Annotated in this window: 52 protein-coding genes and 5 pseudogenes; 19 read left to right on the top strand and 38 right to left on the bottom strand. The window is 72.0% G+C overall.

All coding sequences use genetic code 11. The annotated features are described in order from the left end of the window. Positions 1-231 precede the first annotated feature (231 nt). Positions 232-1428: a cytochrome P450 gene (locus tag ACH4F6_RS00520; RefSeq protein ID WP_397957590.1), complete on the bottom strand. Its 1197-nt coding sequence runs from the start codon at positions 1426-1428 to the stop codon at positions 232-234. 487 nt (positions 1429-1915) lie between these two features. Then, positions 1916-2359, bottom strand: coding sequence for an SDR family oxidoreductase (locus tag ACH4F6_RS00515; protein ID WP_397957589.1), 444 nt, complete (start codon positions 2357-2359; stop codon positions 1916-1918). 195 nt (positions 2360-2554) lie between these two features. Here ACH4F6_RS00515 and ACH4F6_RS00510 point away from each other — a divergent pair, with 195 nt between their 5' ends. Next, positions 2555-3976 (top strand): MFS transporter, encoded by a 1422-nt coding sequence (locus ACH4F6_RS00510; RefSeq protein ID WP_397957588.1) that lies wholly within the window; start codon positions 2555-2557, stop codon positions 3974-3976. A 268-nt stretch (positions 3977-4244) separates the two neighbouring features. After that, positions 4245-4640 (top strand): hypothetical protein, encoded by a 396-nt coding sequence (locus tag ACH4F6_RS00505; protein WP_397957587.1) that lies wholly within the window; start codon positions 4245-4247, stop codon positions 4638-4640. Between the two features lie 154 nt (positions 4641-4794). Here the strand turns inward: ACH4F6_RS00505 and ACH4F6_RS00500 are convergent, their stop codons facing one another. After that, a complete protein-coding gene (locus ACH4F6_RS00500; RefSeq protein ID WP_397957586.1) occupies positions 4795-5253 on the bottom strand; it encodes a hypothetical protein in 459 nt (152 codons plus the stop codon). Positions 5254-5384: 131 nt separating this feature from the next. Here ACH4F6_RS00500 and ACH4F6_RS00495 point away from each other — a divergent pair, with 131 nt between their 5' ends. Then, on the top strand, positions 5385-5714 hold the full coding sequence (locus ACH4F6_RS00495) for a hypothetical protein (protein WP_397957585.1): 330 nt from the start codon (positions 5385-5387) through the stop codon (positions 5712-5714). A gap of 80 nt (positions 5715-5794) precedes the next feature. Here ACH4F6_RS00495 and ACH4F6_RS00490 read toward each other — a convergent pair whose 3' ends face one another. The 6 genes from ACH4F6_RS00490 to ACH4F6_RS00465 all read right to left on the bottom strand — a co-directional run bounded on the left by ACH4F6_RS00490 (position 5795) and on the right by ACH4F6_RS00465 (position 11345). Further along, a complete protein-coding gene (locus tag ACH4F6_RS00490) occupies positions 5795-6292 on the bottom strand; it encodes a ricin-type beta-trefoil lectin domain protein (protein WP_397957584.1) in 498 nt (165 codons plus the stop codon). A 5-nt stretch (positions 6293-6297) separates the two neighbouring features. Further along, on the bottom strand, positions 6298-6684 hold the full coding sequence (locus ACH4F6_RS00485; RefSeq protein ID WP_397957583.1) for a peptidase inhibitor family I36 protein: 387 nt from the start codon (positions 6682-6684) through the stop codon (positions 6298-6300). A 17-nt stretch (positions 6685-6701) separates the two neighbouring features. Next, on the bottom strand, positions 6702-7085 hold the full coding sequence (locus ACH4F6_RS00480) for a peptidase inhibitor family I36 protein (RefSeq protein WP_397957582.1): 384 nt from the start codon (positions 7083-7085) through the stop codon (positions 6702-6704). Between the two features lie 191 nt (positions 7086-7276). Further along, entirely contained in the window at positions 7277-9322 is a 2046-nt protein-coding gene (locus ACH4F6_RS00475; RefSeq protein ID WP_397957581.1) for an ATP-binding protein, read from the bottom strand. A 173-nt stretch (positions 9323-9495) separates the two neighbouring features. Continuing rightward, the gene (locus ACH4F6_RS00470; RefSeq protein ID WP_397957580.1) at positions 9496-10164 is read right to left on the bottom strand and encodes a carbon-nitrogen hydrolase family protein; all 669 of its coding nucleotides are present in this window, start codon (positions 10162-10164) and stop codon (positions 9496-9498) included. Positions 10165-10415: 251 nt separating this feature from the next. Beyond that, positions 10416-11345, bottom strand: a complete 930-nt coding sequence (locus tag ACH4F6_RS00465; protein WP_397957579.1) for an adenosine deaminase — start codon at positions 11343-11345, stop codon at positions 10416-10418. Positions 11346-11624: 279 nt separating this feature from the next. On the opposite strand from ACH4F6_RS00465, the gene ACH4F6_RS00460 reads away from it, so the two are divergent. Beyond that, positions 11625-12266, top strand: coding sequence for a flavin reductase family protein (locus ACH4F6_RS00460; protein ID WP_397957578.1), 642 nt, complete (start codon positions 11625-11627; stop codon positions 12264-12266). A 142-nt stretch (positions 12267-12408) separates the two neighbouring features. On the opposite strand, the gene ACH4F6_RS00455 is transcribed toward ACH4F6_RS00460, so the two are convergent. Continuing rightward, positions 12409-12501: a hypothetical protein gene (locus ACH4F6_RS00455; RefSeq protein ID WP_397958187.1), complete on the bottom strand. Its 93-nt coding sequence runs from the start codon at positions 12499-12501 to the stop codon at positions 12409-12411. Beyond that, on the bottom strand, positions 12464-12679 hold the full coding sequence (locus ACH4F6_RS00450; RefSeq protein WP_397957577.1) for a hypothetical protein: 216 nt from the start codon (positions 12677-12679) through the stop codon (positions 12464-12466). Before ACH4F6_RS00450 ends, ACH4F6_RS00455 begins: the two co-directional genes overlap by 38 nt. Here ACH4F6_RS00450 and ACH4F6_RS00445 point away from each other — a divergent pair. After that, positions 12621-13421: pseudogene (locus ACH4F6_RS00445) on the top strand (MFS transporter); the annotation flags it as partial. The gene ACH4F6_RS00450 and the pseudogene ACH4F6_RS00445 overlap by 59 nt on opposite strands. A 182-nt stretch (positions 13422-13603) precedes the next feature. Here ACH4F6_RS00445 and ACH4F6_RS00440 read toward each other — a convergent pair. After that, on the bottom strand, positions 13604-14962 hold the full coding sequence (locus ACH4F6_RS00440) for an MFS transporter (RefSeq protein WP_397957576.1): 1359 nt from the start codon (positions 14960-14962) through the stop codon (positions 13604-13606). A gap of 552 nt (positions 14963-15514) precedes the next feature. On the opposite strand from ACH4F6_RS00440, the gene ACH4F6_RS00435 reads away from it, so the two are divergent. Next, a complete protein-coding gene (locus ACH4F6_RS00435) occupies positions 15515-16099 on the top strand; it encodes an NADPH-dependent FMN reductase (RefSeq protein ID WP_397957575.1) in 585 nt (194 codons plus the stop codon). Between the two features lie 266 nt (positions 16100-16365). Here ACH4F6_RS00435 and ACH4F6_RS00430 read toward each other — a convergent pair whose 3' ends face one another. Beyond that, a complete protein-coding gene (locus ACH4F6_RS00430; protein WP_397957574.1) occupies positions 16366-17049 on the bottom strand; it encodes a hemerythrin domain-containing protein in 684 nt (227 codons plus the stop codon). Next, the gene (locus ACH4F6_RS00425) at positions 17046-17225 is read right to left on the bottom strand and encodes a hypothetical protein (protein WP_397957573.1); all 180 of its coding nucleotides are present in this window, start codon (positions 17223-17225) and stop codon (positions 17046-17048) included. The genes ACH4F6_RS00430 and ACH4F6_RS00425 overlap by 4 nt, the downstream gene beginning before the upstream one ends. Positions 17226-17469: 244 nt before the next feature. Here ACH4F6_RS00425 and ACH4F6_RS00420 point away from each other — a divergent pair, with 244 nt between their 5' ends. From ACH4F6_RS00420 to ACH4F6_RS00410, 3 genes are all read left to right on the top strand, one after another. Next, positions 17470-17673, top strand: a complete 204-nt coding sequence (locus ACH4F6_RS00420; protein ID WP_397957572.1) for a cold-shock protein — start codon at positions 17470-17472, stop codon at positions 17671-17673. A gap of 449 nt (positions 17674-18122) precedes the next feature. Next, a complete protein-coding gene (gene hflX / locus ACH4F6_RS00415; RefSeq protein WP_397957571.1) occupies positions 18123-19340 on the top strand; it encodes a GTPase HflX in 1218 nt (405 codons plus the stop codon). Continuing rightward, complete coding sequence (locus tag ACH4F6_RS00410) at positions 19340-20743, top strand: M20/M25/M40 family metallo-hydrolase (RefSeq protein ID WP_397957570.1); 1404 nt, start codon at positions 19340-19342, stop codon at positions 20741-20743. Before hflX ends, ACH4F6_RS00410 begins: the two co-directional genes overlap by 1 nt. A gap of 150 nt (positions 20744-20893) precedes the next feature. On the opposite strand, the gene ACH4F6_RS00405 is transcribed toward ACH4F6_RS00410, so the two are convergent. The 5 genes from ACH4F6_RS00405 to ACH4F6_RS00385 all read right to left on the bottom strand — a co-directional run bounded on the left by ACH4F6_RS00405 (position 20894) and on the right by ACH4F6_RS00385 (position 23481). Next, positions 20894-21352 (bottom strand): DUF4383 domain-containing protein, encoded by a 459-nt coding sequence (locus tag ACH4F6_RS00405; protein WP_397957569.1) that lies wholly within the window; start codon positions 21350-21352, stop codon positions 20894-20896. 162 nt (positions 21353-21514) lie between these two features. Next, positions 21515-22084 (bottom strand): hypothetical protein, encoded by a 570-nt coding sequence (locus tag ACH4F6_RS00400; RefSeq protein ID WP_397957568.1) that lies wholly within the window; start codon positions 22082-22084, stop codon positions 21515-21517. A 570-nt stretch (positions 22085-22654) separates the two neighbouring features. Beyond that, positions 22655-22852: a hypothetical protein gene (locus tag ACH4F6_RS00395; protein WP_397957567.1), complete on the bottom strand. Its 198-nt coding sequence runs from the start codon at positions 22850-22852 to the stop codon at positions 22655-22657. Between the two features lie 3 nt (positions 22853-22855). Next, a complete protein-coding gene (locus ACH4F6_RS00390) occupies positions 22856-22981 on the bottom strand; it encodes a hypothetical protein (protein WP_397957566.1) in 126 nt (41 codons plus the stop codon). Positions 22982-23067: 86 nt separating this feature from the next. Then, positions 23068-23481 (bottom strand): hypothetical protein, encoded by a 414-nt coding sequence (locus ACH4F6_RS00385; protein ID WP_397957565.1) that lies wholly within the window; start codon positions 23479-23481, stop codon positions 23068-23070. 280 nt (positions 23482-23761) lie between these two features. On the opposite strand from ACH4F6_RS00385, the gene ACH4F6_RS00380 reads away from it, so the two are divergent. Continuing rightward, entirely contained in the window at positions 23762-25894 is a 2133-nt protein-coding gene (locus ACH4F6_RS00380; RefSeq protein WP_397957564.1) for a SpoIIE family protein phosphatase, read from the top strand. Positions 25895-26181: 287 nt separating this feature from the next. Here ACH4F6_RS00380 and ACH4F6_RS00375 read toward each other — a convergent pair whose 3' ends face one another. Beyond that, the gene (locus ACH4F6_RS00375) at positions 26182-27120 is read right to left on the bottom strand and encodes a GlxA family transcriptional regulator (protein ID WP_397957563.1); all 939 of its coding nucleotides are present in this window, start codon (positions 27118-27120) and stop codon (positions 26182-26184) included. 365 nt (positions 27121-27485) lie between these two features. On the opposite strand from ACH4F6_RS00375, the gene ACH4F6_RS00370 reads away from it, so the two are divergent. Further along, entirely contained in the window at positions 27486-28475 is a 990-nt protein-coding gene (locus ACH4F6_RS00370; RefSeq protein WP_397957562.1) for an aldo/keto reductase, read from the top strand. Positions 28476-28660: 185 nt separating this feature from the next. Here ACH4F6_RS00370 and ACH4F6_RS00365 read toward each other — a convergent pair whose 3' ends face one another. Beyond that, the gene (locus ACH4F6_RS00365; RefSeq protein ID WP_397957561.1) at positions 28661-29368 is read right to left on the bottom strand and encodes a B3/4 domain-containing protein; all 708 of its coding nucleotides are present in this window, start codon (positions 29366-29368) and stop codon (positions 28661-28663) included. A gap of 41 nt (positions 29369-29409) precedes the next feature. After that, positions 29410-30246, bottom strand: coding sequence for an EamA family transporter (locus tag ACH4F6_RS00360; RefSeq protein WP_397957560.1), 837 nt, complete (start codon positions 30244-30246; stop codon positions 29410-29412). A 116-nt stretch (positions 30247-30362) separates the two neighbouring features. Between ACH4F6_RS00360 and ACH4F6_RS00355 the strand changes: the two genes are divergently transcribed. Beyond that, positions 30363-30947 carry a helix-turn-helix domain-containing protein gene (locus tag ACH4F6_RS00355; protein WP_397957559.1) on the top strand — a complete coding sequence of 195 codons (585 nt, stop codon included), beginning with the start codon at positions 30363-30365 and terminating at the stop codon, positions 30945-30947. A 202-nt stretch (positions 30948-31149) separates the two neighbouring features. Here ACH4F6_RS00355 and ACH4F6_RS00350 read toward each other — a convergent pair whose 3' ends face one another. Next, entirely contained in the window at positions 31150-33048 is a 1899-nt protein-coding gene (locus tag ACH4F6_RS00350; protein WP_397957558.1) for an NAD-binding lipoprotein, read from the bottom strand. Positions 33049-33364: 316 nt separating this feature from the next. Here ACH4F6_RS00350 and ACH4F6_RS00345 point away from each other — a divergent pair, with 316 nt between their 5' ends. Next, the gene (locus tag ACH4F6_RS00345; protein WP_397957557.1) at positions 33365-35368 is read left to right on the top strand and encodes a flavin monoamine oxidase family protein; all 2004 of its coding nucleotides are present in this window, start codon (positions 33365-33367) and stop codon (positions 35366-35368) included. A 221-nt stretch (positions 35369-35589) separates the two neighbouring features. On the opposite strand, the gene ACH4F6_RS00340 is transcribed toward ACH4F6_RS00345, so the two are convergent. From ACH4F6_RS00340 to ACH4F6_RS00330, 3 genes and pseudogenes are all read right to left on the bottom strand, one after another. After that, complete coding sequence (locus tag ACH4F6_RS00340; protein ID WP_397957556.1) at positions 35590-35970, bottom strand: antibiotic biosynthesis monooxygenase family protein; 381 nt, start codon at positions 35968-35970, stop codon at positions 35590-35592. 114 nt (positions 35971-36084) lie between these two features. Further along, positions 36085-37095, bottom strand: a complete 1011-nt coding sequence (locus tag ACH4F6_RS00335; protein ID WP_397957555.1) for a hypothetical protein — start codon at positions 37093-37095, stop codon at positions 36085-36087. Positions 37096-37255: 160 nt separating this feature from the next. Beyond that, positions 37256-37420, bottom strand: a pseudogene (locus ACH4F6_RS00330) (antibiotic acetyltransferase); the annotation flags it as partial. Positions 37421-37582: 162 nt separating this feature from the next. On the opposite strand from ACH4F6_RS00330, the gene ACH4F6_RS00325 reads away from it, so the two are divergent. Then, on the top strand, positions 37583-39109 hold the full coding sequence (locus ACH4F6_RS00325) for an alpha/beta hydrolase domain-containing protein (protein WP_397957554.1): 1527 nt from the start codon (positions 37583-37585) through the stop codon (positions 39107-39109). Positions 39110-39378: 269 nt separating this feature from the next. On the opposite strand, the gene ACH4F6_RS00320 is transcribed toward ACH4F6_RS00325, so the two are convergent. From ACH4F6_RS00320 to ACH4F6_RS00275, 10 genes are all read right to left on the bottom strand, one after another. Continuing rightward, positions 39379-40023, bottom strand: coding sequence for a CoA transferase subunit B (locus ACH4F6_RS00320; protein WP_397957553.1), 645 nt, complete (start codon positions 40021-40023; stop codon positions 39379-39381). Further along, positions 40023-40805 (bottom strand): CoA transferase subunit A, encoded by a 783-nt coding sequence (locus ACH4F6_RS00315; protein ID WP_397957552.1) that lies wholly within the window; start codon positions 40803-40805, stop codon positions 40023-40025. The genes ACH4F6_RS00320 and ACH4F6_RS00315 overlap by 1 nt, the downstream gene beginning before the upstream one ends. Positions 40806-40820: 15 nt before the next feature. Continuing rightward, positions 40821-41639, bottom strand: a complete 819-nt coding sequence (locus ACH4F6_RS00310) for an SDR family NAD(P)-dependent oxidoreductase (RefSeq protein WP_397957551.1) — start codon at positions 41637-41639, stop codon at positions 40821-40823. Beyond that, the gene (locus ACH4F6_RS00305; protein WP_397957550.1) at positions 41636-42388 is read right to left on the bottom strand and encodes an SDR family NAD(P)-dependent oxidoreductase; all 753 of its coding nucleotides are present in this window, start codon (positions 42386-42388) and stop codon (positions 41636-41638) included. Before ACH4F6_RS00305 ends, ACH4F6_RS00310 begins: the two co-directional genes overlap by 4 nt. Further along, entirely contained in the window at positions 42385-43356 is a 972-nt protein-coding gene (locus tag ACH4F6_RS00300) for a fumarylacetoacetate hydrolase family protein (RefSeq protein WP_397957549.1), read from the bottom strand. Before ACH4F6_RS00300 ends, ACH4F6_RS00305 begins: the two co-directional genes overlap by 4 nt. Before the next feature lie 94 nt (positions 43357-43450). Beyond that, positions 43451-44383, bottom strand: a complete 933-nt coding sequence (locus tag ACH4F6_RS00295; RefSeq protein ID WP_397957548.1) for a VOC family protein — start codon at positions 44381-44383, stop codon at positions 43451-43453. Between the two features lie 4 nt (positions 44384-44387). Beyond that, a complete protein-coding gene (locus ACH4F6_RS00290) occupies positions 44388-45389 on the bottom strand; it encodes an amidohydrolase family protein (protein WP_397957547.1) in 1002 nt (333 codons plus the stop codon). Next, entirely contained in the window at positions 45386-46516 is a 1131-nt protein-coding gene (locus ACH4F6_RS00285) for an FAD-dependent oxidoreductase (RefSeq protein ID WP_397957546.1), read from the bottom strand. The genes ACH4F6_RS00290 and ACH4F6_RS00285 overlap by 4 nt, the downstream gene beginning before the upstream one ends. Before the next feature lie 24 nt (positions 46517-46540). Then, positions 46541-47497 carry a cyclase family protein gene (locus ACH4F6_RS00280; protein ID WP_397957545.1) on the bottom strand — a complete coding sequence of 319 codons (957 nt, stop codon included), beginning with the start codon at positions 47495-47497 and terminating at the stop codon, positions 46541-46543. After that, positions 47494-48495 carry a fumarylacetoacetate hydrolase family protein gene (locus tag ACH4F6_RS00275; protein WP_397957544.1) on the bottom strand — a complete coding sequence of 334 codons (1002 nt, stop codon included), beginning with the start codon at positions 48493-48495 and terminating at the stop codon, positions 47494-47496. Before ACH4F6_RS00275 ends, ACH4F6_RS00280 begins: the two co-directional genes overlap by 4 nt. Positions 48496-48622: 127 nt before the next feature. Between ACH4F6_RS00275 and ACH4F6_RS00270 the strand changes: the two genes are divergently transcribed. From ACH4F6_RS00270 to ACH4F6_RS00260, 3 genes and pseudogenes are all read left to right on the top strand, one after another. Further along, positions 48623-49540 carry a LysR family transcriptional regulator gene (locus ACH4F6_RS00270; protein ID WP_397957543.1) on the top strand — a complete coding sequence of 306 codons (918 nt, stop codon included), beginning with the start codon at positions 48623-48625 and terminating at the stop codon, positions 49538-49540. Then, positions 49464-49619, top strand: a pseudogene (locus ACH4F6_RS00265) (hypothetical protein); the annotation flags it as partial. The gene ACH4F6_RS00270 and the pseudogene ACH4F6_RS00265, both read left to right, overlap by 77 nt. Before the next feature lie 34 nt (positions 49620-49653). After that, positions 49654-49752, top strand: a pseudogene (locus ACH4F6_RS00260) (MBL fold metallo-hydrolase); the annotation flags it as partial. A 156-nt stretch (positions 49753-49908) separates the two neighbouring features. On the opposite strand, the pseudogene ACH4F6_RS00255 reads toward ACH4F6_RS00260, so the two are convergent. Next, positions 49909-51028, bottom strand: a pseudogene (locus tag ACH4F6_RS00255) (LacI family DNA-binding transcriptional regulator). A 3-nt stretch (positions 51029-51031) separates the two neighbouring features. Beyond that, entirely contained in the window at positions 51032-51460 is a 429-nt protein-coding gene (locus ACH4F6_RS00250; protein ID WP_397957542.1) for a LacI family DNA-binding transcriptional regulator, read from the bottom strand. Between the two features lie 129 nt (positions 51461-51589). On the opposite strand from ACH4F6_RS00250, the gene ACH4F6_RS00245 reads away from it, so the two are divergent. Both ACH4F6_RS00245 and ACH4F6_RS00240 read left to right on the top strand, forming a co-directional pair. Continuing rightward, the gene (locus ACH4F6_RS00245) at positions 51590-54160 is read left to right on the top strand and encodes a family 78 glycoside hydrolase catalytic domain (protein WP_397957541.1); all 2571 of its coding nucleotides are present in this window, start codon (positions 51590-51592) and stop codon (positions 54158-54160) included. A gap of 51 nt (positions 54161-54211) precedes the next feature. Continuing rightward, positions 54212-55519 carry a glycoside hydrolase family 3 C-terminal domain-containing protein gene (locus ACH4F6_RS00240; RefSeq protein WP_397957540.1) on the top strand — a complete coding sequence of 436 codons (1308 nt, stop codon included), beginning with the start codon at positions 54212-54214 and terminating at the stop codon, positions 55517-55519. The last annotated feature ends 86 nt before the right edge of the window (positions 55520-55605 follow it).

Below are 55605 nucleotides of genomic sequence, written 5' to 3'. Positions count from 1 at the left end.
CGCGAGGCATCGCGCGTCCCAGCCGCTTCTGTGGCTGCCACCCGCGGCTCACCCTGTCGGGGTGTGGACCGCGGAACTCCGAAACCGGACACCGGGTGCCCGTGGACCGATCACCGGGCCCGGCGAGAGCGGCGTGGCGCGGCCGTGGAGGAGAGGGCCGGTCGCCCGACCGCACCGACGATGTGGTGGTGTGCCCGGCGAAGGAGCCGTCCCCGGCTCCTTCGCCGTCGGTTACCGGGTGAAGCGCACGGGCAGGCTGCGCGGACCGTGGATCATCATTCCGGGCCGCCAGGTGAGGGCCGCCGGATGGATGTCCAGGGTCAGGTCGGCGCAGCGGTGCAGCAGGGTGCTGAAGGCGATGCGCGCCTCCAGGCGGGCCAGCGGCGCACCCAGGCAGTGATGGATGCCGTGGCCGAACGCCACATGGCCGCGGGCGTCGCGGGTGATGTCGAAGCGGTCGGGTGCGGGGAAACGCGCGGGATCGCGGTTGGCGTCGGCCAGGGCGACGAGGACGAGTTCGCCTCCGCCCGGGACGACCGTGTCACCGATGCCCACGGGTTCGGTGGTGAAGCGGAACGTGGGGGTCTCCAGGGGCCCCTCGTAGCGCAGCATCTCCTCGATCGCGTTGTCCATGAGGGAGGGATCCGCACGCAGGGCGGCCAGTTGTTCCGGGTGGGTCAGGAGGGCGAGGACACCGTTGGAGATGAGGTTCACGGTGGTCTCGTGGCCGGCCACGAGCAACAGCCAGGCCATGCCCAGGAGTTCCTCAGGGGACAGCCTGTCGCCGTCCTCCTCCGAGCTGTGGATCAGCGCGCTCATCAGGTCCTCGCCGGGCCGCTGACGCTTGCCCTCCACCAGCGTCACCATGTAGCGCGCCATCGAGGCCGCCGCGGCCTTGCGGACTTCGGGGTCGGCGGCCCCGAGGGCGTCGTTCGACCAGGTCCTGAAAGACTCCTGGTCCAGATCCGGCACGCCGAGCAGTTCGCAGATCACGGCGATCGGCAGCGGGAAGGACAGCGCCTCGACGAGGTCGGCACGCCCGTCGGGGGCGGCGAGCATCCGGTCCAGCAGCGCGTCGGTGATCTTCTGGATGCGCGGGGCGAGTTCCTCCACCCGGCGCGTGGTGAACTCCCGGGCGACCAGTTTGCGCAGCCGTGTGTGGTCCGGCGGATCGGCCCTCAGCATGTGCGGGCCGGAGGAGACGGCCCCCAGCGGCAGGTCGGGGGAGGCCTTGCTCCAGTCCTTCGAGAGCCTGGGGTCCGCGAGGGCGGCACGCCCGGCCTCGTATCCGACGACGAGCCAGGCCGACGCACCTCCTTCCGGCATCCGGATGCGGTGCACCGGCCCCTGGGCCCGTAACCGGGCGTACACGGGGTAGGGATCGCGGGTGAAGGACTCGCCGAGCGCGGCGAGGTCGATGATGTCCAAGGAGTGGTCACCTCGTTCGTGAGGACGGGCATCTGGTCGGGAGGGGACATCAGGTTCGCCGGTGCCTGCCGAGTGCCGCTCCGGGGCACGGTGCACGCCGTCACCAGCAGCGAGGTCCCGCCTCAGGATCGGCTCACGCTGCCGGCGGGGCGGCGGACCCCCGAGGCGAAGGCGAGAACGGGGCCGCACGCCAGGCCGACCTGCCGCGCACGGTCTTCGCCGTCCGCAAGGACAGCTGAACGTGGGTGCCGAGAACCGGGTTCTCGTGGAGCCCGACGGCCACACGTATGCTGCCCTCCGCTCCGGCGCAGGCGAGCACGTGCCCCTTCTCCACGCTCCGGGTCCACGCCCCGCCACGTGGCGTGGGCGGTGCGGCGGGCGCGGCCACGGACAGCGCCGCCGCCAGGGCCGGACGGATGCGACAGATCATGATTCCCCCCTGCTGTGAGTCGGATTGTACGAGAGGGCCACCGGAAGGCGACGCCCTTTATCGCGGGGCTACCAGGGCGATCCCCACCGCGTCGGTGTCGAAGGCCTGAAGGGCCGTGGGACCGTCGATCACTCCGTCTCCCAGGACGCCCGCGTTGTTCACCAGGACGCCGAGCCGGCCCTCGGCCGCGTCGATCGTCGCCGGCGCGCTGCTCACCGAAGCGTCGTCGGTCACGTCGAGCCGCACGAACCGTGCGCCGAGCGCCGCCGCCGGTCCCGGAGGCCAGCGGGTCAGCTGCCGGTGAAGTCCGCCGGCGTCGTGCGGGGCGGTCATGTGCACGAACCGCCCGTTGCGGACCTGGTGAACGGCGTGCTCGACGATCCCGAACGAGGCGCCGGTGGGAGGCACGCCGAGCCGTTCCTTCACCGGAGTGCCCGTGTTGACCAGACGCGCGGCCAGACGGTCACCCAGGGAGAACGCGCGCAGATCGCTGTCGGACACGAGGGCGACCCTTCTGTGGGGCGGCCCCGGATCGGAGCCGCGTTGTCTCAGTATGCGATATGTGCTTCCCGTTGAATAAGATGCCTGAGATCGTTTGCTGTATCCGTACCGTGTGCACGGTCTTCCGGTGAGAGGAGGGGTGCACGGGTCCGGGTCCTCGGTAACCGATCTCCACCTCGCGCGAAAGACCCAGCGATGCCCGCACCAGCCACCGGCTCAGTCTTGACACCCGCAAATCCGCGCTCCCGCGTCCTCATCGCCAGCCTCATTGGCACGACCATTGAGTTCTACGACTTCTACATCTACGCGACCGCCGCTGTCCTGGTCTTCCCCTCGCTCTTCTTCCCCAGCGGTGACCCGACCACGGCGCTGCTGTCGTCGTTCGCCGTCTTCGGCGCCGCCATGGTGGCCCGCCCCATCGGTGCCGTCTTCTTCGGGCACCTCGGCGACCGGCTCGGTCGCAAGAAGACGCTGGTGGTCTCGTTGCTGACCATGGGCATCGCCACGTTCCTCATCGGGGTCCTGCCCACCTATGCCCAGGCCGGCTGGATCGCCACCGCACTGCTGGTGGTGATGCGGCTCGCGCAGGGCTTCGCGCTCGGCGGCGAGTGGAGCGGTGCCGCCCTGGTCGCGACGGAGAACGCCCCCAGCGGCAAACGCGCCCTGTACGGCACGTTCCCGCAGCTGGGCGCCCCGCTGGGCTTCATCATCGGCAACGGCCTGTTCCTCGTCATCGGAGCGCTGCTGCCGTCCGCGGCGGGTGCCGACCCCACGCAGCCTTCCGAGGCCTTCGTCAGCTGGGGCTGGCGCATCCCCTTCCTGTTCTCCACCGTCATGGTCGCGATCGGCCTGTGGGTGCGCTCACGGCTGGTGGAGTCGGAGGTCTTCTCCAAGACCCGCCAGGCCGGGAAGGTGCGCAAGCTGCCCCTGGCCACCGTGGTGCGCAGCCACTGGAGGCAGCTGATCCTCGGCACCTTCTTCATGCTGGCGACGTACGTGCTCTTCTACCTGATGACGACGTTCTCCCTGAGCTACGGACGCACCGCGAAGGACGCCCCCGTGCCCGGTCTGGGCTACAGCTACACCACGTTCGTCCTGATGATGATCTTCGGGGTGCTGTTCTTCGCCCTGTTCACCCTCGTCTCCGGTCCTCTCGCCGACAAGTACGGACGGCGCACCACCCTGATCTGGATCACTGCCGCCATCGTGGTCTTCGGACTGGTCTGGGTGCCCCTCATCAACCTGGGCACACTCGGCGTGGTGCTGTGGCTCGTGCTCGGCTTCACCCTCATGGGCATGACGTTCGGGCCGATGGGCGCACTGCTGCCCGAGCTCTTCCCCACCAGCGTGCGCTACACGGGATCCGGCGTCTCGTACAACGTCAGCTCCATCCTCGGCGCGGCCGTCGCCCCCTTCATCGCCGTCGCGCTGTGGGAGACCGGTGACGGCTCGCCGTGGCTGGTCGGCGTCTACCTCTCCGCCATGGCCGTACTGACGCTGATCGCCCTTCTCCTCGGCAAGGAGACCAAGGACGTCTCCCTGGACGACGGCGAAGCCACCTCCGACGACGAGGACACCCTCGACCCCGGCCACCACGCCGTACTCGAACGCCCCTGACCGCCCCGACCGGTGACCGAGCAGCCGAGTCGTCACGGTTCGACGACTCGGCTGTTCGGCTGCCCGCCTGTGTCGGCCCGACCGCCCGCGGCTCCCGCTTCCGGCCACGTCACACCACCGCCCGAGAAGCGCGGTGACGTGGGCGGCGACGCACTCGGCCGGCGCCCGAGTCGGCATGGCGGTCGCAGGGATCGTCGCCGAGTCGTCCACGTGCCGGGCCGAACGGTCGACCGCACGGCCGGCGCCTACCGGGACGAGGCCAGGACAGGTGCCCGCGACGCCCGCGCAGGCCACCGCCGCGGAGTGCACCAACGGGGCCAACGGCTTCACCGGCATCCCGTACGACAAGAACGGCAGCACGGTGCACTCCGTCGACATCGGCTCCGGGGTCACGGTCAAGCTCCAGCAGGGGTACATCAACGGCAGCAACCACGGGTGGGCCCGCATCGACGGTTCGACCTGGGCGGGCGACCGGGTCTGGATGGACTGGACCTGGGACAACGGGGCGCACTGGATCCAGTGCGGTCCCTTCACCGTCCAGTCGAACGGCAGTCCCAGCACCAGCGCGGCGAAGGTGACCAGCCCGAGCACCAGCTACCGCTTCCGGGCCTGCGGACGCCTCCTCGGGGAGAGCAGCGTCTCCTGCTGCACCCCGTGGTGGTGATTCCGTGACTCCCGCCCGGGACCGGCGACCGCGCCGGCCCCGGGCGTCTTCGCGCCTCCCTGCCCGGAGGCCGGCGCCCGGGCTCGGGAGGCCGCCGCGTCAGCGCGACGTCATCGCTGCCGCCCGCGGCGACGACGTCGCGAGCAGCGCGGGGTCACCGCCTGTCGGCGTTCCTCCGCAGGGTGGACTTGCGGGCCGGCCGGCGGATGATGTCGTCGTCGCCCGGCTCCCGAGGCACGTAGAAGAAGCCGTCGACCGTGTCCGGGTCGTAGTGCACCACGGCGTTCTTCTCCTCGAGCATCAGGCGCCAGGAGTGAAGCCGCTTGGCCCGGTCCTCGTCGAGGGACATGCCGGCCCGGCGTCGTGCCTCGGCCCTGAGCATGGCGATCTGATACCGCTGGCGGTGCTCGAGGTTCACGGCCCAGGGGATGAGATCGTCGTCCCGCACGATGCGACGGTCGAGTCCCCTGCGTCGGCGGAAGTTGCCCCACATCGATGACACCGTCTCGATGTTGTACTTCCGCTTGTACTCATCGATCATCTCCTTGTAGGTCCAGCCCTCCTCGAACCACCTGATGACCTCGCCCTCGTCCACGATCTTGCGCTTCGGCACGCGTACCCTCTCGGATTCCGCTTCTTGTTCGCATGATCTTATGGGATGCACTTGCACTCGCCGGTTCGTGCGCTGTCAGCCTTGCACAGCGAGAGCGCGAAGGCGTTGCCCCGGGACCACAGGGGAGTGGGATGAAGGTCGAGATCACCGCCTGCGACATCGACCGCCGGACTCCGGCGAAGTCGTACGAGATCACGGTGGACGGCGGGAGGACGGTCACGGTGGACCTGTGTCGGGCACATGCCGCGCCGCTCGAAGAAATCGTCGCGAGCGCCGTGAAGGGGCAGGACGCGGCGAGCGCGGCGAGCGCGGGCGTCACGACCGGCGCTGAACGGGCAGGGGCCGTGACGCCGCCTGTTCTTCCGTCGCCGTCCGAGGACCCGGCCAGGAAGCCGAGGACCCGGCGCCGGGTACGGGTGACCACGCTCGAAGAGATCGAAGCGATGAAGAAGAGGACCTGAGAACGGCCGGCAGGCCCGCCGCTTCCGGCGGGCCGCCCGCATGCGGGTTCGGTGTTCGTTGCCGCGGGCCGGGCAGCGGCCTACTGCCAGTTCCACACCCACTGGTACTTGGCGGCGGCGTCGACGGCGCCGGGGACGGCCATGCCGACCGTTCCGTCGGCCCAGCCGACGAGCACCTTGCCCGGGTCCGCTCGGTTGACGATGCCGACCTTGGTGCCGGGGAGACGCTCCCACAACTGCCCCGGATCGGTGGTGTTGCACTTCGACAGGTACAGCCGGGTGCCGTTGGTGTCGAGGCACGAGTCGCTCTGGTAGCCGTTGCGCAGCCAGCCGTCCGTGCTCAGGTGCCACGAATTGAAGTCGGTGACCTTGCAGGTGACCTGCGTGACCGGTTTGGTCCCGGCGACGGCCGTGTTGACGCCGAGGCAGGCCTTCGTGTGCGGGTTCTCCAGGCTGACCCAGGCACCGGATTCCGCATGCGCCTGCGGGGCGAGGGCCAGGGCCAGGGCGACGGCGGACAGGGCGCCGAGAGCGCGGGCCGCGGGACGGGCCGAGTGGGACCGGATGCGTGTGCTCATCGGCGTCAGCAGAACTTTCCGGGCCGGAAGCTGGAGAGGCCGTCGTTGTAGTACGGGTTGACGACGCCGACCGAGCCACCCGGCGGAACGGACTCGAAGCAGCTCTGGTAGTCCTCGACGAGGTAGAGGGAGACCCAGTTGTCGGTGCGGTTCCAGTACGACGTGGTCCGGTCGTCCATGTCGCCGAGGTCGGGCTGGGGCTTGCTCGAGTACGCGAACATCCCCTCGTAGCTGGAGTGCTGCCAGATGCAGAACTCCCCGTCCGGGCACTGGCTGTAGTGCGCGGCGGCCGGCGTGCCGGTGACGGCGGTCAGGGCGAACGCCGCGCCCAGGGTGAAGGTGCCGACGGCCAGCGACCGCAGCCACGTCGTTGTCCTCTGCGTCTTGTTCATGACGGTCACAGGCCCCTTCAGCACCACTTGCCGACGGCGAACGAGGTCATGCGGTCGTTGAACTCCGGATCGACGGCCGCGTCCGAACCGCCGGGCGGGATGGCGAAGAGGCAGCCGCGGTACCCCGAGTCGTAGTAGACGGTGATCCAGTCACCGGTGCGGTTCCAGTAGGACGTCATCGAGTCGTTCATCTGCCGGCCGACATTGGAGACGTTCTGGCCCGCGGGGGAGACGAGGTAGTTGCCGCCGTAGCTGGAGTGCTGCCACGCGCAGAACGAGTTCGACAGGCAGTCGCTGCTGTCGGCGGCCGCGGGCTGGACGCCGAGGGCGGTGATCGCGACGGTGGCCAGGGCGGCGGCCCCGGCCGTGGGCAGTGCTCTGACGAGACGATGGCCGCGCATGGAGTTCCCTTCCGTGGGGCCCGGATGTTCGGTGACCCGGGCTCATGCAGCAGAGCATGTCCGCGACGGCTGCTCACCCGACAGGCCGTTCGGTGCTCACCCGTGCTCAGTCCCGATCACGCGGTCCCACGGGGCCCGGCGGACGCCGGCGGCGCCGGGGCGCCGCCCGACTCGCGGGAACGGGGGTGCGTCTACCGGGGGTTGCCGCCGAGTTCCCAGTGCCACAACAGCTCGCACAGCCGTCTGTGTCCTTCGGCGAGGTGCCGGCGGTAGGTGCTGTACGGGAGCTCCAGCCGTGCCGCGGCCGCCTCCTGGGTGGACGCCCGGCTCAGGTAGGTGGCGGCGAGGGCCCGGTACTGCTTGCCCGACCTGGGGTCCCGCTTCAGCTCCTCCATGGCGCTCACCAGGGTGCTCCGCAGCCCCTCCGCCGGGTCCGGCTGAGCCGCCCAGCCGAACCGGGCGGACAGCCGGCTGGAGAGCAGGGCGCTGCCGTGCAGGGCGTCGAGCCGGTGCAGATCCCGCAACGCCTGACGTACGGCCGTGTCGAACTCCGTTTTCAGCAGTGCCTTCTGCGACGCCTCGTCCCGCTCCGGCGCGGCCGGGGCCTCGGCGAGGGCTCCCGGCTGGGTGCGGTCGAACCAGATCTCCAGGGGCGTCACCCGCCAGTCGCAGGCGAACGTGGTGAAGGTGCGCTCCTGCTCCCACGGCGTACGGAACATCTCCTCGTGCCCGAGGTGGTGCATCAACGGTCCCCACAGCTCGGCGTCCGGGGTGGTGATGAACGACCAGGCCAGACCGCGGGAGCGGATCCAGTCACTGCAGATGCGCAGTTGCATCAGGTGCCCGACGCTCGATATCTGTCCGTAGGCCCCGGGGTAGATCATGAAACGGCTCATCAGCATGTGCTGGTCGGCCAGCAGCGGCCCCCGCTGTGCGACGTGGGCCCACGCCTGCGTGACGACCGGGTCCAGGGTGATGCCCACCTGCGGGTCGGTCAGCCGCAACCAGAGCATGAAGGCGACGAGTTCGCCCGTCTGGGCGCTGCGGTACATGCGGAACGCGCCGGGCTGTTCCTGGAGCCAGAAACGGACGATGTCGGCGGAGCGCGGCCCCTCGGTCTCCAGGGTCATCCGGACCGCCTGCTCGTGGTCCGCCGGCCGCAGGACGTCCTCGTAGGCGTCCCCTTCGCGGTCGATCCTCTTGAAGTACGTCCCCATCGGACCGTACCGCTTGAGGTAGGTGAGGGCGCGGATCGCGCCCATCGCCTCGGGCTCGGACGCGGTCCTGGCCCGCTGGAGCAGGTAGTGGCCGGTGCGGACGTGCATCTGCTCGTAACCGTCCGGATCACGCCAGCGGAAGTCGTGGTCCAGGACCTCGCTCACCAGCTCGTGCAGGAACAGGCCCTGCCGTCCGTACTCGGCGAACGGCAACGAGCGCAGCCACGCGAACATCTCGCCGGCCCGGTCCTCCCCGATCACCTCGCCCAGCAGGGTCTCGGTCGTCGTCAGGGCATGGGCGGCGGTCTCCAGGGCCAGCCGGTGGTCGCGCGAGGGCAGCTCTCCCACGAGCGCGGAGAGCAGCGAGGCGATCACGTCGGGGCCCGGGAACCACTCGGAGGCGTCCGCGGCGCCGGCCAGCGCCACCGAGGCCGCCAGGCTCAACGCGAGCGGATGACCGCCCGCGAAGGCCAGGACCGCCTCGCGCTGGGCCGGAGCCATTCCGCGCCGCTCCAGCAGGGCGGCGGCCGTGGGCGGGTCCAGCACGCCGAGCGGGAGCACCTCCAGCAGGTCGTGCCAGGCCAGGTCGCACAGCCACTCGGCGCTCGGCGGTCGCCGTCCGGCCACGACGACGACGGCGTCCTCGCGCAGACCGGGCAGGAAACGGTCCCGGAGCCATCCCTCCAGTCCCTGGCACTGTTCGAACCCGTCGATGAACAGGACGACGCCCCGGCCCGTGACGGCTTCGGCCGCCTCGGCCTCGAACCCGGCCGGGGACGGGGTCACCCGGCGGCCGTCCACCCACACGATCCGGCGGCCGGCCTGCCGCGCCTCGTCCTCTAACCGGCGCAGCAGCGTCGACTTGCCGACACCGCCGGGGCCGTGGACGTAGAGGACCGGGCCCACCCCCTGGGTGCCGTCGAGGGCGGCGCGGAAACGGTCCACCTCCACGGACCGTCCCACGAACGTCTTGCTCCGCGCGGCCCGCAGACGGTTCGCCATGTTTCCCGAGTCAGTCATCACGCAGGCATTTTAGGAATCCCGGGGCCCGGCCCCTCCTGTCCCACGGATGCTTTCGGCCTGTCCGCGGAACATGTCCGGGGCCCGGAAACCCGGCTGACATCCCGGCTCCCGGCCCGGGGGCCAGTGCGTGCCGCTGCACCGCGTGGGCGTACCGCCGCTCCGGCTCGGACTCACCTGGTGAGGACCGCCCGCGCGATCTCATCGGGCGCGGCGCTCGCCTCCGCCACCAGTTTCCCGTCGGCGGACCAGATGCCCGAACGGCCGGACGTGCGGTCGAAGCCGCCGCCGGTCGGACCCGCGAAGGCGGCCGTGGCGACCCACACCCCGTGGTCGGCCGCGACCCGGCGGGCGCGCTCGCCGTGGACCTCGGCCTCGTGGTCGGCGTGGACGACCCCGGCCACGTACCCGTCGATGCCCAGCGCCGCGGTCCTCGCGGCGTGCTCGGGGACACCCGTGTCGCGGCAGACGGCGAGCCCCAGCCGCCACCCGTCCACTTCGATCACGGCGGGTTCCCCGGGCACGAAGCGGTCGGCCTCACTGCCGTGCAGGTACACCTTCCCGTAAGCCACCCGCGCGCCCTCGCCGTCCACGGCCAGGACGCCGATGTGCGGACCCGGCACAGGCGCACCGACCAGGGCGAGCGTCCCGCTGTCGGCGCACGCGGCAATGAGGGGAGCCAGCTGTTCGTCGTCCGGAACGACCGGCACGGCGTCCAACTCGTATCCCGTCAACGACATCTCGGGGAAGACCACCACCCGCGCGTCCGCCGCCCGGACGGCCTCCCCGTGTGCCACCGCGTTGGACTTCACGTCGAAAGCCGTGCACCTCGGCTGTGCCACCGCGATGCTCAACGACTGCCCCACCCCGAACTCCCCTCGTCGAATTGCAAGATCAGCCTACCGAGCGCCACGCGGCGAGCGCTGCGCACCTGCGGCAGGGGCCTGCCGTCCTCCCCCGCACGCCACCGCTCGCCCGGACCCGACGCTCCCCGCCCTCGTCGCCCGAGGTCACTGCTCAAGGCCGCCGGTGGACCAGTGCACGACAGCCGCACACGCGGGCCCACCGGCGCACCAGCACAGCGTCTTACCTCTCACCCGCTCAGCCATTGCTCGATCTCAGCGCTGACCTGCGCTTTCCACCACGCGGGGGCGAAGCTGCCCTCGACCGAGGCGCGGGCCGGGCTCGCCAGTTCTGCGTCGCCGCACCCGAAGGTCTCCCGGGCGCGCTGGTACTCCGCCGCCAACGACGTCTCCCCGTCGGTGTTCACGGTGACCGTCAGACCGGCCTCGACCAGGCGTGGCAACGGATGCTCCGCCAGCGACGGCACCAGCCCGAGCAGGACGTCGGAGGACGGGCAGGCCTCCAGCGGCACCCGGCGTCCGCGCAACTCGGCCACCAGGGCCGGATCCTCCAGCACCCGGATGCCGTGGCCTATCCGTTCCGCGTGCCCCACCGTCAAGGCCTCCCGGACGCCGGCCGGGCCGGCCGTCTCCCCGGCGTGGTGCACCAGGTGCAGCCCCGCCTCGCGGGCGGCCCGGAGCACCTCGGCGAAAGGCGCCGCCGGGTAGGACTCGTCTCCCGCGAGGCCGACGGCGATCACCTGCGGGTACCGGGTGGCCAGCTCGAAGCTGCGCCACAGCCGGTCGACGGAGCGGCGGCGCGAGTGGTCCAGGATCACCCGGGTGTGGATGCCGTGCCGCTCCGCGCCGACGGCCAGTCCCTCCAGCACCGCTTCCAGCGGCATGTCCGGGTCGCCGAGGCGCTCGCCGTGAGCCGCCGCGGTGAAGGTGACCTCCGCGTAGCGGACGCCCTGGGCCGCCTCGTCCTGGCAGAACTCCTCGGCGATGCGACGGAAGTGCCGACGGTCGCGCAGCAGCGCGCGCACCGTGGCCCGCTGGTCGGCGAACTCCCTGAAGCCGGTGAACGGCCGGTCCTGGAGGGGCGGCTCGCCTCCCAGCTCGCGGATCGTGGCGTGCCGGCTGGTGCTTTCCAGGTGGGTGTGCAGGTGAGCCTTGGGCAACAGGCGAAGATCTCTCACGGCCGGACTCCAGGCAGCCGGGGCCCGCGGCACCGACGTCGTTTCCACGTGCGGTGCCGGCCACCGCGCAGGCGCACCCCGGCGACGAGATCCTGCAACAGGCGTACCTGTCGCCCGCTCACACCCGCCTGGGCCTCGAAGTCGGTGTCTGATTTCCGCGAGCGTCGCAGCGCCGGGGTGAAGACAGTGGGTCAGCAGTGTCTTCCGGATGTCCCCGCAGGCCTGTCCACGATCCGCTACCGCGAGAAGGAACGCATCTCCATGCACCGCACGATCGAACCGAGGGTCCTGTACTTCGGCACCCCCGTGGTCCTGGTGAGCACCTGCAACGAGGACGGCTCCGCGAATCTCGCGCCGATGTCGTCCGCCTGGTGGGTGGGGCAGTCGTGCATGCTCGGCCTGGACCGGACGTCCAGGACGACCGAGAACCTGGCCCGCACCGGAGAGTGCGTGCTCAACCTGACCTCGTCCGCGCTGGCCGGCGCGGTCGACCGTATGGCCCTGCTGACCGGCACCCCGGTCGTACCCGAACACAAGAGGGACAAGGGCTACCGGTACGAGCCCGACAAGTTCGCCGCGGCCGGACTGTCGCCGGTGCCCTCCCAGGTGGTCCGTGCGCCGCGGGTGGCCGAATCCCCCATCCAGCTCGAGGCCCGGGTGACCCGTACCCATCCCTTCGAGGGCGAGGACTCGGGGCTCGTGGCCGTCGAGACCCAGGTCGTACGGGTGCACGTCGAGGAAGACCTTCTGGTGCCGGAGAACCGGCGCCACATCGACGCCGACCGGTGGGATCCGCTGATCATGAAGTTCTGCGAGCTCTACGGCAACGGCCGGAACCTGCGCCCCTCCCGACTCGCCGCGGCCTGGGGAATTCCGGGACCGACCGGCGCGGTGCGCGGCTGAGGCACCGGGCACGCGAAGGACAGGGGCGAGTGTCGGCGACTCGCGCGGCCCCGTGAAGCGGCCGCGCGCCTCGACCGCACCTGCCGCACGCGGTTCACCGGGACGGACGACGCCGACGGCGTGTCGAGGCACGGTCCTTCGATCACGGCCGGGTCAGCGAGTCCAGGAGGTCACGGCCGTCCGGCCACGGGCCCGGGTCACTGGCGGAGTTGATGTGTCCGCACGCACCCGCCAGGTGCCATCGCGCTGCCCACCGCGTCGCGAAGCCGGCGGCCGCTGACCCGCAGCGAGAAGCTGGGTTTCGGCCTCGGCGACCTCGCCTCCGACCTCTCCTGGAACTTCACCGGCAGCTTCCTGCTGTACTTCTGCACGAACGTCGCCGCGATCTCGGCCGCCGTCGCCGGCACCCTCATGCTGGTGGCCCGCGTCCTCGACGCGATCGCCGATCCCGTGGTCGGAGCCGCCGGCACCGTCTTCTTCCTCGTCGCCTTCCGCACCACCACCGAGCACTACCGCGACCTGCCCGCGCAGGAGGCGGCGGGCAAAACCGTCACCGGGGCCTGGACCACGGTCAAGCAGGGCCTGCGCAACGGCCCCCGGGTGCTCGCCGCCCTGTTCATGGTGGTCGACTCCACCCGTCTCGGCCTGCTCACCACCGTCACCGTCTACTTCTTCCTGTACGTCCTCGAAGCACCGTGGACGATCTCCGTCCTGCTCCCGCTGATCTCCGGCTCCCTCCTCGTCGGCTCACTGGCCGCCCCCCGCCACTTCGCCCGCCTGGGCAAGCGGCGCGGCAACGTCCTGGCCCTGGCCGCGGGAGCGCTGCCGTACCTCGTCATGCCCTTCACCGGACCGGTCCTCCCGCTCCTGATCACCGTCTACGTGTGCGCCTGCCTCGTCATCAGCCTCAGCCTCACGTCGAGCTTCGCCCTCGTCGCGGACGCGGTGGACTACCACGAGGGGAAGTTCGGCGACCGCGCCACCGGGCTGCTGAACGCCGCCCAGTCCCTGGCCACGAAACTCGGCACCGCGTGGGGCGGCGCGGTGGTCGCCGGCGTCCTCGCCATGACCGCCTTCGATCCCGGCCACGTGGCCGACACCACCGTGAGCGGACTGCGCCGGCTCTCCTGCGGAGCACCGATCGCTCTGCTGCTGCTCCAGCTCCTGGCCGCTGCCGGCGCAGGGCCGCGTTCTCGTGCCGCGGCACGAGCGGCTCCGCGGCTCGGTGGTTCCACGACGCGGCAGCACCGACGGGACGGACAGCAACCCCGGACCACCCCGCACAGCAAGGGACACGGCCACGCGGGCACACTCCCGGCGGTCGCACCACACCACTCTCACCTGCGACGACGACTTCTCGAGCGGCACAGGCCGCACGCGTGGACCTCGGAGCGGCCGGCCGGCACAGGCCCGTTCTGCGCGGCCGGAAGCGTCCGCCCCAGGCGCGCGAGCGGGGACAAGGCCATCACCACCGGTGACGACAGCATGCCCGCGGCCGTCACCAGGAGACTGGTGCGCAATCCCCATTCCCCCGCGAGACACCCGCCGAGCAGGGAGCCGAGCGGGGCCGTCCCCATGCCGACGAACGATATCGTCGCGGCCACGCGCCCCTGCATCCCGTCCGGAGTGACGGCCTGCCGAACGGCCATGACCGTGACGTTCACCAACTGGCCGGCGGTCCCGAACAGGAAGGCGATCGCAAGGAGCGCGGAGACCGTCACCGCCGAGGAGCCGCGCAGCGCGGGCACGCACAGGAACACGCCGTCACCGAGTGCCGCCGCGCCCACGAGCACCGCGCCATGACCGAACCGGCCCGGCAGGCGGGCGGCCAGCATCGACCCCAGGAGCGCGCCCGGTCCCGTCGCCGCGAGCACCAGCCCGACGGCGGTGCCCGACAGGTGCAGTTCCCGCGGCAGGAAGAGCAGATAGACCGTCATCATGGCGGCGAAGGAGAACTGGAAGGCGGCCGAGGCGAGGCACACGGTCCGCAGCGGGGCGTCGCCGACGACGAAGCGAAGGCCCTCGTGGATCCGTCGCCACACCCGAGGACGACGTTCGGGACGTTCCGGGACCGTCTCGGTCCGACGGATCCGTCGGACCGACAGGAACGACAGCGCGAAGAACACCGCGCCGCAGGCAGCGGCGATCGGCGCCGACAGGACGGACACCAACGCACCACCGAGGGCGGGTCCGCCGATCTGCGCCGCGGACCGGCTGCCCTCGAGCGCGCTGTTGCCCCGCAGCAGCTGATCGCGTCGCACCAGCCGTACGAGAGACGCCTGGTACGCCACGTCGAAGAACACGGACAGCGCCCCGGCGGCGAAGGCGACCACGAGCAGCGCGGGCAGACCGAGCAGACCGAGGAGACCGGCCACAGCGGCGGCGCCCAGCACCAGGGTCCGGCCTGCGTCCGTCACCACCATGACCGTGCGGGTCCGCCACCGGTCCACCCACGCGCCGACGAAGAGCGAGAACACCAGGACCGGCGCCTGTCCCACCGCGCGAAGGACGCCCAACTCGCCGGCGCCGGCGCCGAGCACCAGGACGGCGAAGAGCGGGAGAACGATCAGAGCGGTGTGTTCGCCGAGTTGGGAGGCCGTCTGACCCACCCACAGTCTGCGGAAGTCGCGATCCCGCCACAGACGCGGCGGAACGGACCGAGTGGAATCGGATGCGGCGGAGGAAGGGGACGACACGGAGATCCCTTGGACGGACGACGACGAGAGCCCGTCACCCGGCGCACCAGGTGCGCCTGCGATCCGGGCAGGGGAAGGCTCGCGGTGCCGCAACATCAAGGGCAGCACGCGATGACAGGCCGATCACGGCCTACGACGTCAACGCGCGCTCGGACGACCGACCATGTCTGCAACTCCTCCTGGATCACCTCGCTGCACCCGGACCCTAGCGCTTCGGTGGTCTGACGCGAAAGGCAAGGGGGGTTCGGGGCGGCCGCCCGGCCCCCGTCCCCCCGGGGCCCGCCGGCCCGGCACGGCCGCAGACCCTTGTGCAGGCCCTGCCGCCGGGCCGTCGTGATGGCGGCGACCGCGAGGTTGTCGGGCAAGGTCAGGGCGAGGGGCGGGACGACCAGGGAATTTCGGGCCGTCCCGGTGAACACGACGGCCCTGCTGTCGTGGGCCCCCATCAATGCGAACAGAAATCGAAAGTATGCATTAAGTTACTTTTCGGGTTTTATTTCATAAGCTGACGGGTGAGGGGCGTCGGCAGTCCGCACGGAGACGGAGCACGGCATGACCAAGATCGCGATTGTTCTGGGGAGCACCCGGCCCGGCCGCAACGGGGAGGCGGTCGCCCGATGGGTCCACGACGCGGCCGCCAAACGCAGGGACGCCCGGTTCGAGATGGTCGACATCGCGGATTACGATCTGCCGCTGCTCGACGAGCCGGTGCCGCCCTCGATGGGCCAGTACAGCAATGACCACACCCGGCGGTGGGCCGCGAAGATCGCCGAGTTCGACGGATACGTGTTCGTCACCCCGGAGTACAACCACGGCCCGTCGGGAGCACTGAAGAACGCCCTGGACTATGTGTACGCCGAGTGGAACAACAAGGCTGCCGGGTTCGTCGGCTACGGCAGCGCCGGCGGCACCCGCGCGGTCGAACAGCTGCGCCTGGTCATGGCCGAGCTCCAGGTGGCGACCGTGCGCAGCCAGGTGGCGCTGTCGCTGTTCACCGACTTCGAGAACTTCTCGACCTTCCGGCCTTCCTCCCACCACGAGCAGCCTCTCACCACGATGCTCGACCAGTTGGTCTCCTGGAGCCAGGCGATGAAGTCCGTGCGGGAACAGGAAAATCTGGATCAGTACCGGTCCTAGGAACCAGGGGTCGGCCTGGGCGGTGGACGTGCGGACGGCGGGGACGATGAGGTGACCACAGCCCCGGACTGCGGGCCGTATGCCGCGACGCACCATCGGACCGTCACGCACCCGACGACGTGGCCGTGCTCGGCGGAGGGCGGCGCCAGGGCCATGGTGACGGCCCCCTGCTGCAGGGCCCTTCGCCGGGCGATCGGGTCCGGAGACGATGACTGGATCGAGGCGTAGCAGGAGGTGCTGTGCGGCATCACAGGCTTCCTGCGCTTTCAGGCGTGCTCGTGTCGCCGGACGGCCCTGCGCGCGAACATGATCACGAAGGCGGCCGCGGTGAGACTGCCGAGGCCCAGGACGGCGCGGCGTGCGGTCACGCTCGTCGTGGGACCGAGGTCACGCAACCGGTCGAAGACGCTGAGCGGCAGGCCGCTCAGCACGTTGCCGGGCGGGCGCCGCGACACGGCTGGATGCGGGTGCGTGGGCGCGGTGGCCCGTGCCGCTTCCCACGCAGCACCGATCCGGCGCAGTTGCCGATCGCCGAGAGTGTCCCGCAGGCAGGGCAGCAGTGCGTCCTCCTCATCGCGGATGTCCTGCGAGATCAGGGCGAACGCCTGCCGGATCCACTCCTCACGCCGGGAATCCTCCGGGGTTCGCTCGATCTGCGCGACAAGGTCATTGATCGCCTGATGCTCCTGCTCGACCCGCGTCGTCAGCTGCTCACCGTCAGCACAGACACGACGCAGCACCGGCCACAGCACGGTCTCCTCGGCGAACGCGTGACTGAACACCAATTGCACGATGTCCTGCCACAGACCGTCGAGCTCCCCGGCGACGCCGCCCTTCATGTAGCGGTTCATCATCGCGTCGAGTTCGGCGTGGTCCCGACGCTGGCGCATCAGGATGCTGCTGTTGCCCCCGAGAGCGGCAGCATCCTGCTCGGTGATCGAAACCGTCATGTCGAATCCTCCGTGGAGGACGGTTCCTCGGCATCCGAGACGGCGGGCTCCTGCCGGTCGGCGTCTGCAGCGTCCTGAGCCGTAGAACCTTCCTCTTCTTCCGGGGGTACGTCCTTCTCGCCGGTGACCTGCTCCAGCGGATGGGACAGTTCTCGGTCGTCATGCGGACTGGACATGTCGACTCCTTTCATCCCTGCACGCCGAGTCCCCACGGGGAGGCAGTCCCACGCTCCGCCGGTGCGTCCCATCCCGAGCCAGTCGCTTGCACCGCGCCGCTGTCGGGCAGAAGGCGGCGCAGGCCGCTGTCCGGACGGGTGAACACGGGCGGTTCGGGGTACACCGGGTGCGGCTCCTGTTGTCGAGGAGCCGGAGCGTGCCCGGAGCATGGGCTGTTTCCGGGCGTGAACGAAGGATCATCTGATGGCCAGTGGCACTGTGAAGTGGTTCAACGCGGAGAAGGGCTTCGGCTTCATCTCGCAGGACGGCGGAGGCCCCGATGTCTTCGCGCATTACTCCGAGATCCAGGGCAGCGGCTACCGTGAACTCACCGAGGGCGAACACGTCACCTTCGACATCGGGCAGGGCCCGAAGGGCCCGCAGGCCCAGAACATCGTCCGAGGCTGAGCGCGCGATCCTCCCGGAAGGAGGCGGCTGCCGATCTGGGCGGCCGCCTCGCCATGTCAGCGAGTGGATCGACTCCGCGACTTCTTGCCCCGTCGGCTGACCGCCCCGGTACGCACACGTCAAGACCCGGCGATGCCGATACGGTGATCAGACAGAGCGGTCGCCTCCCGGCGAGGGGCTCCGTGGGGCTTCAGCCGAACGATCGTCCCCAGGGGCGAGACTCACCAGGTCAGAGAAGCCGTCCTGGCGCCGTCGGCCCTGGCGTGAGCTCCCGGCTTTCCGCTGCCGGATTCCCTACCGGCGCTGAGGCATGCACGACGGCTGAGGGGTACCCGGGACGTCTGGCCTCCGGCCGCGCGGAGACCCTCGCGAAGCCAAGGGTCGACCCCTCGTCGAGATGCCGAATGCCGGCCCGGAGCGCATGTCCTTCGGCAGGAGCGGAGGCGATCGTGCCAGGCACGTGGTTGACAGGTGCGCGGTCCGCGGCAGCGACGAACGTGGTCGACGCGGGACCCCGACACTGGCGGGCGGTTCTGCTCGGACTCACCGACCTGGACGGTCCGGACTCCGCGGCGGACTCCTTGGACGAGCTGGAGCGTCTGGCCGCGACCGACGGGATCGACGTGACGGACCGGGTGGTGCAGGCGCGGAACCGCCCGGACCCGGTGACGTACGTGGGTTCGGGCAAGGTCCGTGAACTCGCGGAGCTGGTCGAAACCCGGCAGACGGACCTCGTGATCGCCGACAGTGAACTCACCCCGGCGCAGGTGCGCGGCCTGGAGGACGGCACCGGGGTCCGGGTGGTGGACCGCACGGGGCTGATCCTGGACATCTTCGCCGAGCATGCCCGCAGCTCCGAGGGCAAGGCGCAGGTGGAGCTGGCCCGGCTCACCTACGAACTGCCGCGACTGCGCGGCCACGGCCGGGAGATGTCGCGGATCGGTGGCGGCCGCATGGCCGGCGGTGCGGGGGTCGGCGTGCGCGGGCGCGGCGAGATGCGGCTGGAGATCCAGCGGCGCCATCTGCGCCGACGGATGCGGACCCTGCGTGAACAGGTGCGCCGCACGGCCCGCCGCCGGGAGGTGACCCGGCAGCGCCGGGTGCGGGACCGCGTCCCGTCCGTGGCGATCACCGGGTACACCAATGCCGGCAAGTCGGCTCTGCTGAACCGTCTGGCGGGCGCGGACGCCGAGGTCGCCGACGTCCTCTTCGCCACCCTGGACCCGCTCGTGCGCCAGGCCCGCACCCCGGAGGGACGGACCTACACCCTCACCGACACCGTCGGATTCGTCCGCCGCCTTCCCCACCAGCTCGTCGACGCCTTCCGCTCGACGCTGGAGGAGGTCACGCGGGCGGACCTGGCCCTGCACGTCGTCGACGCCTCCGCCCCGCAGGCCGCGGAGCACATCGTCACCGTCCGCGCGGTACTGCGGGACATCGGGGCGCAGGACGTGCCGGAACTGCTGGTGCTGAACAAGGCGGACCTCGCCGAACCCGAGCAGATGAGCATCCTGCGACGGCTCCACCCGGACGCCCTCGCCGTGTCCGCCCGCACGGGCGCGGGACTGGACGATCTGCGGGACGCCCTGCGCAACCGCCTGGAGGCACTGTCCCCCTCCTCCCAGGCCCGGACCGACAGGCCCGCAGCCGGCGAAGGAAGCTTGTGATGCAGGAACCCGACCCCGCTGTTCACGACTATCCGTACGACCGGGTCGGTCCGCTGCTGGACGACCTGGCCGCGTGGGTGCGCATTCCGTCGGTGTCCGCCGACCCGGCGCACGAGCGGGATGTGACCCGCTCGGCGCGCTGGCTCCAGGCCCACCTGCTGGAAACCGGCTTCACCGAGGTGGAGGAGTGGGACACCCACGGTCTGCAGACCGTGTTCGCCTGCTGGCCGGCCGAGGACCCGGACGCGCCCACCGTCCTGGTCTACAGCCATCACGACGTCCGCGCCGCCAAGGACCAGGAGTGGCAGGAGGTGGCGCCCTTCGCGCCGGCGCTGAGGCAGGGCCGGATGTACGGGCGCGGCGCCTCGGACGCCAAGGGGCAGGTGCTGGCCCACGTCTGGGCCCTGCGCGCCCATCTGGAGGCCACCGGTCGCAGCGCGCCCGCCGTCACGCTCAAGTACCTGATCGAGGGGGAGGAGGAGGTCGGTTCCCCGCACCTGGCCGACCTGGTGCGCGAGCGCGCCGACCGGCTCGCCGCCGACGTCGTGATCGTCTCGGACACCATGCTCTGGTCGCTGCAGGAAGCCGCGGTCTGCACCGGTGTGCGGGGCTCGGTCAACGCCCATCTGCAGATCCGCGGACCGCGCCGGGACATCCACAGCGGTGTCGTCGCCGGCGCGGCCCCCAACCCCCTGACGGAGACCTGCCGCCTGCTCGGCCTGCTCCACGACGACCAGGACCGGATCACCCTGCCCGGTTTCTACGACACGGTCGCGCAGCCGTCCCCGGAGGATCGCCGCGGCATGGAGGAGATCCGCTTCATCACCGACAACTGGCTGGAACGCACCCGCAGCCGCAGCATCCAGGGCGAGGCCGGTCACAGCGTCCTGGAACGGGTCTGGACCCGGCCCGCCGCCGAGGTCGTCACCCTGCTCGGCGGCGACCCCGACGATCCCGCCCGCGGCGTCGTCCCGGCCGTCGCCTCCGCCGACATCACCCTGCGCCTGGTACCCGACCAGAGCGCCGACAACGTCATGGAGCAGCTGCGGAAGTGGGTGGCGGAGACGATCAGGGACGGCTTCGAGTACGAGCTGAGCACCTCGAACACCAACCAGGACCCCTACGCCACCCCGGCCGACCATCCGGCGCTGTCCGCACTCGAGGCAGCCATGAGCCGCACCCTGCGACGCCCGGCACTGCGCATACGCAACGGCGGCGGAGCGCCGGCCGCCCTCCTCGCCGAAACCGTTGACGCGCCCGTGCTGCTCTACGGCACCGGCCTGCCCGAGGACCACTGGCACGACTCCGACGAGAAGGTGGAGGTACAAGCCTTGCTCCAAGGCGCCGAGACACTCGCCTACCTGCTCGAGGACCTCTCCGGCCGTCTGCGCGAGAGCCGGTGACCGAGGGTCGGAAGCAGTACGGGTTCGTGCCGCAGCCGACGATCCGGAGGGGGGCGTATGAACGACAGGCCGTACCGGCAGGAGCCGACGTCGTCGCCGGGCGGCCGCATCCGTGGCCGGTGGGTGCGGGTGTTCACGTGTCTTCGCCGTTCACACAGCGGTCCGTACCCCGTTGCGCCTGCGGGTGAGCAGGGCGCCCAGTGCGATCATCCCGAGGCCGAGCAGCAGGTGGAGCCAGTTGTCGGCGGTGTTGACGGGGACGAAGTTCGCGGCGCTGTCGTAGTCGATGATCAGACCGTACAGCCACAGGACCAGGTAGACGGCGCCGCCGGCGAGGAGGTAGAGCCGCGCTTGCGAGGCGGTGCGTGCCAGTGCCAGGCCGGCGAGACCGAAGGCCAGATGCACGAGGTTGTGCAGGACGGATACCTGGAAGATCCCGAGGAGCTTGGCGTCGGAATGGTGAGCAGCGAACTCCATGGTCTCGTAGTTCGTGGTGATGCCCGGGACGAAGCCGAGAACACCGACCAGGAGAAAGACCACTCCCACGATCAGGGCGGCCTGCTGGACCGCTGTTCGGGCCGTACGAGGGGCACGTGCGTGTGTGGACATGGGAACTCCCCTTTTCGAGCTCGGAGGCCGGCCCGGCCGCCTGGTCCGCCACGGCCTTCCCGGAGTGCCCCCGTCGTCGGAGGCACGTCGCATCGGCCCCTGCGCGCATCACGCGTGCGCAGGCCACGGCCGAGGGCCGCACCAGATCGGGCCGGCGCACTGTCACGACGTGAAGTGGGCCGCTGAGCGGGCCCGTTCCCACATGCCGGGAATCTGCTCGACCGGGCGCTGCTGTTCGCCGTGCAGGGCGTTGAGCACCACCAGGCATCCGGTCAGCGCCGGTACCGCCCACTGCGCGTACGCCAGCTGCCGGCGTGCCTTGTCCAGGTCGATGGGGTGCTTCTGCGCCTGCTCGACGTCATCGGGGTCGGATGAGGAGGCCAGCTCGACCTTCTTGCCCAGAACGCGAGCGTAGGCGGTGGCAGCCAGGGCCGCGGCGGTGACGACGGTCTTGGCCGTGGTGGAGGCGGCCACGCCCTGCTGGGTGGCCACACGGTGCGCGTTCACCGCGAGCAGCCCACCACCGCCGAACAGGTGCGCGCCGATCGCGGCCGCGTTGACCGGCGCCCACTTCGCCCATCCCGAGGAGGAGATCCGGTCTCTGGTCGCTTCCGTTCCGCCTTCGTCCTGGGCCGCGCCGTTGAGGCCGATCGCGCCCATGAGCGAGCCGCCGAACCAGGCTGCCAGCCCCGCGTCGTGCAGGCTGCGGATGAGGGTGTTGCGTTCGGACATGACGGTGCTCCTTCAGGAGAGAAGAGGGGTGGGCGGGCCGGCAAAGATGCCGAGTGCATCCCCGCCCTCAGCGAATCCGGGCTGCTCTGCCATCACGGCTGAGCCGGTTGGACATCACGCACTTCCGGCGCGCTGAACGGGAAGCGTCGGCCTGGACGCGCGGGCCGGGAGGACAGCGGTGCCCGAGGCGTCGGCCGGGCATCGCTGCTGCGGGTGCCGTGGGAAAGGGGGCCGGTCCGCCGGCCGTCGAGTTCGACGGTCGGGCCACGACGACTGGCTGCCTGTCGTGCGGCGGGCGCGGCGTCGTCGGCAGTCAGACCCGGCGCGGGCTTCGTCTGCTGTTCGGTCCACGCCGTTGAGGCGGTGGGTGTCGGGGCGCCGCGTTGTCCGCCCTCCGGGGGACCGGCCGGGCTCGGCCTCCCTTACCGGCACCGGAGGGGCGTACGCCGTGCGCTCACGGTTGTCTCAAAGGGGGTGCGAGTGTGCATCAGGCGGGGGGTGACCGTCGGGTGATGTCGGACCTACGGTCAGGACGGCTGCGCTCCCGGTCTGTCTCGCGGGGCGGCCGGGTCAGGAGCTCGTCGTCCCGTCCTCGAAGTGGAACCAGTTGTCGCCGCTTTCCGCGGAGAAGACGAACGCGGGCTCCTCATCCGTCTCGGCGACGACGATCGAGGACGCCTTGTCGTGGAGGACGCCTTCCACCTTCGGGGTGTCGGCTTCCAGGGTGACCTGCTCCCCGGTGAAGTCCGCGTGCTCGTAGGGCGTCACCTTTCACCCGGAAGGTACGCGGACGGAGGAGATGCAGTCGTTCATGGCCTGGTCGAGCTTGTGGCGTCCCGCGTCGAGCGTGGCGCTCTCGCCCTTGTGGTCGACGTCGGCGTATACGGTCACAGGCATCGGAAGACATCCCTTCACCTAGTGTCACTCGATCGCCACTATAGGTGATGGCCGGCTGCTCCGCCTTCCGTGCAGGGCGGCGCCCCTCACGGGAGCCGCGCGTACGGATCAGGGCAGCAGCCGGCCCCGACCAGACCACCGGCCAGGTGGGCTCGACCACGGCCGCAAAGCGACGACACCGCCGACGACCAGGCCGATGTCCTCGCCGACAACCCCTCCCATGACCGTCCGCGCCCCTCCCCGTCTCGACCCGCACAGCAGCAGGTCACGACGCCGGCCTGACCGTGGTCGACGACCCGGCATCCTCCTCTGCACACCTCCAGGTCCGGATGGTCGAGAACCCTGGCGTAGGACGGACGCACCTGGAAGTCGTCGTCGGTGACGAGGCAGGACGGCAGGGGCGCGTCCGGGTCGGTGCCGCCGTCCGCCTGGACGAGTAGTTGCACCTGGTCGTCGGGGTGCAGGTCGAGGACGCCTCCGTCCACCTCGGCGCCGAGCACCGACCAGGGGACGACGGCTCCGGGCCGGGGAAGGCCACGGCGGCACCGGCCCGGTCCCCGTGCCTCGCGGGCAGGAGCCTGATCGCCGGCTGCAGCCCCAGCAGGAGGACGTGCTCACGCCGCAGCGGAAGGTGCGGGCGCAGACGTACGCGACCGGCCGCTGCCCCGCAGCGGGCTTGCGTCGTGCCGCTGCCTCGCCCGGGGCGAAGTTGCGGCGACGACGGCCGGGTCTTCTCCTGAGAAATGAAGCGCACAGGGCTCACGGTGTCAGGGGAGGCCAATGACCGGCCGTGACGAGCGGTACCCGAGCGGGTCGGCGGACTACGGGCAGTCGGCCGAGCCGATGACAGGCGGCCCCTGGGGTCAGCCCGCCGAGCTGATGGTGGACGCGGCCGGGACGGTCCTGGCGTGCACTCGGCCCGCCCTGGAGCTGCTGGGCGGTTCGACCGGGGAGCTGCTCGGGCGCAACCTGGCGTCGCTCTTCAGCGAGCCCTCCGTGTGGGCGGCGTTGGAGGAGGCAGCCGACCGCAGCCGGTGCAGCGGCGGGCGCGCGCTGCTGCGCAGGCCCGGCGGCGGGCAGGTGGACGCGGACGTGAACGTGTCGGCGCTCGCCGAGGGCAGCCAGGGACGGTTCCTCGTCTGGCTGGTCCCCGCGGCGACATCAGAGTTCGAGGACGTGTTCGGGATGCGGGTGACGCTGGTCGGCGGGGGACTGGAGGTGACCGATCCACGGGTGCAGCAGCGGCTGAACCTGCTGCACGCGGCGGCAGTACGCATCGGCGGTTCACTGGACGTCGTGCGCAACACCAAGGAACTCGTCGATCTCCTGGTGCCGGTCTTCGCCGACCTGGGGGCGGTGGACCTCACCGAGGACGCGTTGGACGGGCGGGAGCTCGGCGAGTACCTTCCGGGCACACCGATGCGGCGGGTCGCCGTCGCCGCCGCGGAGGGCCCGTGGCCCGAGGAGATCCACGGACTGGGAGAGACCGTCCTGCTCGGTGACGTCGAGGCGGAGCACCTGCGCCGGGGCACCGCGGGAATCCTGCCGGACCTCGCCCACCTGCACGGCGAACTGGGCGGCGATCCCGACCGTCGTCGGCTGATGCTGCCGTCGGGCGCCACGTCCCTGCTGGTCTTCCCGCTCCAGGCGCGCGGAACCGTGCTGGGCGCCGTCGCCCTGTGGCGCTGCGCCGAGCGGACCCCGTTCGACCGGGCCGACGCCGCGTTCACCGACTTGATCGGCTCCCGGTTGTCCCTGAGCCTGGACAACGCGCGCCGTTACACCCGGGAGCGGCGCACGGCCGAAGCCCTCCAACGCAGCCTGCTGCCGCCCCCGGCGGTGCGCCTGACCGCGGCGGAGACCTCCGGGACGTACGCACCGGCGAGCACCGCGGCCGGGATCGGCGGCAGCTGGTACGACGTGATCCGGCTGTCGGGAGCCCGTGCGGCCTTCGTGGTCGGAAGGGCCGCAGGGCATGGCGTGAACGCGGCCGGCGCCATGGGCCGGCTGCGCTCGGCCGTGCAGACCCTGGCGGATCTGGACCCGCCGCCCGAGGAACTGCTGGCCCACCTGGACGACCTGGTCACCCGCATCACCGAGGACGAGTCGCCCCGCCCGGTGTCGGTGGCCGGTTCCCTGAGGGGCGCGACCTGCCTGTACGCCTCCTACGACCCCGTCACCGGCCGGTGTCTCGTCGCCAGCGCCGGGCACCCGCCTCCCGTCCTGGCCAGGAGACAGCGTGGCATGGCGGAGGAGGTGGAGCTACGACCAGGACCGCCGCTGGGCACCGGGACCGAGCCGTTCGAGCCGGTGGAACTGCACCTCCGGCCCGGCGATGTGCTCGCCCTGCACACCGGCCCGCCCTCCCCGCGAGGGAAAACCTCACGCCGCCTGCGCGAGCTGCATGCCGCTGCCCGGGTCGCCGCGCGGACCGGGCAGCCCCTCACCGAGGTCGCGGACCGGGCCCTGGCCTGCTTCAGCCAGGAGCCTCACGAGGAGGACATCGCCGTCCTCCTGGCCCGCGTCGGCCAGGTGCCGCCCGAGCACACGGCCTTCTGGCAACTGCCCGCCGACCCCGCCATGGTCGCCCACGCCCGCAGCCTCGCCGCCACTCAGATGGCGAGTTGGGGACTGGGAGAACTTTCCCTGATCACCGAGCTCCTGGTCAGCGAACTGGTCACCAACGCCGTCCGCTACGCCGGCGGGCCCATCGGACTGCGTCTGACCAAGGAGCAGCGCCTGGTCTGCGAGGTCTCCGACCCGAGCCAGTCCCAGCCCTACCTGCGCCGAGCTCGTCTCTCCGACGAGGGCGGACGGGGCCTGTTCCTCGTCGCGCAGTTGGCGCACCGGTGGGGGAGCAGGTACACACCCGAAGGCAAGACGATCTGGACGGAACAGGTCTTTGAGGCCTGAGGGTGGCCACGGGACGTCCGTGCCGGTGTGGCTGCACGGGCAGACGGGCGTGCCGGCCGGGCCGGGCCGCGCGGCCGACCGCCCCCGACGAGGACCTCTGCCCCACCTGCCTCGGCCGGCCACCCTGCCGCACCCGCCCCCGGCGTGCCCGTCCCGACGGCGACGGCCGCTGCACGACGTGCGCCTCCGCTCCGACCGATCCAGCAGGAGGAAGCAGCCCGTGGCAGGCACACGCCGCACACCGCCGCCGCGCCTCACCGGCGCCCCCTCACCCGGGACCCGGGCTGTCAGCTCGCCTCCGGCCCGAACCGGCGCTTGTACGCCGACGGCGTGATGCCGGTCTCGCGGCGCATCAGCGTGCGCAGATGGGCAGCGGTGCCCAGCCCACTGCGCCGCGCGACCACCTCGAAGCGGGACTCACCTCGCTCGATCAACCGGCACGCCAGGGCGAGCCGTTCCCCCGTGAGCCACGTCAACGGCGTCGTGCCCAGCTGGGCCTGGAAGCGGCGATGCAGCGTCGCCGGACTGATCGCCGCACGGGCCGCGAGGTCGGACACCGTGAGGGGTGGGTCCAAGCGTTCCTGGGCCCAGGCCAGGACAGGCGCCAGGGACTCGTCCGGCAGGTCGGGCACGGGGCGCTCCACGAACTGTCGCTGCCCACCGTCCCGGTGCGCCGCGAAGACCAGCCGCCGGCTCACAGAGTCGGCGACCTCCGCGCCGTGGTCACGGCGGACCACGTGCAACCCGAGATCGAGTGCAGCCGCGCTTCCCGCGGAGGTGAGGATGTCACCGTCGTCCACGAACAGCACGTCCGCTTCGAGCCGGACCGAGGGGAAGCGTGCCCGGAAGTCATCCGCCCACTGCCAGTGCGCGGTGGCCCGGCGCCCGTCGAGGACTCCTGCTTCGGCCAGGGTGAAAGCGCCACTGCAGAAGCCGACCAAGCGCGCACCGCGGGCGTGCGCCCGGCGGACGGCATCGAGCACGGCGGGACGGCGGGGCACCTCGACGTCCGGGCGGTTGGGGACGATCAAGGTGTCCGCCGCGTCGGCCGCTTCCAGACCGGTGACTCCCGTGAGCGTGAAGAATCCGTCTCGCATCAGGGTCCGGGGCTCGGGCGAACAGAGCCTGAAGTCGTAGAGGTCACGGCCGATCTCCGGTCTGCGGAGGCCGAAGACCTCGGTCGCGCAGCCGAGCTCGCCGAGCTCGACCGTCGCCCTGTTCGTCATGGCGGCCCTCCTCGAGAGCGGCGGGGCCTGACCGGTCCGGCAGGGCATCCGCGAGCGCGGAGAACGGGCCTGGACCGGCACCGGAGTCCTCGAAGCGCCCGTGCCCGCCGACCGTGATCCACCACCCGATGGTCCGTGAAGACGGACGCGGGAAAGACGTGACCGAGCTGCCGGTCCGCCTGAACGGCCGGGTTGCGCTGGAGTGCGCTCCAGGCCGTAGCGTTGCGGGCACCGCGGCGCACGAAGCCCGCGCCGCCCGGCGCCCCTCACGGGATGCCGAGCGGTGAGATGCGTGGCTGGATGGATGAGCGGCTTCGTGCCGTCCGAACGACGAACGAGTGTGCAGGGAAAGGCAGGGACACGGCATGCAGAAGCGCAGCCTGCGGGAGCTCCGGGTATCGGCCATCGGCCTGGGATGCATGGGCATGTCCGCCTTCTACGGATCCGCCGATCACGAGGAGGGGATCGAGACCATCCGGCGCGCCCTCGACCTCGGAATCAACTTCCTCGACACCGCGCAGATGTACGGGCCGCTCACCAACGAGTCGCTCGTCGGCGAGGCGATCCGGGGGCGTCGCGACGAGTACGTGATCGCGACGAAGTTCAACTACCGGATGGACGACGCCGTACCCGGCGACATCAGCACGGTCGGCCCGCAGGACGGCTCGGCCGAGCACGTCCGCAGCTCGGTCCACGGCTCCCTGGAGCGTCTGGGCACCGACCACATCGACCTGTACTACCAACACCGGGTCGACCCGAACGTCCCCGTCGAGGAGACGGTCGGCGCGCTGGGCGAACTGGTCGCCGAGGGCAAGGTGCGGTACATCGGTCTGAGCGAGGCGAGCGCGGAGACCATCCGGCGCGGCCACGCCGTGCACCCGATCACCGCGGTGCAGAGCGAGTACTCGTTGTGGTCACGGGACGTGGAGGCCGAGGTTCTGCCCGCCTGCCGGGAGCTGGGCATCGGCTTCGTGCCCTATTCGCCGCTCGGCCGCGGGTTCCTCGCCGGGCGGTTCACCTCGCCGGACGAGCTGGACCCGAACGACTGGCGCCGCGAGAACCCGCGCTTCCAGGACGCCAACCTGGAGGCGAACCTGCGGCTGGCGGCCAAGGTGAAGGAGATCGCCGCCGAGAAGGAGGTGACCCCGGCCCAGCTGGCCATCGCCTGGGTGCTGGCCCAGGGCGAGGGACTGGTGCCGATCCCCGGCACCAAGCGCCGCACCTACCTGGAACAGAACGCCGCCGCGGTCGACGTCGTGCTGACCGAGGACGACCTGGCCCGCATCGATGCGGAGCTGCCCGAGGCGTCGGGGGAGCGGTACGACGAGGCAGGGATGCGCACCGTCGATCGTTAGCCGGGGCGCGGCAGCAGCGGCCAGGTTCTGCCGTGGCCGGGGACGGGCGTGAGGGGAAGGCGCTCAGCCCGGTGGCCATGGCGAACCTCCAAGGGGTGCGGGCGGTCCCTCGGCGGCGGCGGGTCGCGGCTTCGCCGCCGTGGACCCGGCGCCGCCGCTCAGGCGGACGGGCCAGGGGGTGGTGGTCAGATGGTGATGTCGGGGTGCGCCGGGCTGAGGTAGTGCACGGTGCTCTTCTCGCAGTGCGGCTGGAGCAGGGTCTGCAGGTCGTCGGCCGCGGCCTTGAGCAGGTGCCCGTCGCGACTGGCGGCGACGGTCTCCAGGACGAAGGCGACGTGGGCGGAGTCCTCGGTGACGCGGGTGCGGTGGGCGTCGCGGTGGTTCCAGTGCCGGGTGAGGACGTCGGTGGTGTCGGTGTAGACGATCTCGCCGGACTCGGGGTTCTCGACGGTGCCGGTCTCGCCGAGCGGGGTGAAGGTCTCGGTGCCGTCCGCGTGGCGGATCTCGACGTCGCCGGTGACGTGGTCGAGGTCGAAGGCGCCGGCGGGCAGGCCGTGGCGGACGGAGACGGCGTTGTAGGAGTCGACGGCCGGGTTGATCCGGGGCAGCGTGCCCTTCTTGGCCATGCGGCGGCCCAGGGCGTCGACGCTGGGCCGGATGCGGCGGGGGTTGGTGCCGAAGGAGCGGTAGGCGGTGTGCCACGCCTCGATGCGCGGGTCGCTCTCGTCGGCCGGCTGCCAGACGCCGTCGGCGAGCTGCCGCTCCAGGTCCTCCAGGGCGGCGGCGGTGGCGGGCCAGGGCTCGTGGCCGCGCAGGCCGGCGGCGGTGATGACGGCGATGAGGGTGTCGGGGAAGGCGTCGGCGACAGCGGGGCCGATGCGGAAGGTGGTCATCAGGTGGTCCGTTCGGGGGAAGGCGGCTGAGGGCCGCGGGGTCAGGTGAGGGCGAGGAGGCTGACGGCGACGGCGGCGGTGCCCAGGCCGATCAGCTGACCTCGGTGGATGCGCTCGGCGAGCACGCCGCGGGCGAGCAGGACGGTGCCGGCCGGGTACAGAGCGGTGATCACGGCGACGACGGCCAGGTCGCCACTGCGGGCGGCGAGCAGGAACAGCAGGTTGGCCACCGAGTCCAGCACGCCGGCCGTCGCCGACATCGCGTAGGCGGGCTTCTCCGGGCCGAGCCTGCGGTGCATCAGCCCGGCCGCGGCCAGCGTGACCGCGGAGGACACGGCCCGGCCGATGACCAGCGGGCCGACGCCGCTGTCGGACGGCGCCTGGTGAAGGAAGACCAACTGCAGGGCGATGGCGGTCCCGGCGCCGAAGGCCAGCAGCAGCGCGGTCCGCGACGGCCGGGCGCCGCCGGCGCCGTGTCCGGCGCTGACCAGCACCACGGCCGCCAGCGCCAGCGGCAGGCCGGTCAGCCCGGTCAGCCCCAGGTGCTCGCCCTGCAACAGCCCCACGCCGACCGGCAGCATCGCCGAGACCAGCGCGGTGACGGGGGAGAGGACGTTCATCGGGCCGATCGCGAGCGTGCGGTAGAGCAGGGCGAACGCGGCGGCCGACGCGACGCCGGAGGCGGCGCCCCAGGCGAGGGTGGCGGGGGCGAAGGAGGCGCCGAGGAAGGGCCACAGCAGCAGCTCGACGGTGAGCGAGGCCGGGGCGGCGATCATCACGGTGCGCAGGACATGGGCCTTGCGGGCGCCGAGGCCGCCGAGGAAGTCGGCGCATCCGTAGGCCAGGGAGCTGCCCAGGGCCAGCAGCAGAGCGATCACGGGTACATCCCTTACTATCAATGGAACGACTGCACCGTACAACGCACCGACCGGAAGTCGTCAACCGAACGACCATGTGGTGCAGTGCACTGACCTGCCTGCGGAGGGGTGAAGCGATGGCCGAGACCGAGGCGGCACTGCGGACGCTCGCACACAACGTCCGCGCGGCCCGCACCCGCGCCGGACTGTCCCTGGACGAACTCGGCCGCCGCGCCAAGGTCAGCAAGGGCGCCCTGGTCGGACTGGAGAAGGCCCAGGGCAACCCGAACTTCGCCACCCTGGTCCGCCTTGCCGACACGCTCGGCATGTCGGTGTCCGCGCTGGTGGAAGGGCCGGTCGAAGGCCGTGTCCGGGTCGTGTCCGCCGACGCCGTCATGCCCTTGTGGGCCGGGGAGAAAGGCGGCGAGGCGCGGCTCATGCTGACCACGTCGGGACCGGCCCCGGTCGAGATCTGGCGGTGGAAACTGGAACCGGGCGAGGAGTACCCCAGTCACCCGCACCAGAGCGGCGTCGTGGAGACCGTCAGCGTCACCGCCGGGCGGATGGTGCTCGTCGTCGACGGCACCGAGCACGCGGTCGAGGCCGGGCAGACCGCCACGTTCGACGGCGACGCCCCCCACACCTACCGCGGCTCGGGCACCGGGACGTGCCACCTGATCATGACCGTTCACCTCCCGCCCGGTCCTGGCTCCGCGGCCTGACCGGCACGCAAGGCGGTGCGAGGCCCGACGGCGTGCTGGGGCTGCGTCCGAGCTCCTTGTCGGGGCAGCCGGGCGGCGCGCTCAGGACGGGCGGCGGTGGCGTGGCGCATCGCGGTCCGCTCATGGCACCGGCCCGTCACCGGGTCGGTCGGTCGGGAAGGCCGGCCGGCTGCGGCGCGCACACGACCTTCCTGAGGTCCCGTCAGTCCTTGCCGATGACGACCACCTCGTCCTCGACCGTCCAACGGCGCCGCTCGGCCTTGGGCGGGTTGATCCGCACGCCGTAGCCGGGACTCGTCGACGAGGCGTCGTGGCTTCGGTACCCGATGGCGCATTCTCCGCGGCAACGTGCCGCGGCCACGACGGTGGCGAACGACGTCTCGCATCCTGGCAGCACGTAGTCGGCGGCCGGCCGCAGGCGAACCCCGGTGCCGTCGGCTGAGAACAGTTCCTCGAACACCGCTGCCAGGTGCCGGTTCTGGGAGATCTGCGCCATGAGCAGGCCGATGAGCTTGCCGCTGATGATCACGTCGGCTCCGGGGCCGACGGGGGCCAGCGCCCGGTTGCGGTCGTCGATGAGCTCGGTGACGACCGGCAGTTCACGCCCGGTGGCTTCCTCCAGTTGGCGCAGAAGCAGCAGGGTGACGAGCGTACGGTTGTCGGGGGCGTCCGGCGGCTGTTCGGGAGCGGGGTCCCGGCCGAGCACGATCACACTGTCGTAGGAGTGGACGTCCAGACGCCGCAGGGTCTCAGGACGGCTGACGTCCCCGTGGTGCAGTGTCAGGGCCAGGTCGGTGCCGCGGTGCGCGTCGGCCTCGCTCACCTGCCGGACCGTGACGTCACCACCGTCCGCCACCACGTCGACGGCGGATCCGGGCCGGACGCGGCGGCGCAGCTGCTCGACCATGAGCGGCGCTCGGCGGTTCCAGCCCAGCAGGAGGACCCGCTCCGGCCGCGCGGGTGTCGAAGGGCCGGACGCCATGACCGCCTTCTCGACCAGCTCCGCGCAGTCGTCCAGCCAGGCGGTGTCGTCGTCGCGGGAGATGACGATGAGCAGGTCGTCCGGGGCCACGGGCGTCTGCGGCGGCGGGTTGAGCAGGGGAGTGTCTCCTCGCATCATCCCGACGACGCTCGACGTCGGGTAGGACAGCAGCGCGTCGCCGAACGGCCGGCCGGCCAGGGCCGGTTCGGTGATCAGGTAGAACTCGTCTCCGGCGAAGTCGAGGAGCTCGTGGTGGACCAGGGAGAGCCCGGGGCGGCGGGCGGCCTGGACGATCAGCCGGGCGGTGACGGTGTCGCTCTCCAGGACGACGCCGCCCGGTCCGGCGGCGAGACGTGCGGCCAGGAGGTAGCGGTCGTCCCGGACGGCGGCGACGACGGGCGGACGGGTTCCCTCCCCGGCCAGGGCCGCCCTGAGCGCCAGCAGCGTCTTGACCACCTCGGCGTCGGCGTCGGGTTCGTCGTGGGGCAGGACCAGCACGACACCGGCCGTGGCCGGGCTGGCCAGGGTGAGCACGGCCGGGTCGGTGACGGGGCCGCTGCGGCAGATCAGCCGCGTACGGCCGACGGGACCCACCTTCGTGCTCAGGGCCTCCTCCATGGCGGTCTTCTCCCGGTCGGCCAGCACGACCACCGCCGCCCGCTGTTGGTTGGCGTTGGCGGCCACCAGTTCGCTCACCACCGTGAACACCTGCTCCGACCACCCGAGGACCACGGCGTGCCCTTGTTCGAGCACGGTGGAACGGCCCCGTCGCAAGGCGGTGAGCCGTTCCGTGAGCGCCGTGGTGATCAGGCCGACGAGCGTCGAGACGTACAGCAGGGCGACCAGCGCGAGCAGCACCGACATCGTCACGCGCAGGGGCGTACCCGTCGCACCGCCCAGCCGCAGTGTCTCCCCGGTGAGGCGCCACACCTCGGCCAGGCGGTCCGCCAGGGACACCGGCGCGTCGGGGTCGCTCCACACCAGCACCGCACTGGCCGGGACGACGACGGCCAGGCACAGCAGCGCCATCCAGCCGACGAGAGCCGAGGCACCGCGGGCCAGCGTGCTGTCGAACCAGTAACGGGCTCGGTCACCGAACCGAGGGCACCGCCGCGCCACCCCTTCCCCCCTTACGTCGACCCGCACTCTCGTGAGGCCGGGCCGGGGCCGCGTACGCGAAGCGCCGCGTGGTCACCGGTCCCGCGCGGGCGTCGGGCCCGCCGAAGAGCGCGGATGTGGATATGCATCTGGCAGTGTGGAAGGTCGGTCACGGCGGCGAACGGAGTTCGCTCGGCATTCATCCCTTCGGGTTTCCCGAGCCGTCACGTCGGCGGACCTGCTGTGACGTCAGGGTTCGTCGCCGTCTTCGCTCCTTCGGGTCAACGCCCGGGCGAAGGACGGACGCCCGGTCACCTCCGCCAGTACAAAGTCCGCCATGACTGAAGATCACGCGGTGGTGCGCTCGGACGGCGGTTTCTCCAGGAGGAGCTTCGCGGCGGCAGCCGGCACGGTCACGGTGGCGACGGCCCTGGCCGGCGGTGGCGCCGCGGCTCTGCCCGCGCCGGCCGCCCCGGCCGCCCCGAGCGGGAGCCGTGGCGCCGACTTCGACCGGTGCCTCGCCGTCGCCCGCGCACTCCTCGTCCTGGACACCGACGACCGCCCCCTCGTCCCGCGTTACCAGCGCGTCCTCCAAGAAGGTCTGCCGGCCCAGCGACGGACGCGCCCCAAGAACGTCCTGGTCATCGGTGCCGGCCCGGCCGGTCTCGTGGCTGCCTGGCTGCTGAGGGGGGCAGGCCACCGGGTGACCGTGCTGGAGGCCAACGGCAACCGCGCGGGCGGACGCATCAAGACCTTCCGCAACGGCGGCCACGAGCACGCCGAGCAGCCCTTCGCCGATCCCCGCCAGTACGCCGAAGCGGGCGCGATGCGCATCCCCGGCAGCCATCCCCTGGTGATGGAGCTGATCGACCGGTTCGGCCTGAAGAAGCGGCGCTTCCACTACGTCGACGTCGACACCGAGGGACGTCCCGCCGGCCGCACCTGGATCCACGTCAACGGCATCCGCGTGCGGCGCGCCGACTACGCCCGCGCGCCCCGGCGCGTGAACCGGTCCTTCGGCGTCCCGCGGGCCCACTGGGACACCCCCGCCGCCACCATCCTCCGCTCCGCGCTGGACCCGGTGCGCGACGAGTTCAGTCACGTCGACCGCGACGGCAAGCGGGTCGGCAAGCCGCTCCCCGAGCAGTTGCAGGGCTGGGCCCGTGTGGTGCAACGGTTCGGCGACTGGTCGATGTTCCGCTTCCTGACCGAGCACGCAGGCCTCGACGAGCGGACCGTCGACCTGATCGGCACGCTGGAGAACCTCACCTCGCGCCTGCCCCTGTCCTTCATCCACAGCTTCATCGGCTCCTCCCTCATCAGCCCCGACACGCCGTTCTACGAGCTGGAGGGCGGCACGGCCGTACTGCCGGACGCCCTCCTGGAACGCGTACGCAAGGACGTGCGGTTCGACCGCCGTGTCACGCGCATCGAGTACCACCACCCCGACCGCCCTTCACCGGACGCCGAGCACGCCCGGAGCAAGGGCCCGCACGTGTGGGTGGACACCGTGTCCGAGGGCCGCGACGGTCCCGTCGTACGGGAGCAGTTCACCGCGGACGTCGCCGTGGTCACGGTGCCGTTCTCCGGACTGCGCCACGTACAGATCGATCCGCCCCTGTCGTACGGCAAGCGCCGCGCGGTCTGCGAGCTGCACTACGACAGCGCGACCAAGGTCCTGCTGGAGTTCAGCCGCCGCTGGTGGGAGTTCGACGAGGCCGACTGGAAGCGCGAGCTGCACGCCGTCGACCCGGGTCTGTACGACGCCTACCGCACCGGCCGCGCCGCCACGGACGGCAGCCTGCTCGGCGCCCACCCCTCCGTGCCCACCGGGCACGTCACGGCCGGCCAGCGCACCCACTACGCCGCCAACCGCGCGGTCGCACGCGACCAGCCGGAAGCAGTCGACGTCGTCGGCGGCGGCTCGGTGTCGGACAACGCCAACCGGTTCATGTTCCACCCCTCCCATCCGGTTCCGGGCAGCGCGGGGGGCGTGGTCCTGGCTTCCTACAGCTGGGCGGACGACGCGCTGCGCTGGGACTGCCTGGACGACGACGCACGGTACCCACACGCTCTGTGCGGCCTCCAGCAGGTCTACGGCCAGCGCATCGAGGTCTTCTACACCGGCGCGGGCCGCACGCAGAGCTGGCTGCGCGACCCCTACGCCTACGGGGAGGCGTCCGTGCTCCTGCCCGGACAGCACACGGAGCTGCTGCCCGCCATCCCCGTGAACGAAGGGCCGTTGCACTTCGCCGGGGACCACACGTCCGTCAAACCGGCGTGGATCGAGGGAGCCGTGGAGTCCGCCGTGCGGGCCGCCCTGGAGATCCACACCGGATGAGCCGCGCGCTCGCTGAGCCGTGACGCGGACGCGGGCCCCGGCGCACCGGCGCCGGGGCCATCGGTCCCCGTGGCGTCGCAGCGTCACGTGACGCCGGCGTGCGGCTCGCGAAGAAGGCCGGCACAGCGGCGAGGACCGCCGTGCTCGCTACGGGTGACGTGAGCGCTCGACACCGGTTGGTCCAAGACGTCTGTTCCTGTCCTGTGCCGCGTGGCTGGTGGTCAGCCTGCTGCCGGGCCCTGCGGGACGTCCGCTCGCTCGAACCCGTAGCTCCGCTCCACCTTCGCCACATGCAGCGTGTAGCTCCGGTACCACTCGGCTTGCCCGCGCTTTTGCGCCGCGCGGTGCTCGGCGTTGTTCCGCCACTCCGTGAGGGCGTCGGCGTCGCGGAAGTACCCGACGGTGATGCCCAGCCCGCCAGGAGTCTGCGCGTGGTCCATCCCCAGGAACCCGGGGACGTCCTTCACGAGGTCTTCCATGCGTGCGTTGGTCTCGCTGTAGCCGCTCTGGTCCTGAGTTCGCACGGACGTGAAGACAGCCACGTAGTAGGGCGGCTCATGGGCTCCGACGGGCGCGACAGGCGCTTCCTGGTGATCGCTCATGGCGTCACCGTAAGGCGGGACGCGCCCAACGCTCCAGCGTCTTTCCCGAACGGGACACATGAGGGATCCCGCTCTTCACCCAAGCTGCCCGAGCCCTCCTCCGGCTCCCCGATCTCACTGCACGACGGTGAGCGGCAGGTGTCCGGGGTCGCCTGTGCACGCGTAGAACTGCAGGGTGTAACCGCGCCCCACGGTCACCTGCGTGGGGTCGGACGGTCCTGGGTAAGGCGGAGCATCGCTCTCCGGCTCGTCGCCGGCGGGTCGCCAACTGCCGCTTTCCCCGTCCCACTCACCACTGGGGACGGTGAGCAGCGGTGCTGTGGGCGACCGGCACTCGGAACACCGCAGATCGTCGGGTTCGTCCGCGTCCCGGAACGTGTACGGGGCAGCCCAGCCACCGGCCTTCCAGCCCGGAGCTCCGGACAGGTCACCCCGATAGCTCAGGGTCGTTCCCTCTTCCCACCGGTAGACGCGGGTCACGAGTTCCTCGTCCATCTCGTGCGCGGCGGGATACTCACGCACCTGCTCGGGATGCAGCACGCACGGCGTGGGAACCAGGTCGTCGGCGCCGATGTACGCGGGCTCCGGCGCGACCGCCAGGACCGTCACCACGTCAGCGGCTCGACGCCACCGCAACTGAACGGCCTCGGAACACCCCTCGATCGCATCGCCGAACGGACACCACAGCACCTGAAGCAGATCGGTGCCCTCGGGGAAGGGCAGATCGGCGACGTCACGCGCGTACAACTGGGCCACCGGTATCAGAGGATGCGGGTCGGCAGTCAGCAGGTGCGGGTCGTGGCCCGCATGGATCCGGTCCACGACAGCCCGCTCCTCCCGCGTGAGCAGTCCGTCGTCGGGGTTCCGGTGCCGCCATGCCTGCGTGAGGATCCTCCGGAGTGTGCGCACCTCTTCCGGCGTGTTGAGTCGCCTGGCGTGATGCTCCTGTGCGCACGTGGGCCACGCCTCCTCCACGGGCCACAGCAGCGGCCCGCCCACGGAGCTCACCTCCACGGTCGGCGCACCGGGACGGGGGTGCAGTCTGGTGGCGGTCCGGGACATCGCGGCCAGCTCCGGAAACACCGAGGCCACATCCAGCGGGCGCGGCGGCGTCGTACGGGTCATGCTTCTCTCCTCACGGAAACGGCAACGTGCATCCAAGCAGAGGGCACGGACATCGACGCCGGCACTCAGGCGGGAGCTTGGTCAGGAACCCCGTCAAGGTCCTGTACGTGCCACCCGGCCGGTGCCCGCTTCCGGTGGGGAAGGCACCAGCAGCACGACATCAGAGGTGGTGGTGGGCACCGCGGACCGGGACGTGCGCGGCAGCCTCCTCCAGGTCGGCGACGGTCCCCGACATGATCGTCCGTACGTGCTCGGTGATGTGCCGCACGGGCCGGTCCCACCACGCCACGGCGAGGAGCCGGGCGACGTCCGCGGCGTCAGCCCGTTGGGATCCCGGGGAGGGGAGGAGGCGCGGCCCGAAGCCGGCGCACTGCCGCAGCACCTCGAGGGGGACACCGGTGGATTCACCGATGGCAGCCCGCCGCCGGCCGTCGAAACTGCGGTCTCAATCCATTGGGACACGCATTCACGGAGGCAACCCGTGCGCATGCTTGCTCGACTGACCCGGCGGTCCGTCACCGCCACCGCGCTGGGGGCGCTGCTCTGCGGCGGCCTCCTCGGCAGCCCGCTGGCCGCCCCGGCCGCGGCCTCCCCCGGCGCGGCCGCGAGCCCCACGGTCACCGTCCCGCCCGCCGGCAGTCACGGCTTCCCGTTCCTCGCCGCGGCGGAGGACCTCGGCTCGTTCGGCTACACCGAGAACGAGTACTTCATCTCGGGCACCGCCACGTCGTACGCCAAGTCCGGCCTGTGGACCTCGGACGGCCGGTGGAACGTCCGCGCGTCCGGCACCGCCGCGTACAAGAGCCGCCTGTTGGTGCGCCGCCCCGCCGACCCGGCGAAGTTCAACGGCACGGTGGTCGTGGAGTGGCTCAACGTCAGCGGCCAGCTCGACCTCTCCCCGGACTACTGGTTCGAACGGGACGAGCTGCTGCGCCGGGGCTATGCCTGGGTCGGCGTCTCGGCGCAGGCCGTGGGGGTCAACGGCGGACTGGGCGAGATCAAGGGCCTGAAGGGCTGGGACCCGGCGCGGTACGGCAGCCTGGTCCACCCCGGCGACGCCTTCGCCTACGACATCTTCTCCCAGGCGGGCCGGGCGCTGCGCACCCCGAACGGGACCGACCCGCTCGGCGGGCTCCCGGTCCGGACGCTGCTCGCCGACGGCGAGTCGCAGTCGGCGGGCTTCATGACGACGTACGTCAACGCCGTCCAGCCGGTGTCCAGGGTCTATGACGGCTTCATGGTGCACAGCAACAGCGCGATCGCCTCGCCGATCAGCGGCGTGCTCGCCGACACCCTGTTGATGCCGAACCCGTCCCGGATCAGGACCGACCTGTCGGTGCCGACGTTCGTCGTGCTCACCGAGACCGACGTGCCGGGCGCCGCGACCGCACGGCAGCCGGACACCGACAGCGTCGTGCACTGGGAGCTGGCCGGCACCGCGCACGGCGACCAGTGGGCCTTCGACCTCGGCAACCCGACCGTGCGGAAGTCGGCGGGTTCGGCGGCGCCGTCACCCGACTGCGCCGCCGGTTCGGCCCCCTTCAACGACGGGCCCGGCCACTGGGCGATGAACGCGGCGCTGCGCCACCTGGCCGGCTGGGCGCGGGGCGGTGCGCGGCCGCCGAGCGGTCAGCCGCTGAGCACCGTCCTGCGCGACCCGGCCACCGGCCTGGCCACCGGCGGTGTCCGCCTCCCGGACGTCACGGTGCCGACCCGTACGCTCACCGGTTCGCGCGACACCACCGGCAGCGGTGTCTTCTGCGGTCTGTACGGCGCCCGTGACCCGTGGAACGGCGACGCCGACGCCTGGGACCGGCACGACGACGGCGACCCGTCCGACCCGTCCTTCCCGGCCACCGCGGAACCGGTGCTCAGTCGGCTCTACCCCACCCACGCCGACTACGTGGGCAAGGTGCGCGCGGCCGCGCAGACGTCCGTCGACGCCGGATACCTGCTGCCGGAGGACGCGGCGGCGATCGTCGCCGCCGCGCAGGACTCGGGCATCGGCGGCTGACCCGCCGGCCGTCCGGCCGTCCGCGGCCCCACGCCCGGGACCACCGCGGCGCGGGGCCGCGACCGGCGGACCTGATGCCGTCGGCCGGCGCCGGCGTCATGCGCGCGTGCGGCAAGGACCACTCCGTGTACGTGCTCGACGCGGAACAGGCGACCGGCACGGCCCGTCCCCGTGCAGCGGCGGCAGTTCACAGTCCACCCCCACGGTGTCCCCCTCCAGGGGTACCGCGGACGGGCGTCCGGGCCGCACCCGCTTCGGGGCGGACCGCCTCAGCGGACCTGGGCGCCCAGGCGCAGCGGCGCGTCCGTCCGGGCGGCGATCTCGTCGGCCGACACGCCGGGGGCCGTCTCCACCAGGGCCAGGCCGTCGGGGGTGACGTCGAGAACACCGAGGTCGGTGATGACGCGGTGCACGCAGCGCTCGCCGGTGAGCGGCAGGGTGCAGTCCTCGAGGATCTTCGGGGTGCCGTCCTTGGCGGTGTGCTCCATCAGGACGATGACGCGGCGGGCCCCGTGCACGAGGTCCATGGCGCCGCCCATGCCCTTGACCATCTTGCCGGGGATCATCCAGTTGGCCAGGTCGCCGCGTGCGGAGACCTGCATGGCGCCGAGGACGGCGGTGTCGATGTGGCCGCCGCGGATCATGCCGAAGGAGAGGGCCGAGTCGAAGAAGGCGGCCCCGGGCAGGACGGTGACGGTCTCCTTGCCCGCGTTGATCAGGTCGGGGTCGACCTCTTCCTCGGTGGGGTAGGGGCCGGTGCCGAGGATGCCGTTCTCGGAGTGCAGGACGACGTGCACGCCGGGCGGGAGGTGGCCGGGGACGAGGGTGGGCAGGCCGATGCCGAGGTTGACGTAGGAGCCGTCGGTGAGTTCGGCGGCGGCGCGGGCGGCCGTCTGGTCGCGGGTCCAGGCCATCAGGAACGCACCGTCCCTCGTGTCGAAGACGCGGAAATCGTCAGGTGTTCGATCTGCTTGTCGGCGGCCTCGTCGGCGCTGAGCGCCACGACCCGCTGGACGTAGATGCCGGGCAGGTGGACGGCGTCGGGGGCCAGTTCGCCGGGTTCGACGAGTTCCTCGACCTCGGCGACGGTCACCTTGCCCGCCATGGCGGCCAGGGGGTTGAAGTTGGCGGCGGCCCTGCGGAAGCAGAGGTTGCCGTGCCGGTCGCCGCGCCAGGCCCGTACGAGGGCGAAGTCGGTGGTGATGCCGTGCTCCAGGACGTGGGGGCGGCCGTGGAACGCGCGGGTCTCCTTGGGCGGCGAGGCGAGGGCGACCGAGCCGTCCGGCGCGTACCGCCAGGGCAGGCCGCCCTTCGCCACCTGGGTGCCCACTCCGGCCGGCGTGTAGAAGGCGGGGATGCCGGCGCCGCCCGCGCGCAGCCGTTCGGCGAGGGTGCCCTGCGGGACCAGTTCCACCTCCAGCTCCCCGGACAGGTACTGGCGGGCGAACTCCTTGTTCTCGCCGACGTAGGAGCCGGTGACGCGGGCGATGCGGCCGGCGGCCAGCAGGACGCCCAGGCCGCGGCCGTCCACGCCGCAGTTGTTGGAGACGACCTCCAGGCCCTGCGCACCCCGTGCGTACAGGGCACGGATCAGGACTTCCGGTACGCCGCTGAGACCGAAGCCGCCGACGGCGAGCGACGCGCCGTCGGGGATGTCGGCGACGGCCTCGGCGGCGCTGCCGCGGACCTTGTTCACGTGCGGAGTTTCCTTTCAGAGGGTGGCGCCGGGCAGGACCGTCGACCAGCCGCCGTCGACGACGAGGTGGGCGTCCGTGAGGGAGGACGCCTCGTCCGAGGCGAGGAAGACGGCCGCGTTCACCACGTCGTCGGGTGTGCCGGTGCGGCCGAGGGGGATGTGCCGGGCGATGCCGCGCATCGGGTGGTCGTCGGCGAGGAGATCGGCGCGGGAGCCGTCCGTGTCGATCATTCCGGGGCTGACGCAGTTGGCGCGGATGCCGTACGGCGCGCCCTCGGCGGCCAGTTGCCGGGTCAGGGCGATCACGCCGCCTTTGGACGCGATGGGGGTACCTCCCGGCTCGAGCGGAGCCGAGAGCTGGGGGAGCGCGGTGCGCTGGTTGGTGAGCGAGCCGGTCAGGCCGGCGGTGGAGCCGACGGTGAGGACGCAGCCGCGACCGGCGATCAGGTGCGGCCAGGCCGCCCGGACGGTCAGCCACACCGAGTCCAGCTCGGCGCGCAGGGTGAAGGCGAAGTCCTCGTACGGCCGGCTGTCGATGCCCCCGAAGCGGACCGCGCCGGCGTTGGCGTGGACGATGTCGACGCCGCCGAAGGCGTCGACGGCCTCCGCCACCCAAGAGCTCACCGACGTCTCGTCGGTGACGTCCAGGGGACCGGGGGTCAGGGCCGTGCCGCCCTCGCGGGCGATCAGCCGCTGGGTCCCGACGGCCTCCTCGTGCAGCAGGTCACCACCGACCACCAGCGCTCCCTCGGCCGCGAACCGCAGCGCGGCGGCCCGGCCCCGACCGCGGGCCGTGCCGGAGATCAGCGCGACCTTGCCCTCCAGCCGCTTCACGAGGCGCCCTCACGCAGCGCGTCGGAGACCGACTTGACCCCGCCGTGCGCGGTCAGGCCGCCGTCGACCGGGATGTCGGCGCCGGTGATGAACGACGACTCGTCCGACAGCAGGAACACCACCAGCGGGGCGACCTCGGCGACGGTCCCCGTGCGCCCCAGCGGTGTCTCCCGGACGTTGGCCTCGCGGAAGGCGGGGGCGGCGGAGGCGGTCATCTCGGTCTCGATGTAGCCGGGGTGGATCGTGTTCACGCGGATGCCGCGCGGCCCGAGTTCCAGTGCGGCCGTCCTGGACAGCCCCCGCAGCCCCCACTTGCTGGCGGTGTAGGCGACCGGGTAGTGGGCCGTGAGGGCCGCCGAGGAGCCGACGTTGACGATCGAGGAGCCCGGCGGCATGAGCGGGGCGAGGTGCTGGATGCCCAGCAGCGGACCGGTGACGTTGACCGCGTGGACCCGGTCGAAGTCCTCGGCCCGTACGTCGCCGACGCGGGCGCGCCAGGTGATGCCCGCGTTGTTGACCAGGCCGTGGACCTGCCCGTACGACTGCTTCAGCTCGGCGGCGAGGCCGGCCCAGTCCTGTTCGCTGGTCACGTCGAGGCGGCGGCCGTCGCCTTCGGGCCGCACGTCGGTGGCGATCACCCGTGCGCCCTCCCGGGTCAGGGCCTCCGCCTCGGCGGCGCCCTGGCCACGGGCCGCGCCGGTGACCACGACCACCTTGCCCAGCAGCCTCTTGGGGCGCAGGTCGCTCACGGCCGCTCCCGGGACCGGCGCCGGCCGGCGGGCAGCGGCACGGGGTCGACGCCGGGGACGACGGTGTTGGACACGCTGCCGATCCCTTCCACCGTGAGGGTGACGGTGTCGCCGGGCTTGAGCGGCGGCGGCGTCCGCTCGCCGCGCAGGCCCCACAGTTCGGCGAGGCAGCCGCCGTTGCCGCAGGTGCCCGAGCCGAGCACGTCACCCGGGACGACCCGAGTGCCGCGGGAGGCGTAGGCCACCATCTCCTCGAACGTCCAGCTCATGTTCGACAGCAGGTCCCGGCCGACGACCTCGCCGTTGACCTCCGCGGTGAGCGCCAGGCGCAGGAAGCCGTCGGCGTCCCGGTACGGCTCCAGTTCGTCGGCGGTGACCAGGTACGGGCCGAGGGTGGTGGCGGTGTCCTTGCCCTTGCACGGGCCGAGGCCGACCTTCATCTCGGCGGACTGCAGGTCCCTGGCCGACCAGTCGTTGAAGACGGTGTAGCCGACGATGTGGTCCCGGGCCTGCTCGGGGGTGAGGTCGCCGCCCTCCCGGCCGACGACCACGCCGACCTCCAGTTCGAAGTCCAGGACGGCGGATCCCGGGGGGACGGGGATGTCGTCGTGCGGCCCGTACACGGCGTGCGGGTTGGTGAAGTAGAAGGTCGGCGCGGCGTACCACTGCTCGGGCACGCCACCGGTGCCCTCCACGGACCGCCGGACGCCCTCCACGTGTTCCTCGAAGGTGACGAAGTCCCGGACGGAGGCGGGCCGGAGCGGCGGCAGCAGCCGGACCTCCGACACGTGCGGGCCGGGCGGCACGTCGAGCGCCGCCGCGCCCGCGGCGAGCAGGCCGGACAGACCGCCGGACTCCGACAGCAGGGCGGTGAGCGAGGTGACGCCGGGCAGCGGCAGCAGGGTGCCGTCGTCCTCCACGACGGCCACGCGGCGGCGGTGACGGTGTTCGTAGGCGGCGAAACGCATGGTGCGGCTCCGGGCAGGCTGGGCCCGGGGAGCGGCGGAGCTGAGTCAGGGCAGGTGACAGGGCCGGCCGCGCCCCCGGGAGCGAGGGGTGGGATCAGACGGGCGGGGCGACGAAGACGCCGCGGTCGGGGTCGTTGAACGACTCCTTGGCGACGAGTTCGTTCATGGGGTTGGCGGTGCCCCACTGGTCGGTGACCTCGGGCCGGGAGAAGTCGTAGACGTGCGGGTGCCAGGTGTCCTCGTCCAGGCACTCCAGCTCCGTCGTGTACTCGACGGTGTTGCCGTGCGGGTCGAGGAAGTAGGTGAAGGTGTTGTCGCCCGCCATGTGCCGGCCCGGTCCCCAGATCTTCTTGAACCCGGCGCGGATCACGCGGCCGGAGCCGCGCATGTACTCGTCGATGCCGCGCATCTCGAAGGAGATGTGGTGCAGGGAGGTGTGCGGGCCCTTGGCCAGCGCCATCGAGTGGTGCTGGTTGGAGATGCGCATGAAGTGCATGACCTCGCCCATGTGCGGCGAGCTCAGCGTGTCCGACAGCCGGAAGCCGAGGTGGCGCTCGTACCACTCGCGGGTGCGGTTCAGGTCGGGGGAGTTGAGGACGACGTGGCTCAGCTTGACCGGGATCGCCTCCTTCTCCTCGATCTTGCGGTGCTGCCGCACCTCGACGTCGGCGGAGACCTCGACGGTGCGGCCGTCGACGTCGAAGAAGCGGAAGCCGTAGCCGCCGCCGGGGGTGTCGACCTTGCCCGGCCGGGTGATCAACTGCACTCCTCCGGCGAGGAGTTGCTCGGCGAGCGTGTCGACGTCGGCGGCGGAAGCGGCGCCGTAGGAGACCAGGTCGAGGCGCTTCTCGTCGGCCTTGCGCAGCCGGACGACGTACTGCTCCGGGGAGCCCTCGGCGGCCAGGAAGGAGATGCCGGAGTCCTCGGCGACCTTGGTCAGGCCCCAGACGCCGGCGTAGAAGTCGAGCTGCTTGTCGTAATCGGGCACGGCGAGGTCGACGTGCCGCAGGTGGGTGAGCAGGCGCATGGGATCACTCCTTGACGAGGAGGGCGGAGGCGTTGCCGCCGCGTACGGCGTGGAAGTCGGCGTCGGGCAGACCGGCCGCGCGCAGCGCGGCGACGGGGTTCTCCGTGCCCATGTCGAAGGGGAAGTCGGAGCCGAGCAGCACCCGGTCCGCCCCCGCGACCCGGATCAGCTCGCGCAGCACGTGCGGGTCGTGCACGAGGGAGTCGAAGTACAGCCGCTTCAGGTAACTGCTGGGCAGGTGGGCGCAGGCGGCGCCCGCGTCGGAGCGGGCGGTCCAGGCGTGGTCGGAGCGGCCGATGTGGGTGGGCAGGTAGCCGCCGCCGTGGGCGGCGACCAGCTTCAGGCCCGGGTGCCGGTCCAGGACGCCGGAGAAGATCAGGTGGGAGAGCGCGACGGCGTTCTCCACCGGCTGGCCCACGGTGTTGGACAGGTACCACTGGTCGAGGCGCTCGTCGAGCGTGCAGCCGAACGGGTGCAGGAAGACGATCGCGCCGGTCTCCTCGGCCCGGGTCCAGAAGGGTTCGTAGGCCGGATCGGACAGTTCCCGCCCCGGCGCGTGGCTGGAGATCTCGACGCCCAGCAGGCCCTGGTCCAGCGCGTGGTCGAGGGCGCGCACCGTGTGGTCAGGATGCTGCAGCGGCACGAGGCCGAGCCCGCGCAACCGGTCGGGTGCGGCGGAACAGTGGGCCGCCGTCGCCTCGTTGGCGAGCCGGCACAGCTTCTCCGCCGTCTCCTCGTCCGCCCAGTAGTGGTAGTGCGAGGGCGAGGGGCTGACCAGCTGCACGTCCACGCCCTGGGCGTCCATCGCGGCCAGCCGCACGGCGGGGTCGGTCAGTCCCGGGATGCGTTCGCGCACCATGGGCCCGCTCACGGCGAGGGCCGCCGGACCGTTGCGCCGGGCGTCCAGCGCCTTCGCCTCGGCCAGTCCGGGCAGGCCGGCCACCAGCGCCTCGACCTCGGGCAGCAGCACATGGGCGTGGACGTCCACGGTGGGGGCCGTGCTCACGGCAGCTCCCGCAGCATCGTCATCGTGCGGCCCATCAGACCGGGGACGTCCGCGTCACGGACGCCGTCGAGCTGCCACTGCCCGATCTGCACGGACGCCTCCACGACCGGGCGGACGCGGGCCACGCGCCGCTCGTGGTACGCCTGGAAGAGCGCGTCGTCCCAGGCCTCCCCGGAGGTGAGCGACCGGGCGAGCACCCACGCGTCCTCCAGCGAGAGTGCCGCGCCCTGCGCGAGCGTGGGCGGACAGCAGTGCGCGGCGTCGCCGATCAGGACGACCCGGCCGCGGTGCCAGGAGCCCTCCACCAGCAGCCGGTCGAACCAGGTGTAGTTGACCTTCGCCGGGTCGGTGATGCGCTCGGTGATCTCCGGCCAGAAGCCCCCGTAGGCGGAGGTGAGCCGGCGCATCTCGTCGGCGTACGTGTCCGGCGGGATGGAGGCGCGGTCGCGGTTGGCCTCGACGACGTACGCGTAGAGGGTGGTGTCGCTGGTGGGGCAGTAGCCGGCGATGTAGGCGGGGCCGCCGTAGGCGAGGTCGGTGCGGACCACGCCGGCCGGGCGCTGGGCGGCGACGCGCCAGATGGCCATGCCGGTCGGCTCCGGCTTGTCGGTGATGCCGATCGCCGCGCGGGTCGAGGACCCGAGGCCGTCGGCGGCGATGACCAGGTCGTACCGGCCCTCGCTGCCGTCGGAGAACCGTACCGAGACCCCGTCGGCGTCCTGGTCGAGGATCTCGGCGGTCGTGCCGAGCCGCACGGAGGCGCCGCTGGCCCGTACGGCGTCGATCAGGATCTGCTGGAGCTGCGGGCGCTGCATGCCGACGGTGGCGGGCAGGTCGTCGCCGCCGGTGCGCAGATCGTCGGCGACGTGCAGGACGGTGCCGTCGGGCGCGGTGATGCCGACGGAGCCGAAACCGAAGCCGGACGCCTTCACCTTCTCCCAGACGCCGAGTTCGCGCAGGACGCGCAGGGCGTTGCCCTGGAGGGTGATGCCGGAGCCGGCGGTGGCGTTCCAGTCGTCCTTGGCCTCGATCAGGTCCACCGTGAGGCCGGCGCGACGCAGGAAGACCGTCGCGGCGTTGCCTGCGGCGCCACCACCGATCACCAGGACCGTGCGGGCTTTGCTCATGAGGGAACTCCCTTGTTCCGTGTGTTACTTGACGGCGATCGGGTTGACGGGGGAGCCGACCGCGCCGGTGATGGGGAGAGGAGCCGCGGTGAGCCAGAACTCGTGGACGCCGTCCGCCGCGCAGTCCGCGGCGAGCGCGTCGAGGTCCCACATCTCCCCGATCAGGAGCCCGATGTTGGGGATGGCGACCTGGTGCAGCGGCTGGAAGGCGTGCTCGAACTCGTTCGGGCGGACCTCGAAGCCCCAGGTGTCGGTGGCGATCGCGGCGATCTCCGTGCCGTGCAGCCAGCCGGCCGTGGTGAACGACAGACCGGGCGCCGGGCCGCCCGCGTAGTCGCCCCAGCCGTCCCGGCGGGCGCGCGCGAGCTGTCCGGTGCGGACCAGGACGATGTCGCCGCGGCCGACGGTCACCCCGTGCGCCTCGGCCGTCGCCGTCAGGTGCTCCTCGGTGATCGCGAAGCCGTCCGGCAGTTCGCCGTCGGTGCCGACGACCCGGCCGACGTCCAGCAGCACGCCGCGTCCCGCGACGTACGGCGCCATGTGCTCGATGCCGGTGACGAGGTCGCCGTCGGAGGTGACGACCTTCTCGGCCGCCCGCCCGTTCCACGCCTTGCCGTGGTCGAAGATGTGGCCGAGGCCGTCCCACTGGGTGGAGCACTGCAGCGGCATGGCGATGACGTCGTCGGCGCCGCCGATGCCGTGCGGGAAGCCCTGGTTGCCGAGGGCCGCGTCGGTGCCCGTGTCCAGCATGGTGTGCACGGGGTTGGTGCGCCGGCGCCAGCCCTTCTGCGGGCCGTCCATGTCGAAGGACTGCGCGAGCGAGAAGCTGACGCCCCGCCGCACCAGCGCCGCGCCCTCGCGGCGCTTGGCCTCGTCGAGGAAGTTCAGGGTGCCGAGCCGGTCGTCCTCGCCCCAGCGGCCCCAGTTGGAGCACGCCGCGGCGGCCTCGGCGATCGCGCCCTCGGGGTCGTGCCGGTTCACGCGGCGCCCTCCGCGACACAACGGGTGCGCTGGACCCCGAGACCGGTGACCGTGCCCTCCATGACGTCGCCGTCGCGCAGCAGCCTTCCCCAGTGCATGCCGTTGCCGGCCGGGCTGCCGGTCAGCACCAGGTCGCCGGGGAGCAGGCGCGCGGTCTGAGAGGCGTAAGACACCATCCGCGCGACCTTGAAGATCATGTCCTTGGTGGACTCGTCCTGCATGGTCTCGCCGTTGAGCCTCAGCGTGACGCGCAGATCGTCCGGGTTCGCGATCGACTCGGCCGGGACGATCCACGGGCCGAGCGGGGTGAAGCCGGGCGCGTTCTTGCTGCGCAGCCAGTCGGTGCCGATCTGCGGCATGTCCCGGCGGAACACGGTGGCCCGGTCGGTCAGGTCGTTGGCGATGGTGTACCCGGCGACGTGGTCCAGCGCCTCCTCCTCGGAGACACGGTGGGCGGGCTTGGCGATCACGGCCGCCAGCTCCAGCTCCCAGTCGGGCTTCTCCGCCCAGGCGGGCAGGACGACGTCGTCGTACGGGCCGGTGATCGAGGTGGGCAGACCGATGAAGACGTACGGCAGGTCCTCGGCGGCCCGCCGGTCCATGATCTCGGCGGCCTCCGCGCGCCGCTCGCTCTCCGGCCGGTCGTCACCGGGGGCGCGGTGGGCGACGTGCAGGTCGATGACGTGCTGCCGGTAGTTCGCGCCGGACTGGAACACCTGGCGCGGCGCCACCGGCGCGTGCACGCGCAGATCCGCGACGGCGGTGCGGGCCGGGCCGGGGTCGGCCGCGAGGGTGCGCAGCCGCGGCAGGGCCGTCTCCCAGCGGTCCAGCACGTCCCGCACGGTCAGCCGGTCGTCGCCGAAGGCGTCCCGCAGATCGAGAGCCTGGCCGTCCGGGGTGACGAGGGCGGGGAACTCCGGCCCGTCCGGGGCCGAGAGGGTGGCGAGGGCGAACGGCCCGGCGAAGAGCGCGGACGCGGGTTCGGGTTTCACGGACATGTCCTCCTGATTGCGGTGGGACTAATCTGGACCCGCTGCCCGTGATCAGGGAAATAGATTCTGTGGATGGACGGCATCCATCGCGTTTATTCGCCTCGCTCGTCGCCTCACCGCAAGGGACCGATCCGTGAACCTGGCCCGCCTCGATCTCAACCTCGTCGTCGCCCTGCGCGCCCTGCTGGAGGAGCGGAACGTCACCCGGGCCGGACAACGCGTCGGTCTGAGTCAGCCCGCGATGAGCGCGGCCCTCGCCCGGCTGCGCCGGCACTTCGACGACGACCTGCTCGCCCGCGTCGGCGGCCACTACGAGCTGACCGCACTCGGCCAAGTGCTCCTGGACCGCACCTCCACCGCCTACGACGTGCTGGAACGCCTCTTCTCCAGCCAGGCCGACTTCGACCCCGCCAGGGAGAACCGCGAGTTCAGACTGCTGGCGTCCGACTACGCCGTCGCCCTCTTCGGCACCGAACTCGCCCGGGTGGTGCACGAGGAGGCCCCCGGCATCCGGCTCCGCTTCACCCAGACCCCGTCGACCGTCGTCGACGACACCGCGACCCTGCTGAGCGCCACCGACGGCCTGCTCATGCCGCACGGCGTGATCAGCGGCTTCCCCGCCACCGACCTCTACGACGACCGCTGGGTGTTCCTCGTGTCGCGGGACCACCCCGGCGTCGAGGACCGGCTCACCCGGCGTGACCTGGCCCGGCTGCCGTGGGTGACGTACCAGCGCACCTATGACGCCCCCGCGGTCCGGCAGCTGGGCATGCTCGGCATCGAACCGCGCGTCGAGGTCTCCGTCGACAGCTTCCAGCTCCTGCCCCTGATGATCGCCGGCACCCGGCGCATCGCCCTGATCCAGGCACGTCTGGCACGGATGCTGATGCCCATCGCCGCCGTGCGGGTGGTGGAGCCGCCGTACGAGGCGGTGCCCCTGCGCGAAGCCCTGTGGTGGCACCCCGTGCACACCCATGACGCGGCCCACATCTGGCTGCGCGAGACGGCCGCGCGGGTCGGGGCCCGACTGCCCCGCGCGGACGAGGAATGACACGGCGGAGGCACCTCACCAGGAGTCGGTCCTGTGCCGTGCCGCTCGCATCCTGGAGGCGTTCAGCCAGGAGGAGCCGGCACTGACCGTCTCCGAGATCGCGCGCCGCACGGATGGCCGGCACGCGCATCGAACGGGGGGTCACCTCCGGCGCCTTCACCCTGGACGGCGGCACCTGGGACGTCGACCACCACGTCTGGATCGTCGGCGACCGCCTGCTGGTGCTGCCCCCTGCCACCACCGTCCGCACCGGACACCACCATCGGCGACGAGGCGCCGCACCTCGCGACGTGGTTCGCACGAGGCCACTGAGTCGCGAGGCACACCGCTTCGGCTCCCTGCCGGCGCCCGGCCGGCCGGCGGGGACCTCAGGTCCGACGCGCCGGGGCCGCCATGGTGGACCGGCGTACGACCAGTTCCGGCTGGAGGACGACGTGTGCGTGCTCGTGGCCGGCGCCGCGCAGGGCGGTGTCCTCGACGAGCAGGCGGCCGGCCCGCCGTCCCATCGCGACCGCCGGCCGTCGCGCCGAGGTCAACGGCACGACGGCGGACGTCGCGAAGCCGATGTCGTCGTACCCGATGACCGCGATGTCGTCCGGTACGCGCAGTCCGGCCTCGTACAGGGCCTGCAGCAGCCCCAGGGCGAGCAGGTCGTTGGAGCAGAAGACGGCGGTCGGGCGGTCGGGCAGGCCGAGGACGCGGTGCCCGGCGTCCCGGCCGGCGCGCACCGTCAGGGCGGGGCAGGGCAGCTCCCGCAGGGCCGTCGCCGCGATGCCCGCCCCGCTCAGGGCGCCGAGCGCTCCTCTGCGGCGGTCCCGGATCTGCTGGAGGCGGTCGGGCCCGCTCACGTGGACGAGGGAGCGGTGGCCGCGCTCGACGAGGTGGCGGACCGCCGCGTGGCCCCCCCGCCGTGTCGTCGATCCCGACGGAGCGGGCGTCGGGCTGCGGGGCGCTCCGGCCGGCCATGACGTACGGGACGGCGCTGCGGCGGAAGGCTGCCGCGGTGCCTCCGGCGCCCTCCCCGGACGTCAGCACGGCGCCGCCGACCTGGTGCGAGGTGATGAGCGACAGGGGCCGCGCCGTCTCGGCGGGCCGGTGGGCGCCGGTGCACACCATGACGCCCAGGTCGGCCTCCCGGGCGGCCTGTTCCACGCCGGAGGCCCGCGCGGTGAAGAACGGGTCGGTGAGGTCGTGGACCAGGACGGCGAGGACACGGGAGGCCCAGCCGCGCAACTGCCGGGCACCCTCCGTCCGCACGTGACCCAGCGAGTCGATCACCTCGAGAACACGCGGCCGGGTGGACTCGGCCACGATCTCCGGGCGGTTGAGCACGTGGGAGACGGTGCCGAGGGACACGCCGGCCTCGCGCGCCACGTCCTTGACGCCGACCCGGCGGATCCGGTCCCCGCCGCGGCCGGGACCCGCCTCGGCGGAAAGGGGTTCCGGTGGGCGACGTGCGGCGGGCGCACCGGGCATCCGCCGGTCCATGGCCTAGCGGCCCCGAGGCCCCGCCGTGCTGCCGCGCACGACGAGCCGTGGCGTCATCGTGGTCCGCATCGCCCTGTCCCGCCGTCCCTCCACCCGCTCGACGAGCAGGCGGGCGGCGGTGGAACCCATGGTGTGCCCGGCCTGGTCGACGCTGGTCAGCTGGACGGGGGCGAGCGCGGCGAGGGCGGTGTTGTTGTAGCCGACGAGGGACAGGTCGTCCGGGATGCGCAGGCCCAGTTCATGGGCGGCGCGGTAGATGCCCAGGGCGGCGACGTCGGCGCCGGTCATGACGGCGGTCGGCGGGCGTTCGGCCGTCAGCAGGGTCATACCGGCCTTGAAGCCGCCCTCGTCGGAGTAGGCGGCGTGGTGGACGCGGGCGTGCTCGGCGAGGCCGTGGCGTTCCATCGCGGCGAGGTAGCCCTCCGTCAGCACGGTCTCGGGAGGGTCATGAAGGGCCTCACCTCGGGAGCGGTCAAGGGCTGACCCCGGCCCGCCGCACCACCCACCCGCTCCCGCGCACGTGACGAAAGGTTCCCCTTGCACCCCCCTCAGCCCTCCTCGGTGTCCTTCGAACACCTCCCGGACGGCCTAGGCATCGGCGTCCCCGCACCCCGCCTGACGTGGACACTGCCACCAGGCTGCGGCTTCCAGGAGGCGTACGAACTCGAACTCGACCGCGACGGCACGATCCATCGCACCGGTCGTGTGCAGGGGGCGGACCAGATACTGGTCGCGTGGCCGGGCGAGCCGCTGGCCTCTCGTGAGCGTGTCGCCGTCCGCGTCCGCGTCTGGTCACCGGCCGCAGCCGAGCCGTCGGCATGGAGCGAGCCCGGCGTCGTCGAGGCCGGGCTCCTCGAACCCGCCGACTGGCGGGCGGTGCCCGTCGGAGCGGGCTGGGACGAGGATCCGGAGGCCGCCCGCCGTCCGGCACGGGTCCGCAGGGACTTCCGCCTCGAGCGGCCGGTGTCCCGCGCCCGCCTGTACGTGTCGGCCCACGGGCTGTACGAGGTGGAGATCAACGGCCGGCGCGTCGGCGACGAGGCGCTCGCCCCGGGCTGGACGGTCTACCCGCACCGCCTGCGCTACCGCACCCACGACGTCACCGGCCACCTCACCGAGGGCGCCAACACCATCGGCGCCTGGCTCGGCGACGGCTGGTACCGCGGCAAGTACGGCTTCGACGGCGGCACCCGCAACATCTACGGCACCGACCAGGCCCTCATCGCCCAGCTCGAGATCACCCACGACGACGGCACCACCGTCGTCGTCGCCACCGACGGAACGTGGACCGCCGCGCCGGGCCCCGTCCTGACCAGCGGCCTGTACGAGGGGGAGACCTACGACGCGCGGCTCCACGACCCCGGCCGGTCCGCTCCGGGCCGTGCGGAGTCCGGCGACCGGGAGCCCGCACGCACCGGAAGCCGCGACCCCGCCACGCTGGTCGCGCCCTCGGGTCCGCCGGTGCGCTGCACCCAGGACGTCCCCCCGGTCGCCGTGACCCGTCTCGACGACGGCCGCCACCTGCTCGACTTCGGGCAGAACCTGGTCGGCCGGCTCCGCGTCACCGTCGACGGCCCGGAGGGCGCGGAGATCACGATCCGGCACGCCGAGGTCCTGCAGGACGGCGAGCCGGCCACCAGGCCACTGCGCGAGGCGTACGCGACCGACACCTTGATCCTCTCCGGAGGGGGCCCGCTCACCTGGGAGCCCCGCTTCACCCTCCACGGCTTCCGCCACGCCGAGATCACCGGCTGGCCGGGCGAGTTGACACCGGAGTCGGTCACGGCCCGGGTCCACCACACCGACATGCGCCGCACCGGCTGGTTCGAGTGCAGCGACCCGATGATCAACCGTCTGCACGAGAACGTCGTGTGGAGCATGCGCGGCAACTTCGTCGACATCCCCACCGACTGCCCCCAGCGCGACGAGCGCCTCGGCTGGACCGGCGACATCCAGGTCTTCGCCCCCACCGCGAGCTTCCTGTACGACTGCGCCGGCATGCTGGACTCCTGGCTCACCGACGTCGGCCTGGAACAACTGCCCGACGGCACGATCCCCTGGTACGTCCCGGTGATCCCGGGCGAGCCGATGTGGACGCCGATCCAGCCCGGCGCCGCCTGGGGCGACGTGGCCACCCTCACCCCCTGGACGCTGTACCAGCGCTTCGGCGACATCGCCCTGCTGCGCCGCCACTACCCCATGGCCAGGGCGTGGGTGGACCTGGTGGAGCGCCTCGCCGGTCCGAGCCGGCTGTGGGACACCGGCTTCCAGCTGGGGGACTGGCTCGATCCGGCGGCACCGCCGGACGACCCGGCGGCCGGCCGCACCGACCGCTACCTCGTCGCCACCGCCTACTTCGCCCACTCGGCCCGTCATCTCGCTTTGTCAGCGCACGAGTTGGGGGAGACGAGGGATGCCGAGCGCTACGGCGCGCTGGCCGAGGAGGTGACCGAGGCCTTCCGCCGCCGGTATGTCACCGACTCAGGCCGCATGACCAGCGACAGTCCCACCGCCTACGCCCTCGCCCTGGTCTTCGGGCTGCTGGCCCCCCAGCAGCGGCGCACGGCCGGTGACCGCCTGGCCCGGCTCGTCCTCGCCGACGACGCCCGCATCGCCACCGGTTTCGTCGGCACTCCGTTGATCTGCGACGCGCTGACCGACACCGGCCATCTCGACGTCGCCTACCGCCTGCTGACCCAGACCGAGTGCCCCTCCTGGCTGTATCCCGTGACGATGGGGGTCACGACCGTCTGGGAACGCTGGGACAGCATGCGACCCGACGGCACGCTCAACCCCGGCGGCATGACTTCCTTCAACCACTACGCCCTCGGCGCGGTCGCCGACTGGCTGCACCGGATCGTCGGTGGTGTCACCGCCACGGCTCCCGGCTACCGCGAGATGGTGTTCCGCCCACGTCCGGGCGGCGGCATCAGCTGGGCCCGCACCCGGCACGACACGCCCTACGGGACTGCCTCGTTGGCATGGGAGGCCACCGGCACGGGACTGATCGTGCAGGCCGAAGTGCCGGACGGCTGCCGGGCGACGGCCGAACTGCCCGGCTGCCCCCCGGTCCGCCTCGGACCCGGCAGGCACGTTCTGGACTCGGCGAAACTGGCCGCGAGCGCTGCCTGACACGTGCGGCGCAGGCGATGAGGAAAGCCCGACGCATTCCCTCCTGGGTGAATGCGTCGGGCTTTCCTGGCGTCCGGATTTCGAGTCGTGGCATCCATCGGGTGGATGCAGGTCATTCACGGTCTCGATGGTCCCTCCCCGCCTGCGGCGGTCCGTCGGCCAGCCGCCCTGTCCGCCCCGGAGAGCCGTTGTGAACAGACGCACCTTCCTCTCGGCCGCCCCTTTCACCGCCCTGGCCATGAGCATGGCCCCGGCCGTGATCGACCGGGCGGCCGCCGCCTCCGGCACCACCCCGCAGCAGCGAGCGGACGCCCTGCTCGCCCGGATGGCAGCCGCCGAGAAAGAGGCCCTGGTCCGGTGCGACTTCGCCGCCGTCGCCCACCTGGGCATTCCGGCGCTGACCATGGTCGACGCCTCGGCGGGGCTGCGGGGCGAGAAGGGCGTCACCGCCTTCCCCGTGCCTGTCGCCCGGGCCGCGTCCTTCGACGCAACGCCACCGCGGAACCCGGCACCTGCGGCCTCACCCTCGGCTGGCAGCCGGACTCGCTCGTCCCCGCCGCGGTGGCGGCGGCCCGCGCGGCCGACGCCGCGGTCGTCGTCAACCGGGTCGCCGGTGAAGCCATGGACCACGAGCGACTCGAACTCCCCGGCGACCAGAACCGGTTGATCTCCGCCGTCGCGGCGGCCAACCCCCGCACGGTCGTCGTCCTCAACACCGACGGCCCTGTCGCCACCCCCTGGCTGGAGGACGTGGAAGCGGTGGTCCAGGCGTGGTACGGGGGCCGCGGCATGGGTACCGCCCTCGCCGCCGTCCTCTTCGGAGACAGCGATCCAGCCGGCCGTCTGCCCGTCACCTTCCCCGCGGACGCCGGCCAGGGACCGGGCACCACGACCGGCACCTGGCCCGGCACGAACGGCACCGTCTCCGACGACGAGGGCATCGCCGTCGGCTGCCGCTACTACGACGCCAAGGGGCAGCGGCCCCGCTTCCCCTTCGGCCACGGCCTGTCCTGCACCACCTTCGCCCACGGTTCCGTCGAAGCCGCCTACGACCGGACGGCCGAGCACGTCACCCTCGGCCTGACGGTCACCAACACGGGCCGACGCCGGGGCACCGACGTCGTCCAGGTCTACGCCACCCTGCCGGCAGCGGCGGAGGCCGAACCCCGCCGCCTCGTCGCCTTCCAGAAGGTCACCCTGCCCGCCGCGGGGTCCAGGCGGCTCACCCTCACCATCCCCGCGCAGGACCTCACCGTCTGGAGGACGGGCGCCTGGACGCTCGTACCCGGCTCCTACACCTTCGCGACCGCACGCTCGTCCCGCAGCCTGACGGCACAGCGGACCCTGACCATCGGCTGACCTCGCCTCGGACCCTGCGCTCACGCCCCCGACCGCCCGGGGGCGTGAGCGCAGCGGTCCCGCCCCACGTCAAGCGCCGGACGATT

This window comes from Streptomyces sp. NPDC017936, from assembly GCF_044328485.1.
GTDB lineage: Bacteria > Actinomycetota > Actinomycetes > Streptomycetales > Streptomycetaceae > Streptomyces.
This window is presented reverse-complemented; position numbering and strand designations above follow the sequence as displayed.

Coding starts and splice junctions, on each gene's coding strand:
- ACH4F6_RS00510 (WP_397957588.1), top strand. CDS start 2,555: ATGCCCGCACCAGCCACCGGCTCAGTCTTGACACCCGCAAATCCGCGC.
- ACH4F6_RS00495 (WP_397957585.1), top strand. CDS start 5,385: ATGAAGGTCGAGATCACCGCCTGCGACATCGACCGCCGGACTCCGGCG.
- ACH4F6_RS00490 (WP_397957584.1), bottom strand. CDS start 6,292: ATGAGCACACGCATCCGGTCCCACTCGGCCCGTCCCGCGGCCCGCGCT.
- ACH4F6_RS00485 (WP_397957583.1), bottom strand. CDS start 6,684: ATGAACAAGACGCAGAGGACAACGACGTGGCTGCGGTCGCTGGCCGTC.
- ACH4F6_RS00480 (WP_397957582.1), bottom strand. CDS start 7,085: ATGCGCGGCCATCGTCTCGTCAGAGCACTGCCCACGGCCGGGGCCGCC.
- ACH4F6_RS00475 (WP_397957581.1), bottom strand. CDS start 9,322: ATGACTGACTCGGGAAACATGGCGAACCGTCTGCGGGCCGCGCGGAGC.
- ACH4F6_RS00460 (WP_397957578.1), top strand. CDS start 11,625: ATGCACCGCACGATCGAACCGAGGGTCCTGTACTTCGGCACCCCCGTG.
- ACH4F6_RS00450 (WP_397957577.1), bottom strand. CDS start 12,679: ATGAGGGTGCCGGCGACGGCGGCCGAGATCGCGGCGACGTTCGTGCAG.
- ACH4F6_RS00435 (WP_397957575.1), top strand. CDS start 15,515: ATGACCAAGATCGCGATTGTTCTGGGGAGCACCCGGCCCGGCCGCAAC.
- ACH4F6_RS00430 (WP_397957574.1), bottom strand. CDS start 17,049: ATGACGGTTTCGATCACCGAGCAGGATGCTGCCGCTCTCGGGGGCAAC.
- ACH4F6_RS00425 (WP_397957573.1), bottom strand. CDS start 17,225: ATGTCCAGTCCGCATGACGACCGAGAACTGTCCCATCCGCTGGAGCAG.
- ACH4F6_RS00420 (WP_397957572.1), top strand. CDS start 17,470: ATGGCCAGTGGCACTGTGAAGTGGTTCAACGCGGAGAAGGGCTTCGGC.
- ACH4F6_RS00410 (WP_397957570.1), top strand. CDS start 19,340: ATGCAGGAACCCGACCCCGCTGTTCACGACTATCCGTACGACCGGGTC.
- ACH4F6_RS00405 (WP_397957569.1), bottom strand. CDS start 21,352: ATGTCCACACACGCACGTGCCCCTCGTACGGCCCGAACAGCGGTCCAG.
- ACH4F6_RS00400 (WP_397957568.1), bottom strand. CDS start 22,084: ATGTCCGAACGCAACACCCTCATCCGCAGCCTGCACGACGCGGGGCTG.
- ACH4F6_RS00390 (WP_397957566.1), bottom strand. CDS start 22,981: ATGCCTGTGACCGTATACGCCGACGTCGACCACAAGGGCGAGAGCGCC.
- ACH4F6_RS00380 (WP_397957564.1), top strand. CDS start 23,762: ATGACCGGCCGTGACGAGCGGTACCCGAGCGGGTCGGCGGACTACGGG.
- ACH4F6_RS00375 (WP_397957563.1), bottom strand. CDS start 27,120: ATGACGAACAGGGCGACGGTCGAGCTCGGCGAGCTCGGCTGCGCGACC.
- ACH4F6_RS00370 (WP_397957562.1), top strand. CDS start 27,486: ATGCAGAAGCGCAGCCTGCGGGAGCTCCGGGTATCGGCCATCGGCCTG.
- ACH4F6_RS00365 (WP_397957561.1), bottom strand. CDS start 29,368: ATGACCACCTTCCGCATCGGCCCCGCTGTCGCCGACGCCTTCCCCGAC.
- ACH4F6_RS00355 (WP_397957559.1), top strand. CDS start 30,363: ATGGCCGAGACCGAGGCGGCACTGCGGACGCTCGCACACAACGTCCGC.
- ACH4F6_RS00345 (WP_397957557.1), top strand. CDS start 33,365: ATGACTGAAGATCACGCGGTGGTGCGCTCGGACGGCGGTTTCTCCAGG.
- ACH4F6_RS00340 (WP_397957556.1), bottom strand. CDS start 35,970: ATGAGCGATCACCAGGAAGCGCCTGTCGCGCCCGTCGGAGCCCATGAG.
- ACH4F6_RS00335 (WP_397957555.1), bottom strand. CDS start 37,095: ATGACCCGTACGACGCCGCCGCGCCCGCTGGATGTGGCCTCGGTGTTT.
- ACH4F6_RS00325 (WP_397957554.1), top strand. CDS start 37,583: ATGCTTGCTCGACTGACCCGGCGGTCCGTCACCGCCACCGCGCTGGGG.
- ACH4F6_RS00320 (WP_397957553.1), bottom strand. CDS start 40,023: ATGGCCTGGACCCGCGACCAGACGGCCGCCCGCGCCGCCGCCGAACTC.
- ACH4F6_RS00300 (WP_397957549.1), bottom strand. CDS start 43,356: ATGCGTTTCGCCGCCTACGAACACCGTCACCGCCGCCGCGTGGCCGTC.
- ACH4F6_RS00295 (WP_397957548.1), bottom strand. CDS start 44,383: ATGCGCCTGCTCACCCACCTGCGGCACGTCGACCTCGCCGTGCCCGAT.
- ACH4F6_RS00285 (WP_397957546.1), bottom strand. CDS start 46,516: ATGAGCAAAGCCCGCACGGTCCTGGTGATCGGTGGTGGCGCCGCAGGC.
- ACH4F6_RS00275 (WP_397957544.1), bottom strand. CDS start 48,495: ATGTCCGTGAAACCCGAACCCGCGTCCGCGCTCTTCGCCGGGCCGTTC.
- ACH4F6_RS00240 (WP_397957540.1), top strand. CDS start 54,212: ATGCGTCGGGCTTTCCTGGCGTCCGGATTTCGAGTCGTGGCATCCATC.